Origin of the sequence: Streptomyces tremellae, from assembly GCF_039540215.1 — a bacterium.
Classification (GTDB): domain Bacteria; phylum Actinomycetota; class Actinomycetes; order Streptomycetales; family Streptomycetaceae; genus Streptomyces; species Streptomyces tremellae.
Genome location: NZ_BAABEP010000002.1, coordinates 164,004 through 219,701, shown reverse-complemented (window position 1 = coordinate 219,701; position 55,698 = coordinate 164,004). Strand labels below are relative to the sequence as shown.

Genomic DNA, 55,698 nt, shown 5'->3' with positions numbered 1-55,698 from the left:
TCTCTCAGCGCCGACCCCGTAGTCGCCATCGAGCAGTTGCTGTTCGTCGTGCGGGGCGAGGTGGAGCAGGCCATCGCCAGTGCCGCGCAGCTCCAACAGAACAACGCTCTGGAAGAGCGTGCGCAGACGGACCTGCTGCGCACGATCGCTCAGCGGCAAAGCGCGCTGATTGCCCGCGCGTTGGAAGCCCTGGACAAGGCGGAGAGCAGCGTCGAGGACCCCGACATCCTCGACAGCTTCTTCCGCATCGATCATCTGGTGACGCAGCTGCGCCGATCGGCAGAGAACATCGCGGTCCTGGGCGGCCAGCCCCTCGCCGGCCGCAGCCGTACGCCGCTGCCGGTGTCCACCGCCCTGCGCCGCGCTGTCGAGGAGATCGAACGGTACGACCGGGTCCAGATCACGCCGCCCCCGGACAAGCTGGCCTTCCCCGGTCACGTGGGCCCGGATCTCGTGCATCTCCTGGCCGAGCTCCTGGAGAATGCGGTCCGGTTCTCCGACTCCCGCACCCGCGTTGTCCTGACTGCGACCGAGGAGCAAGGCGGCCTGGTGATCGCCATCCGCGACCAAGGCATATCCATGCAGCCCGCCCAAATGGACGAGCTGAACGCGCAGTTGGACGCACCCGACACCGTGGATGTGTACGCGCGGCTGAGAGCGGGCGCCATCGGCCTGGTGGTTACCGGCCAGCTCGCCCGGCGCTGCGGCATCCGGGTCCAACTGCGCGCCAACCACGACGGCCCCGGGACGACCGCCTTCGCACTCATCCCGAACTCCGTCTTGACGACCGCCCCCGCGCCCCAGGTTCGGAGCGAACCCACACCGGCGCGCGCCGCGACGCCGTACGGGGCACGCCCCGAGCCGCTGGCGCACCACGGTGACTACGGACGGACGCACCCAGCCAGCGCCCCTCAACCGAGCCCCATGGATGCGGCATCGGCCCCGCGTCAGCACACGGCCGTGGCCCCGACGGAAGGGCGCATCCCTCTGCCCGTCCGCCCGGCCCAGCCCACCCCCCAAGGCCCGGCTCGCACCGCCGCTGCGCCGGTGACGAGCAAAGGTCCCACGCCCGGACTCTTGGCGTCGTACCGCCAGGGTCAGCGGGCAGCGCAGCACCGCCCGGACGGCGAGTAACCCCCCTACCCCCGATCTGGAGAGATCCCATGTCGCAACACACCATCGAGCTGAGTCCCCTTGGCCAGATGCTGGCGGACTTCGTCGACCACACCCCCGGGGCTGTCGCATCCGTCCTCGTCTCGTCCGACGGACTGGTGGACGAATTCCATGGCCTCCCGGAGGAGGGCGCCGACCGCCTGGCCGCCGCGGTCAGCGGGTTCGCGTCTCTGGCCAACGGCGTATTCCGGGACGCCCCCGGCGAGGTGCAGCAGACCGTGGTCGAGCATGACTCCGGCACGCTGTTCGTCATGCGGGCGAAGGTTCCGCAGCAGGTCGCAGGCAAGGTCGGGAACCTTCTGGCGGTACTCACCAACGAGACGGCCGATGCGGGCGTGGTCGGCTACGCGATGCTCCAGTGGATCGACAGGATGCACGAGCATCTGCTCAACCCCGTCCGCACCGTGCCGCGGCCGGTCCAGTGACGTGGTCCGCTCTCACCCTGACCCGGCCGCTGAGGCGGTCGGCTCGCGGTTGCGCCCCTACACGCTCACCGGGGGCCGCACCCGGCCCGACTACCCACTTCAGCTGGACACCTTTCTGGCGGCGCGCCCCGCGCCGGCCGACGTCGAGCTCGGGCCTGAGAGCGAGTGGATCCGGCTGCTGTGCGCGACGCCCCGGGCTGTCGCTGAACTCGCCTCGAGCTTGGGCCAGCCCGTCCAGGTCGTCAAGATCCTTGCCTCCGATCTGCTGCACCTGCAGGCCCTGGTCGTCGCGGAGCAGAACGATGACGGCCCCACCCGAGAACTATTGGAGACGGTCCTTGTCCGGCTACGTGCCCTCTGAGGCGGCACCCTCGCGCCTGCGCAAGCTCAAGATCGTGGTGTCGGGAGGTTTCGGCACCGGCAAGACGACGATGGTCGGCGCGATCAGTGAGGTCCGGCCCCTGTTCACCGAGGCCCCGATGACGCAGGCCAGCGAGGGCATCGACCGGCTGGATGGGGTGGAGTGCAAGACCACCACCACCGTGGCCATGGACTTCGGACGGGTCACCCTCGCGGGGCCGGGGGCCGAGCCGGACATCGTGCTGATGCTGTTCGGCACCCCGGGGCAGGACCGGTTCAACAGCATCTGGGACGACCTCTCCTACCGCGCGGCCGGCGCGGTGGTGCTGGTCGACACCCGCCGTCTGGAGGACGCCTTCGCGGTCGTGGACTACTTCGAGGGCAAGCACCTGCCCTTCCTAGTCGCGGTGAACCTGTTCGACACCGCTCCGCGCTACCTGCTCGACGAGGTCCGCCAGGCTCTTCGCCTCGGCGCGCACGTCCCGGTCCTGGCCTGCGACGCCCGGAAGCGCGAGTCCGTCCGCGACGTCCTTTCCGATCTCTTGGTCCATGCCTTGTCCCACCTGCCCGCCTCTGCACACGCCGCCCTAGGAGCCCGCCCGTGATTCCCGTCCTCGGCACCCCACCAGCCGACGCCCGCATACACCTGCTGAGCCAGCTCGGCATGGACCACCCGGACCCGCAACTGGACGCCCTGGCGACCGAGTTGGCGGCCGAGGCCGGCGCGCCGTACGCCATCGTCAACGCGTTCAACCCGGCCACCGGTCGTCAGGAGTTCGTCGGTCTGTCGGCGCCCCCCGCCAACGGGCTGCCGCAGGTGGAGCGGTCGATGGCCCCCGACTGGGGCTACTGCCCCGAGGTCGCCCGCCGCACCACCGCCCTGGTGCTGCCCGATGTCTTCGCCAAGCCGCGCTTCGCCGTGAACCCCGTCGTCGACCAGCTCGGCATCCGCACCTACGCCGGCGCCCCTCTCATTCACACGCATCCGGACGGCTCGGGCGGCGAAGTTTTCGGCACCGTCTGCTTCGTCGGATTGGAGCGGATGGACCGGTCCACCGGACAGGCATCCCTCGCGCTCATCAAGCAGTATCGCGACCGCGTACAGCAGCTGGTCTACCAGCGCTCCGGCATACCGCTTCCGTAGCTACCGCTTCGCCGACGACACCCAGCCCGGGTGTCCCTTTGGAGGGGAATTCAGTGTCCGAGTCGTATTTGACCGACCGCCACCTGCAACTCCGAGACGAAGTACGCGCCTTCGCCGAAGCGTTCGTCGCGCCCCGCGTCGCGGACATGGAAGCCAGCCGCGAGATCGAGCACGCCCTCGCGGGCGACATCGCCCGCCGCGGCTGGGTCGGCGCCACGATCGGCAAGGAATACGGCGGGATGGCGGTCGGCCACCTCGCCAAGACCGTCATCGTCATGGAACTCGCCCGGGTGAGTGCCGCGATGGGCGCGATGGTGCAGGCCTCGCAGCTCGGCACTGCGAAAATCGTGCACTTCGGCACCCCGGAGCAGAAGAACATCTGGCTGCCAAGGATCGCCGCCGGTACATGCCTGCCCACCATTGCGGTCACTGAGGAGGTCTCCGGCAGTCACGTACTGGGCATGGAGATGACCGCCGAGCGCGACGGCGACGACTACGTCCTCAACGGCGCCAAGGTCTACGTCGGCAACTCCCATGTCGGTGACCTGCACGGGGTGGTGGCCCGCACTGGTGAAGGTTCCCAAGGTCTGACCGCCTTTCTCGTGGAGTCCGACCGCCCCGGTCTGACCCTCTCCCCACCCCAGCCGACCCTCGGCCTGCACGGCTTCTCCTTCGGCGAGCTGGTCTTCGACAACTGCCGCATCCCCGCCACCAACCGTCTCGGTGCCGAAGGAGACGGCCGGGACGTCGCCTACTCCTCCAGCATCCTGTACGGCCGGCCCAACCTCACGGCCGTGGCCCTCGGGATACACGAAGCCATCCTGGAGACCACCACGGCCTTCTGCCACGAGCGCATCCGCTACGGCAAGCCCCTGCACGAGCTGCCGACCGTCCGCGCCAAGCTCGGCCAGATCCAGTCGCGCCTGATGACCGCCCGGCTCACCGCCTACCACGCGGCAGGCCTCCTCGACCGCCACCGGCCCGAGGACGACGCCCCCGAGGCGCGCACCGACTTCTCCTCGTGTGACGCCGAATTGATGAATGCCAAGTACGTCAACACGGAGTACGCGCTGGACTCCGCCCGCACCGCGATGGAGATCCACGCGGCCGCGGGACTGCACACCAACCGCCCCATGGAGCGCTACCTGCGCGACGCGCACCACATCTACGCCCCCGCCGGCACCTCCGACATCCAACTGCTGAGGCTGGCCGAGACCGCCCTGGGCCTCACCAAGGGCCAGTACTCCCGCCGCTTCACCGGATCGGGCCTCGCCGGCCGCGCCGCCACGGCTGTTCCGGCCTGACCCGGCGCCGGACGTACCCCCGCGTCCCGTCCCCCTCTCCCTGGAGATTCCCGATGCCCACGCACACTTCCGCCCCCAGCTGTTCCGTCAGCCTGTTCGACGAACGCGTCCTTGCCGACCCCTACCCCACCTACACGGCGCTGCGTTCTACGGGCCCGGCCGTCCACCTGGAACAGCACGGAGTGTGGGCCGTGCCTGGTTACGCCGAAGTCCATGCCGTCCTGAAGGACCCGGTTACCTTCAGTTCGGACGGCGGGGTCGCGCTCACGGAGCAGGCCAACTCCGGAATCCTCGCCGACTCGATGATGGCGCGCGACGGCGAGGAGCACGCCCGGCTGCGCCAGGTACTTGCGCGGCGTCTGTCCCCACGGGCGGTCTCCAAGCGCCGTGAAGAGCTCTCCTCGCGCGCTCACCGCCTGGTCGCCGACCACACCAGGACCGGCTTCTTCGAATCCGTCGCCCTGGCCCGGCAGATGGTGTGCGAGACCTCCGGGAGCCTGGTGGGGCTCACCGAACCCGAGAACTCCGTCCTGCTGGCCGGCACCTTCGACGTGTTCGGCCCTGACAACGACCGCTTCCGCCAGGCCCTCCCGGAGGCCGCCGCGATGCGCGCCGCTCTGGAGCGGGCCCTCAGCCGCGAGACCGTCGCCCCTGACTCCCTGGCCGCCGCGGCGTACACCGCAGTCGACCGCGACAAGCTCACCGAGCCGGAGGCCGTGGCGCTGACCTGCGATTACGCGACTGCCAGCGTCGACACCACCGTGCTCGGACTGGTCGAGACGATCGCCCGGCTGGCCCAGGACCCCGTTCAGTGGACCCGGCTACGCAAGGACCCCGACCGGGCGGAGGCGGCATTCCATGAGGCGCTGCGTCTCGATGCCCCGATACAAGGACGCGGGCGGATCGTGACCCGCACCACCGCCCTGGGCGGCGTGCGGATCGAGGCCGGTGAGCAACTCTGGCTGCTCTACGGCTCCACGGGCCGCGACGAGCGCAAGTGGGGCGCGCGTGCCGATACCTACGACCTGGTTCGCCCCTTTGCCGACCGGCATCTGGCCCTGGGCGAGGGCTCACACCAGTGCCCGGGTGTGTCGCTGGCCCTGATGCAGGCCCGCTGCCTTCTGCGGGCGCTCGCGCACCGGTGCGCACACCTGGCACCAGCGGGCGACCTCGTCCGCGCCCTGCACAACACGGTGCGCGGCTACACCAGCGTGCCGGTCGCTGTCGAGCTCTCTCCGCACGCCGGGAATGCCACGTCACCCTCAGCCGCGAGGAGGCCAAGGTGAACTCATGTATCTCGGAGGGCTTACCACGCGAGTCTGACCTCGCTGACCTGCTGCTTCTCCACAGCGGAGGCGTCTTCCGCGTCGGCCCCGGCCTCGACGCCATCGTCGTGCCCGAGCCCTTGGCCCATGACGCCCTTGACATCATCGGCGGGCACCCGGCCGACCCGGTGGGGGCCGTCGCCGCGCTCGCCGACGGATGGGTGTTCTTCGTCCCCGAGGAGTCGGACGACCCCAACTGGCCCGAGCCTGTTCGCTACCTGCGCGGCGGCTCCACGATCAGACTCCCGCCGCCGCCCGGTGCCCCCGAGGCGCACGACCACGCCCGGTGGATCCGCTGGCCCCACTGCGGGCGCGTGTTCACCGCCCCCCTGCTCCTTCAGTTCACGCTGCATGCCCTCGGCAAGCGGATCCTCACTTCCTGACCAGGAGAGTCCCGTGCACACCCCAAGTCTTCCAGCCACCCCGGGCAGGCCCGTCGCCTCCCCGAGGCGCGCGATCCATCGGAGCCCGCTCTACATCGCCCCCCATGAGGGCGAGTTCCTGTGCGACGTCGACGTGCTCTTCGACGAGCACGGGCACGTCTACTACGCAGACGAGCGTCCCGAGGACCGCGACATCGACGGCATTCTGTGGGAGCGGTGGGGCGGAGTGCCGTCCGGCCCCGTGGCGATGGCGCACCACCATCCCGCACGGCAGCGCGAGGTGATGGACGCGGGCCCGAAGTGCGGGATCTGCGGGGGCGAGCCGGACCGTGATGAGCGCGGGGTGCTCTGGTTGCTCCACGTGGACGCCGACACCCGCGCGACCCTGACCTTCCCTGGGGACATCACGACCGCCACCCCCGCGGTCTGCCGCACAGACGCCTTCCATGCTCTGCAAGCCTGCGAGGTCCTGCAGGAAGGGTTCATCGCGGTGCGCGTGCAGGAGGCCGAGGTCGTCGGCGTCCGCGGCACCGTGTACTCCGCCACCGAGCCGCCTCTGCTCGAGCAGGTCGTACGGCTGGACGACGATGCCATCAACCGGGTGGTGGCACGCCAGCTGATGCGCCAGCTGCGCGACGCGGAGCTCGACGAGACCACGCTGGCCACGGCTGGCCGGCGAACCCGCACTCGCTCTGGCGGGGCCACGTTGGACGTCCCGGGGCCGACGTGGGGATGACGACGATGCGAAAGCCACGCAAGGCGGCGCTGTTCGACTTGGACAGCACCCTCACCGACCACGCAGCTGCATTCGCCCGGTGGGCGGAGGAGTTCTGCGCTTCCACCGGCATCCCAGTGCCCGAGCTGATGCGAGCCGAGACGTGCCATGCCGGCGCCCGTCACGCGTTCTTCGCGGAGATCAAGGGTGCCTTCGGGCTCCGGCGATCCATCGCGTCGCTGCACGCCGACTACCGGCGTCGCTCGACCGAGCTCGTGCCCTACCGTCCCGAGGTCTGCGCCGCCATGCAGCAACTCGCCGACGACGGCTGGGAACTGGGCGTCGTCACAAACGGAGCTCCCGACACGCAGCGCCGCAAGCTCGAAGTCGCGCGCCTGGCCTGCTACTTCGGCTCGGTCGTGATCTCCGGCGAGTACGGCGTTCGGAAACCGGGCGTGGTCCTGTTTCAGATCGCGTTGGACGAGCTGGGTGTCGATGACCCCGCCCACGGCGTGATGACCGGCGACTGTCTCGTCGCCGACATCGGCGGTGGACAGCGTGCGGGACTGCGCACCGTGTGGATCGCCGACGGGCGCACACGTCATGACCTCGACCCTGAACCCATTCACGTTGCGCAGGACGTGGTGCAGGCAGCCGCCTGGCTGCTCGGCAACCCGCCCCGTCCGGCTCGCACCTCTCCCCTGTCGCTCTTGGGCGGGTGAATCAGCTGTGCGAGGCAAGGACATCGCCCGGCTGGCCACCTTCGTGATCGCCATCGCGGTGATCATCACCGCCGCACAGCTGCATACCCCGCTGTAATCCGCGCCGAGGTCGGGGCCGCCTGCCCTGTGCTGCGCCGGCCTCACCGCACCACCTGGCGCCCGCGTCCCGCGGGCGTCGAGCCGCACGACCCGATAACCACCACGGTCCCCCGCGGACCACTGACCAGAACGGACTTCCATGGCTGGGCGTATCGAGGACTACGCACTGATCGGTGATCTCCAGACGGCCGCACTCGTCGGCCGTGACGGGACGATCGACTGGTTGTGCCTGCCCCGGCTCGACTCGGAGGCCGTGATCGCCGGACTTCTTGGCACCCCGGACAACGGCTACTGGCGTATCGGCCCGTCGGTGTTCGGAGTCGGCCCGAGCCCTGCGGCCGACCGCCGTTCCTACCGCGGGGACTCGCTGATCATGGAGTCGGAGTGGGACACCCCGACCGGCACGCTGCGGGTCACCGACTTCATGCCGCCGCGCACGGACGACGACGACAGCCCGCGCGTGGTCCGGGTTGCCGAAGCCGTCACCGGAACTGTCACCGTCGACGTCGCCCTGTCCTTGCGCTTCGACTACGGCAGGGTGGTGCCCTGGGTTCAGAAGACCGACGACAACCGCATCTCCGCGGTTGCAGGCCCTGACGCGGTATGGCTCGACACCGAGGCGGAGACCCACGGCGAGAAGCTGACCACTCGCTCCCGCCTCACGCTCGCCGAGGGCGAGCGCGTCACGTTCACCCTTAGCTGGCAGCCCTCGTACAAGGGCCCGCCGGGCAGGCTGGACGTTGACCAGGCCTTCGAGGACACCGAAAAGTTCTGGGCGGACTGGGTCTCACGGTGCACCTACAACGGCCGCTACCGGGCCTCGGTCATCCGCTCGCTGATCACGCTGAAGGCGTTGACGAACCCGCTGACCGGGGGGATCGCCGCCGCGGCGACCACCTCGCTGCCGGAGGAGATCGGCGGCGTCCGCAACTGGGACTACCGCTTCGTCTGGATCAGGGACGCCGCAAAGATCCTGTCGAGCTTCTTGCGGGCCGGCTACCTCGACGAAGCCCGTGCCTGGCGGAAGTGGCTGCTGCGCGCGGTCGCCGGCGACCCGGAGAACCTGCAGATCATGTACGGCATCGCCGGAGAACGCGATATGCCGGAGACCACGCTGGACTGGCTCGTCGGCTACGAGGCGTCGGGCCCGGTCCGCATCGGCAACGGAGCCGCCGGCCAGCGCCAGCTCGACGTGTACGGCGAAGTCATCGGAACCCTTCACCTGGCCGCTCAATGCGGTCTCGAACGTGACGAGACCAGCAACACCCTGCTGCTCGAGCTCGTGCGGTCGGTCGAGCTGCACTGGGGTGAACCTGACGCGGGCATCTGGGAAGTACGCGGCCCGAACCAGCACTTCGTGCACTCCAAGGTGATGGCCTGGGTCGCGGTCGACCGGGCCGTCAAACTCGTCGAGGACGGCCACGCCGACGGCCCCGTCGAGCAGTGGAGGCAGCTCCGCGACACCATCCACCTGGACATCTGCACCAACGGCTACGACGCCGAACGCAACACCTTCACCCAGTACTACGGCAGTCAGGAACTCGACGCCGCACTGCTGCTCATCCCCCAGGTGAACTTCCTGCCGGCGGACGACAAGCGGGTCATCGGCACGATCGAGGCCGTCCAGAGGGAACTCTCCACCCCTGACGGGTTACTCCTGCGCTACCCGACCAACGGCGACGACCCCGGTGTGGACGGGCTGCCGGGAGATGAGGGAGCGTTCCTCGTCTGCGCGTTCTGGATGGTCAAGGACCTCGCGATGATCGGCCGCCACGACGACGCACGGACCTTGTTCGAGCGCCTACTCGCCCTGAGCAACGACGTCGGGCTGCTGGCCGAGGAATGGGACCCACACCTGCAGCGCCAGCTCGGGAACTTCCCCCAGGGCTTCAGCCACAAGGGAATCGTGGAGGGCGCCCTCGAACTGGAACTCGGTGAACAGCGGGCATCGCTCCTCGCAGGTGCGTCCCGATGAGCCTGAACGCCACTGCCGAAGGCTTACCCACCTCGACCGCGCCCGCCACGGATCCCGTTGGCGACAGCGCCGTTGTCCCCAAGGACGTCACGGTCTTGACCACCGGCCGCGTCGACCGCGCCTTCCATGACGACCTGAAGTCCCACTACGCACACCACCCCGACATCGCGGTCGTGCTGGTGGCCGGCCGCGTCACCGCGCACGACATCGTCGCTGTCGCGCCGTACGGCGTCGCGGCGGTGGTGCGATCCGCCGAGCTACACGATGACCCGGACCTACTCACGGGCGTGAAATCCCTGGTGGCTGACGGCGGTCACCGCCTTCCCACCGGTGTGGGCAGCCGCATCCGGACCGCCGCGGCCGCGCCACTCGGCCGGCCCGGCGTACTCCTGACGCCGCCGGAGGTCGCCGTCCTGGTCCTCGTGGCAGAGGGGCTCTCCCGTACCGGCATCGCCCGGCGCCTCCATCGGGACGACGAGCATGTCCGGTACACGCTCAAGAGCATCTTCGGGCGGCTGGGCGTAGAACGGCGGGCCGAGGCAGTCGCCTACGCCGCCCGCGAGGGGCTTCTGTGGGGCCCCGACCGGGAGGCGCCGTGAGCACTCCGCCCACTCGGCCGGCACACGCCGGAGCGCTCGACGCCGCCACCCCGGCACCAGCACCCTCACTGCGCGGCCACCGCAGCTTCCAGGCGTACTGGCTCGGCGAGGCAACGGCCCTGGCCGGCTCATCGGTCTCAGCCGTCGCTCTTCCCGTGATCGCGGCGATGGAACTCGATGCCACCCCGGGCCAGGTCTCCATGCTCGCCTCCACCGTGATGGCACCCGGGTTCCTCCTCGCGTTGCCCGCCGGCGTTGCGGGCGACCGCTGCTCCAAGAAGCGGCTGATGATGGGCACGGACCTGGCCGCGGCCGCGGTCGTCGCAGTGGTCCCCGCCTGCTGGGCCGCCGGAACGCTCTCCATGCCGGTCCTGTACTGCGTGGCCCTCCTGCTGGGGGCGCTCACCGTGCTGCACCAGGCCGCGGCGATCGCCATCGTGCCGGAGCTGGTGGAACCGCACCTCGTGCCCGCCGCCAACGCCCAGGTGATGGCGGCCTTCGCGGTCGCGGGATCCGCCGGCACCTACGGCGGGACCGCCGCCGTCAGCCTGCTCGGTGCCGCCCGCTGCCTGCTCCTGGACTCGGCGTCCTACCTGATCAGCGCCTGGTGCGCCTCGCGCATCTCCACCATCCGCACAGCCCGGCATCCGGCCGGGCCGCGCCCCGGGATGATCACGTCGATCCGTGAGGGCATCGCGCACGTCCTGCGCGATCCGCTCCAGCGGCCCCTGGTCCTGACCATGGCCTACCACGCGTTCGCCGAGGGCATCGTCGTGACGTACTTCGCGTACTACCTGCTGACCGAACTCCACTACGGCAGTGCCGGTCTCGGACTGGTGCTGGGCGCGGTTGGGGCGGGCAGTCTCGTGGGCGCCCTGGTCGCCGGCCGGCTGGTAGACCGGATAGGGCCCGGGGCCGTCCTGCTCCTCGGCTTCGCCGCGTACCCGATATGCGGGACGCCGATCCTTCTTGCCCGCTCCGGGCACGGCTGGTTGATCGCCTTGGGGACCGCCGCTGCCGTTCAGGCGGTGGCGGTCACGGCGGCCGCGTCCACACAGAGGTCGCTCCGCACAATTGTGCCCACGGCATCTTCAGTCCCGTGTCCAGCAGACCTCTGTGTGGCTGGTCGCCGGAGCCCGCCTTCTGGCAACCGTGGCGGCGGGCGCCGTCGCCGCCGTGGTCGGTGTGTGGGCGGCGCTGCTGACCGGCATGGTGCTTCTTCTCGGTCCGGTGGCCCTGCTGTGGGTCTCCCCTGTCCGCCATCTGAAGGTCATGCCCGGTACCGCTACAGCGCTGCCCGATCCCGCCAGTCGATCGCTGGAGGAAGGCGGAGACCGTGTCCACTGATCGCGCCCGGCACGACGCAGTCTCCTCTCCCGTGCTGCAGGGGCACAACCTGCGCCGAGCCTCCTCCATGTCCTGTGTCCCCGCCTCGAAGGAAACTCCCGTGAACGTCTCGGGCCCCCCGGCCACCCGCTCCATTCCGCGCCGCGAGCAGCAGTCCTGCTTCCCGCGACGGCACCCACGCACTGAACCCCGCGGAGAGGTATCGGGAACTGCCCTGAGCGACCTGCCCTTACGCATATCGGTGACGTTGGCGGAGCTCCTTCTCGCCTTACGGGTGCCCCTTCCCGGATTCGTCACGGCCGGACCGTACGCCGCGTTCCACGACGCCTACGTGCGGCCCCGACCGGTCCGTGCATGGGGCGAGTTGACGACGGCGGGAGGCTCGGCATGAACGCCGCAACGGCGCTCCCGCGTCCCCGTGCGGCGCAGTCGCACCTGGGCGCGCTGCGACGCACGCAGTTGGAGACGGTCCTGCGGGACGTCGCGGGCGAGACGCGGTTCGCGCTCTACGTCCTGGTCGGCCCGCGGCAGGATCCCGCACCCCGTCTCGCCGCCGCGCAGGCCCTCGCGACACGGCACGGCTGGACGGTCGCGGACCGCACCTTCGATCTCACGGGGCCGACCCACCCGGCCACGAGACCGCAGCTCGCCCGGCTGCTTGGCGCGGCCCGGCGACGGGAGATCCACGGCATCCTCGCCGCCTCCCGGATCGACATCAGCGACGACGACAGGGAGTACGCCGCAATGCTCGCCCAGATCCGGGACGCGGGCGCCGCGCTCGCCCTCGCGCGCGAGGAGAACGTGCTGTGACCTCGCCCAGAACGCGCGCAGCTGCCGTGACGACACCGAGCCCGAAGCCGCCCCCTGAGCGCCTTGACCTGCCCGTCATCGAGAGGGGCAAGAAGCTGACCGGCGCCAAACGGGAGAAGTTCGCGAAGAAGGTGGTGGCCGCCTACCGCACCCCTGGTCGCCGGGTCACCATCCGCGAGATCTGCGAGGCTACGGGGCGGTCGTACGGCGCCATCCACTTCGTCCTGAGCGAGGCCGGAGCCACCAGGCGCGGGCCCCGCAACGGCGGTGCGGCAGGGCAGGTGGAATCGTGACCGGCCCCCGCCAGCCCGTGCCGGGATATCCCGCTCTCGCCGAGGACCTGCTGGGCCGCCAGCAGCGCGCCAGGGAGCACTGGCGCACGCCCGGCGCCGAACGCCTGGCCATGACGCCGGACGCGCTCGCGGCCCTCGACCAAGCCCAGCAAGAATGCACCGCCGGACTGAAGCGGATCGTCGAACGGCTCGGGCAGTGGCCCGGCCGCAGCACCGTGGGTCCGGAAGCCTGCCAGGCCGCCGTGAACATCGCGGTGCACAGCGACCACAACCCGGCGCTCCAGCGGACGCTGCTGAGCCTGCTCCGCAAGGCCGTGGATGTTGGCGACGCCACCAGCGCCCAACTCGCCCACCTGCACGATCGCTGTCTCGTCAACGCCGGACAGGCCCAGGTGTACGGCACCCAGCACTGGTTCCGCCTCGATGGCCGGCTCGAACCGCACCCGATCTCCGGCCCCGCCCAGCTCGACACCCGCAGGGCCAGTGCTGGACTGCCGCCCTACGACGACCAGTCCCGCGGTCTGCGCGAGCGCCACGGGCCCCACGCCTCGATATCCGTCTCCGCTGCAGCGGAGCCCGCCCCTCTGCCCGAAAGGCACGCGGCATGAACGCAAGCACGATCACCGCGCTGAACTGGAACGTCGAAAAGGGCATCAACTGGGAGGAGGCTGCTGCCTGGGTGCAGCAGCAGGACCCGGACATCTTCTTCCAGCAGGAGGTCCAGCCCGGACAGCTTGGCGTCCTCGCCGAGAGTCTGGGCATGGACGGGTACATCGCCGTCCACCGGCCCGGCAGCAACAACGACAACGCCATCTTCGTCAAGCGCGGCGGCCCGCTCGCCTTCGTCGAGGAGTACGAGCAGAGTTGGGCCCCCTGGCATGCCCCGGCCAACATCGCGGTGAAACTGCGCGACGACGATGGCACCTTCAGCCCGCGGCAGATCAGCTGCGTCAGCGGGCACGCATGCTACTGGTCCGCGGAGTACCGACTGTCCGAAGCGAAGTGGTGCTCCACCCTGGCCAAGCCCGGCTGGCTCGCGCTCCACTTCTGGGACTGGAACAGCTACCGCGCCGACGAGGGCGGTCCGTGGGAGGGCTACGACGACCTCGCCTTCGTAGCCAACCGCACCTACTTCGAAGGCGGCCGGCGGCACACCGACGACCGCCCGGACCGCGAGATGCTCGCCGCCGGATACGTCGAGATGGGCCGCCACGCCGCCGAGCACCTCGGCCAGCCTGATGCCCTGGACCCCTCCTCCGGCTACCGCGACCACCCCGGCCGGCCGAAGGGACCCAGGTACTGCATCGACCGCGGATACCTCAGCGCGGAACTCGCCCCCGTCCTGGCCGGCTTCACCGTCTGCGACACCCCGGAACTGCGTCGGCTGTCCGACCACCTGCCCCTGCGCGCCGAGTTCGATGTGGCGCAGTTGCGCTCCATCCTGCACCGGCCCGCCGCGATGTATCAGCCGCACGACAACCGGTGCGCCGTGTCCGCCCACGGCCATCACCCGGCGGCTGCTGGCGGTGCGGCATGACCATCAGCGTTCGGCTGGGTACGTACAACCTGCTCAATGGCGGCGGTGAGCGCTGGCGCGCCCAGGCGGAGTTTCTGCGGGCGCAGAACCTGGACGTCCTGTGCCTGCAGGAGGCGAAGAGGTGGGACGAGGGCGGCTATGCCCGCATGCTCGGCTTCGCCGAACTGCTGGGGATGCAGGCCCGGTTCGCTCCGTCCAACAGCCACAAGTGCCACCTGGTCACCCTTTTCCGGTGGCCCCGCGTGCGGTGTACGGCGTTCCACCCCGATGTCGCAGAAGGCACCTTCCACCATGCTGTCTCCCGCGCCCACCTCACTGTGGACGGCCACGAACTCACCGTGCTCAACACCCACCTGGCCCCCTTCAACGGCGGCAGCCGCGCCCGCGAAGCCGACTGGCTGACCGAATACGGCGCCGCCGGCCGGCGCGTCGTCCTGGCCGGAGACCTGAACGTCCAAGGCCTCGTCGACGAGGAGCTGGAGGACTGGGGAGTCATTCCGGCCGAACTGCACTCCCGCCACCGGTCGCAACTGCCCGACGGCAGCTACGGCGCCAGTGACCGCCTGGCGATGGCCAAGCTCGTGAACGCCGGTTTCACCGATCCTGTAGCAGCGCTCGGCATCCCGGTGCCACGCACGGCCGGCTACTGGAGCGACGCCGAGCGGTGGGACCACCGCTCGGATCACATCCTCCTCGCGCCGGGCCTCGCTCCCGCCCTGACCGGGTGCGAGGTCCCCGACACCGAGGAAGCCCGGAGCCTGAGCGACCACCTGCCGTTCATCGTCACGCTCGAACTGCCGCAGGCGGATGCAGCATGATCCACGTCAGGTGCCCTGCCCCGTGTGCCGCCCTCACTGCCGGTGTGGCAGAGCAGACGTGGCGGCCCATGCGGGCGCGCTCCGGCCGGGTCAGCCGGGCGTGGAGACGATCGGACATCGGACTCTCCTGGTGTCGTCGTGCTGAGTCCGATCCCGGCCGGGGCGTCACGGCCCGTCCCGTTCATCACCCTGCACGAGGGCGCACGACTGTCCCGGCAGTCCCTGACCTCGCCTCGGCCCTGCGGTGCCTGGAGGCCTTCGCCGACGACGCAGTCGCCGAGGTCTCCGACCGCTCCCCGGCCATGGCTCCCTTCGACCACGCGATCTTCCACTGCGTCCTCACCCCCGCCCGGGTGAGCCCCGCCGCGTCCGCCCACTGTCGAGACCACGAACAGGGATTGCCGTCTGTGACCAATGAAGTGCGCATCGCCTGCTGGAACATCGAGCACAACGGCCGCGGCCGGAGCGGAGGGGAGGACCACCGCGACCTGGCCCGAGACATCCTCGCCTCCATCGAACCGCACATCGTGCTGCGCCAAGAACTGACCGGCGCGTGGGACCGCGGGAAGGCCGACCTGTACGCCGAGGCCAATCGGCTCGGCGGCCTTGTCCCGTTCATGCCCGCGCCGCGGGAAGGGCGCAGCAAGAACCCGGTCGGCGTCATGGTCGACCCCAGCCTGTTCCTCATCGACGGCTACTTCGAGCACGACCTGCCGTGGAAGCCGATCTGCAACCCCCGCGTCCGCCTCAAGGGCTGCTCCAAGTCGCTCGACCTCGCCTCGGCGCACCTGTGCCACTACGACCCGGACCTGCGCGCGACCGAAGCAAGGCGGCTCACCACCCTCGCGGACCACGGTCGCAGCGCCCTGGTGGGGATGGACGCCAACAGCTACCCGCACCAGACAGCGCTGGAGTCCGTGGCGCTCCCGGACTGGGACACGGTCGAGGATCGCATCCACTTCCAGCACCGCACCATCGAGCGAGCCGGCCGGCGTGTCTCGGACACCCGGCCGGACGAGATCCTCTCCGGCGGCAACCCCGTCTTCACCGACCTCGGCCTGCACGCCGGCACCATCCTCGGCCAGCCCGGCGCCCTTACGGCGACGGCGAGCCTGAAGCGCAACGATCAGGGTCCCTCCCAGCGCATCGACCGCATGTACTGCACCCCCGACCTCGCCCCGGCCCTCCTCGCCTTCGACGTCCTGGCCACCGACGAGGTGCGGGAGGTGTCCGACCACGCCCTGCTGGTCGCTCACTTCGACCTCGACGTCCTCCGCCAGGTCCTCACACCCGCCCGCTGACACTTCAACCTTTGGGGGAAAGCTCCATGCTCATCAACGCGGCGATCTGCAACTTCGAGAACAACGGCGGCGGCGACCGCGCACTGTGGCAGTGGATGCACGACCGGCTGGCCTCGCTCGACCTGCATCTGCTCCTGCGGCAGGAGGTGTGGAACGCGCAGGACAACGGCAACGAGCTCGCAGACGCGGCCGAAGCCGTGCTCGGCATGGCCGGCCTGATCGGCCCGGAGTGCTGCACCGCCCTCTACCACGACCCGGACCTGTTCACCCAGGTCGGTGAGATCCCGAAGACCGGCCCGATGTGGGTCCTCCCACCGACCGTCCGCACCCTGCAGCTCGCCGGTTCGGCCCCCGGCGCGGTCCCGTTGATCGTGGGCTCCTACCACCTCAACTACTGCTCGACCACGACCCGCCTGGCCGAGGCCGAGTGGCTGACCAAGTGGAACGACAAATGGGTGAAGGACGGCGACCGGTACGTCCACTATCCTGCGCTGCTCGGCGGCGACAACAACAGTTATCCCGTCGCCGGGACCCCCGGGGAACCGGCCCTGCCCGTCCTGGAGGAAATCCGCGACGAGCCCCACCGGGCGCACCGCTCCTACGTCAGGCCGGACGGCGTGCGCCGGATGGACGACCGTCCGGACGACACCCTGCGCACTGCCGGCCTGCACGACGTCGCCCGCCACCTCGTCGCGACCACGGGTGACACCAGCGCGGTCGCGCCCACGGTCGACGCCTGCGACACCCACGGCCCGGATGCGCGCATCGACCGGATCTACGTCAGCAAGCAGCTCCTGCCCGCCGTCCGCGAGGTCGAAGTCGTCGACATGACCGGCCTGTCCGACCACCACACGGTCGTCGTGCGCCTGGACCGGGACACCCTCACCGACATCCTCAACCGCCCGCTCACCCGGGCGGCGTGAGTGTCCGAGCTGCCAAGAGACGAAGCCGTCAGCAGTCAGTCCTCACTGGTAGGTCCAGTTCTGCCCCGTGCCGCGATACTCCTCGACGGGGATCGGCTGGGTTCCCGGTTCCATGCGGGAGCGATACAGCTTGCCATCGAGGTGGTCAACCTCGTGCAGGACCAAGCGCGCCAGTCCGTGATCGAACCGGGTGAGTCGGGGCGTTCCCTCAATGTCCGTGTGCGCGACGACGATGTGAAGCGGGCGTGGGACAAGGCCGCGAACGTCGAAGAACGACAGGCACCCTTCGTACTGCCGGTCGATCTCTGCCGAGGACTCGGCGACCGTCGGGTTGAGCAGCACGATCGGCGTGGATCCCTCCCCAGGCGGGACGATGACGGCGGCGGCGCGGGCGATGCCGATCTGCGGAGCGGCGATGCCCATGCCCTTCCCGAAGTCATGGAGTTCCTTCACCCGCGAGATCGCGGCGTTGAGCTCGCGTACAACATGGCGCGCCTCGTCGGCCTCGGCGGGAAGGTCGAAGGGCTGGGCGACGGTCTGAAGAAGAACGTCACCTTCCTGGATGATGCCAGCGGCTGCCATGAGGGCGCTTGGGGACGAGGTGTTCACGGGCTCGCTCTCTTGAAGGTGTCCGGTCTTCAGCCGCCACTCCATGCGGTACCGGGCGTGGAGGGGCGGGTCCAGGGTCGTCCACGTGTAGACCGTGTGGTCTGCGTCGACAGCCTGGGTGGGGGGCGTGCGCAGGGGGGCGAAGTTGGCGCTCAGGGAGGTCTCGGTGCCCCAGACGGTGGGCTGGAGGGCAGTGGGGAAGGAGAGGCTGACGGTGAGCTCGCGGGTGGGCAGCCGGACGGCCCGCTGGAACCAGGGGCCCCATTTGTCGGCAGTGACCGCATAGCTGTAGGTGATGCTGGCTTCCTGGCCCGGGTAGAGGGGGAAGCGGGTTCGCGCGTTGGCGAACTCAAGCCACACCTCCTTGAAGGCGTCGCGGTCGTGCTTGACCACGCGCCCCATCTGCTCGTCGCCGCAGTGCGCTTCCAGCTGCAATTCTTCCCATGTCAAGGGCCGAGACCGGTACAGGGCGTTGGAGCGTTCGGGTTCACCTGGGTAGCGGTCGACAGCGATGCGGACGAGGTAGCGGGTGATCGGCTCCGTACCCGTGTTGCGCAGGTGCCTGTGCATCGTCAGGTGGTAGACCGAGCCGTCGTAGCGCAGCGCCGCGGCGTCTTCCAGGACGAGGATGCCGGCGGACGGCGGCGCCTCACCAGCCTCTGGAGTGGGCTGCGTGCCGCTGTCGTCGTCTTGCCACGCCTTCCAGACTTTGCCCCCCGCGTCGAGTTCCTTGTCGAGGCGGCGGGCCAGGTCCGAAGAGCCGCGCTCCCTTCCGGACTCCAGGTGACTCACGTACGACGGCGAGATGCGCAGGCGGCGGGCCAGGTCCGCCTTGGACAAGCCCCGCACTTCGCGAAAGTGCTTCAGCTCGGCTGCGAACGACGGTTCTCCCTGGCTCAGCATGTACGGCCCCTCGTGGGTGAGTTCGCGGATTGCGTGAGTGAGCGCGGCTCACCGGTGCCTCATCCTGCCCGCTTCGGGCTGACTGTTACCAGGCGGTGGCGGAGGTAGTCCGACCCGCTCACATGGCTGGCGGATTTCCTCTCCGCCAGCAGATCCAGGTCCACAAAATCCACTGCCCCGGACATGGCTCCGGGGGACCTCGGAAGGGCACGCCCATGCTCGAAACTGCCGCACCGCGTGACGCGGTGCTCATCTTCTCCGGCGGCCTGGACAGCGCCGTCACGGCCTACAAGCTGCGCGACGACGGCGTCACCCTGAGCCTCCTGTCGTTCAACTACGGCCAACGCCACGTCAAGGAACTGGCCCATGCCGCGAACCTCGCCGACCTGCTCGGCGTGTCCCACGACATCGTCGACCTGACGTCGCTGGGCCGCATCCTCGGCGGATCCGCCCTGACCGACCCGTCCATCGCGGTCCCGCACGGCCACTACCGCGCCGAGACCATGCGCAGCACCGTTGTCCCGAACCGGAACGCGATCATGCTGGAGATCGCGGCCGGCGCCGCGGTCGCTGCGGGGGCGGATGCGGTGGCGTTCGGCGCGCACTCCGGAGACCACGCGATCTACCCGGACTGCCGGCCGGAGTTCTTCACTCTCATCGAGGCGTCGATCAAGGCCGGCAACGAGGGGCACATCGAATCCGACTTTCAGCTCGTCGCCCCGTTTCTGGAACTCACCAAGGCCGACATCGTGCGCGCTGGCGCCCGCCTGGGCGTGCCGTTCGAACTGACCTGGTCGTGCTACGAGGGCGGCGAGGTGCACTGCGGAGCCTGCGGGACCTGCGTGGAGCGCCGGGAGGCATTCAACGAGGCCGGGGTGGCCGACCCCACCCTCTACGCGCCGTCACCGAAGTCACCGAAGGGCGCCGCCCGATGAGGAAACTGCCCCTCTTCCGGATCGGCAAGAACTTCCGCTTCGAGGCCACGCGGCGGCTCGACGACGGGACCTACGACGGCCACTCGTTCACCGCGGAGGTCGTGCTGTCCTCCCCGGTGCTCAGCCCGGAGGGCTTCGTCGTCGACTTCGGCGACCTAGCCCCCCTCAAGCAGTACATCGACAGCGTCTTGGACCACCAGATCCTCAACGCCGCGGTGAGGAACACGAGCAACGAGGGCATCGCCGAGCATCTCACCGGCTGGGTGCGCGACAACCTGCCGGCCGACATCGTGTCCGTGCTGGAGTCGGTCCAGGTGCGTACCGGTCGGCTGCAGCCCCCGAGGCTGGCCTCCTTCGCCGCCTTCGAAGCCTCCCATCATCTGCATGGTCTGCGCGAAGGCCACCCGTGCGGGCGTCTGCACGGCCACTCCTACGTGCTGAGCATGCCCGTCTCCGCCGTCCCCCGGTTCGGGGACGTTCCCGTCGTGCTGCGCAACTATCTGCACAGCACCATGCACGGCAGCGTGCTGAACGAGGCGATCCCCGGTGTGAACCCGACCTCGGAACACCTCGCCCGGTACTTCTCCCAGTGGCTGGCAGACCGGTGCCTGTCGGGCGGTGACGGGAGCGAAGTGTGCGTGCGGGTCTCGGAGACGGAGACGAGCTGGGCGGAGTACACGAGGTGAGCGGCATGGAGATGCTCCAGATCGCGGGCACCGTTCCGGAGGACCGGCTCCCCGTCCAGGAGATCTTCGGGCCCGTTCCTCAGGGCGAGGGCCCGTACACGGGCCGGCGTGCGTGCTTCATCCGTCTGGGCCGGTGCAACCTGCACTGCCCGCCGTGCGACTCGAAACGGACGTGGGACACGTCCCGTTACGACCTGGCGCAGACGTGTCCGCCGCGCACCGCCGAGGACATCGTCGAGGCCGCCGGCGAACACGGAGCCGGGGCGGGGATCGTCGTGATCTCCGGCGGAGAACCGCTGCTGTGGCAGCGCACCACCGCGTGGCACCGGATGCTCACGGCGCTGCCGGGGGACGTGCACGTCGAGACCAACGGCACGATCTCCCCGAACGAGTTCACCACCGGCCGCATCGCCCACTTCAGCGTCTCCCCGAAGATCGGGCGCATGGGCGCGGCCGACCCCGCCAAGCGCCGGATCCGCCCCGCCGTCCTGGCCGACTTCGCCGTACTGGCCGGGCAGGGGAAGGCGGCGTTCAAGTTCGTGACCGCCGACGCCGCCGACGTCGAGGAGGCGGCCCGGCTCGTCCGGGACCACCAGATCCCGCACGACCGGGTGTGGATCATGCCGCTGGGTGACGAGTCCGCCGCCTGGACCGCGGCCGGCCGGGACATCGTCGCGCAGGTCATGGACCACGGTTTCAACTTCTCAGGCCGTCTGCACCTGACCCTGGGGGTCCGATGACCACGCCCACGGCCGGAAGGACCGCCGCCCCGACGCCGACTGCTTCGACGGGCGGGCTCGTGGTGATCGGCTGCTCCCGGCGCAAACGCGGCGGCACCAAGCCCATTGCGGCGCTGGAGCTCTACCAGGGCTGGTGCTTCCCCCAGCTGCGTGAGCGCATCGCCGGCCGCCCCGAGTACCGCTCCCGGACCCTGATCCTGTCCGCCCGCCACGGCCTCCTGGGCGCCGACGACCCGATCACCCCCTACCACCAGGTGCTCACGCCGGAGCGGGCCTTGGACCAGCGGGACATCGTGAGCACCGCCCTGGCCGGCCACCTGGAGCGGTCCCCGTCCCAGGAGGTTCTGCTGCTGTTGGAGCCGCTGTACTTCCAGATGCTCGGGCTGCCGCCGCTGCCGGTCGTGCACCTGGTGAGCGATCCGGTGACGCACTGGCCGCAGGTGACCCGCGTGCTGGACGGATGGGGGTGGGCGGCATGAGCGTGGTCGCGCACGGGGCCCGCGTCTTCGAGGGCGAGCGGGTCTGGGCCATGAGCCAGGAAGCCTTCCTCGCCGCCGCGGCCCTCATCGCCGCACACGAGGAGCGCTTCGCTCCCGAACTCGTGATCGGGCTTGCCCGCGGCGGGGTGCCCCTGGCCCGTGAGGTGGCCCGTCTCCTCGGCGTCCCGGCCGTCGAGATCCGGGCCCAACACAACGTCTCCGACCTGGTCGGCCTCCAGGCCACCGGCGAAGTCGAGGTCGACGAGCTCGCCCTGGAAGCCGCAACCAGTACCGCCCGCCGGGTCCTGGTCGTCGACGACATCTGCGGCTCCGGCGCCACCCTGCGCTCGGTCACCGGCCTCCTCGCCAGGTCCGGCGTCAGCGCGCGCACCGCCGTCCTGTGCCGCAACGACGGCGCCGCCTTCCCCCTGGACACCTGGGTGTGGCCGGTCGCCGACTGGGTCCGCTTTCCCTGGGAGGCCCCTCCTCCGCCCGCGAGCACGCCGCTGCCCCACCCCCGTCAGGTCCGCACTGCCCAGGAGGCACCGTGAACCCCGCCGCCCCGCCCCGCACCATCGCCTTCGTGCTGTTCTCCTACGCGCCCGGCGAGCCCGCCGGATACGAGCGCGCAGTCGGCGCGCTCGCCGAGGTCTGCCGCCAGCTCGACATTACCCCGCTGATCATCACCTCCGGGCCGGGCGAGCCCGGGGACGCCGACCACCCGGACATGGTCCGTCTGCGCTCCTTGACCCTGCCCCGCCCGATCCTCAAGCCGGCCATCCTCGCCGCGCTCGAGAACCCCGAGCCCGTACGTGCCGAGCTGCACCAGCTCCTCACCGATCACCGGGCGGACGTCGTTGTATGGGTCGACGCCCTGTACGGGCTGGGCTACCTGGACGCCGCGCCCGCGGGCGTGCCGACGATCCTGCAGGTCCACAAGGTCCGTGGCGACGACTACTTCGACCGGGCGATCGCCGCGGCCACGGCCGTGTGCCCGATCAGCCCGTTCATGGAGAGCGAGGCCCGCGAGCAGGGCTACGACACCTCCGCCTGGACGATCGTGCCCAACGCCCTGTTCGCCCCGGCCCGGCCCGCCGAGAAGAAGGAGCGCGAGCGGCTGCGCACGCAGGGGCCGATACGGATCGTCTCCCGGGCGGAGCCGTACAAGGGGCTCGCCGAACTGCTGCAGGCGCTGCCGTCCGACTGGACCCGCCCGGTCGAGCTCGTCCTGGCGGCTGCCGGGTTCGAGTACTGGCCCGGGATGCAGGACGAGGTGTTCGCCGCCGTCCGCGCCGCCGCCGGCCTGCGCCCCGACGTGGTCACGGTCCTGGACGCGTTGCCGTGGCAGGAGGTCCAGCCCTTCTTCGCCGGCGCGGCCGCCACGATCATCGCCTCCTACGAGCCGGAGACCTTCTGCAACGCCGCAGCCGAGGCCATGTCCACCGGCGCCCCGGTCGTCGGGATCGGCATCGGTAACCTGCCCCACCTCGTCGGCGACGGGGGACTCATGGTGAGCGCCGACCAGGGCGTCAAGGGCATCTGGCCGGCGCTCGCCGAGCTGCTGGAGGACCCCGACCGCTACCACGCTGCCTCCCGCAACGCCGTTCTGCGCACCGCCTTCCACTCCCCCGCCGAGGTCGTCCGGCAGCTCGCGGCCGCCGCCGGCATCGCCCTTCGTCCCTGACCGAAGTACCCCCGTGCAGCCGCCCCGGTCGGGGCGGCCCCGTTCCGCTCCCACGGCAAGAGGAGAAAGACGGATGATCCTCGGACTCACCCCGGCCGACGGCGTGCTCGTCGTCTCGCCACACCTGGACGACGAAGCCCTCGGCGCGGGCGGCACGATCGCCCGGCTCACCGCCGCCGGCATCGGCGTCCACGTCCTCGCCGTCGCCTGCCGCACCCACCCCGGCAGCGACCCGGACACCCGCAGCGCGGAGTTCGGCGAGGCGTGCACCGTCCTCGGCGTCACCTCCCACCACACCGCCTGGATCGACACCGACGCCGCCATCAACCCGGCAGCGCACATGGCCGAGCTGGTCCACCTCATCGAAGCCGGCCCCCGCATCAGCCTGCGCGCCCTGCGCCCGGCCGCCCTGCTCATCCCGGCCGCCGGCTCCTTCCACCAGGACCACCGGGCCGTGCACGCGGCCGCGCTCGCCGCCGCCCGCCCCTCCGCGCACGCCCCCAGGATCGTCCTCGGCTACGTCGGCCCCGAGGACGCCGCCTGGGCGCAGCCCGCGCCCACACCGCGGCCGCTCGCCGTGGACACCTCCACGGTGTGGGAGGTCAAGGCCAAGGCCCTGTCCTGCTACGGCAGCCAGCTGCGGAAGGCCCCGCACCCTCGGTCGCTGGACATCATCCGCGCCCTGGACACCGCGGCCGGATCCGGCATCGGCACCACGATGGCCGAGCTCCTGGCCGTCTACCGGCTGGTGGCGTGATGGGGGACCGCGTCCTGGTCGCCCATCAGCCCGCCTACTGGCCCTGGTGCGGCTACTTCTCCCGCCTGCTGGACGTCGGCGAGCTCGTCCTGCTCGACCACGTCCAGTTCTCCGAGCGCGGCTGGCAGCATCGCAACACCGCCGCCGACCGCTACGGCCGCCCCGTCCGGCTGACCGTCCCCGTACGCCGGGACTTCGGGCAGCGGCTGACCGAAGTGAGGATCGCCGAGCCGGACTTCCGCGAGCGGCACTGGCGCACGCTGAGCGAGACCTACCGGCGCGCCCCGCACTTCAACCGGTTCGCCGACCGGCTCCAGGAGCTGTACGCCCGGCCCTGGACGCATCTGGTCGACCTCAATGAGGCCGTCACCCGCCTGATCCTCGATGCCCTCGACCTGGACGTGACGCTGGTGCGCACGAGCGGCGCGCCGCCGTCCGGCACCAAGACCGTCGCCCTGGTGGATTTGTGCCGCCGACACCAGGCCAACGTGCTGCGCGTGGGCACTGGAGCCGGCGCCTACCTCGACGCCGGCCTGCTGGACGAGGCCGGCATCCGGATCGAGGTCGCCGCATACGACCACATTCCCTACGGGCGGACCCGCAGCAGGCCCTCCGGCCTGTCCGTCCTGGACCTGCTAATGCACGAAGGGCCCCGCGCCCGCGCCGTCCTGACAGCCGGCGCCCGTACCGCCCCCTTCACTTCCACGCCGCGCGAGGTGCACGCATGACGACCGAACTGACCGCCGAGGCGATCGCCGCGCCCGCGCCCGGGCGCATCGACCAGGAACAGGTGGCGTCCCTGTACCGGCAGCTGCTGACGGCCCTGGGCGAGGACCCCGACCGCGACGGGCTCAAGGACACCCCGCAGCGGGTGGCCCGCTGGTGGGCGGAGTTCCTCGAGCACGACCCGGGCCGCACCGACACCACCTTCGTGCACGAGACCCTCCACGCCGGGGGTGACGAGCTCGTCATCGTGTCCGGCATCGTCGTGCACTCGCTGTGCGAGCACCACCTCCAGAACATGGAGCTAACCGTCACCGCCGGGTACCGGCCGCGCGGCCGGGTCCTGGGCCTGTCCAAAATCGCGCGGATCGCCCGCGCCCACGGGCACCGGCTCCAGCTGCAGGAACGCCTCATGAACGGCATCGCCGAGGACCTGCTGAAGGTCAGCTGCTCCCCGGACGTCGCGGTGGCCGTCACCGGATCCCACGCGTGCATGAGCGCCCGCGGCGTGCGCGCCGTCGGCGCGATGACCACCACCGTCAGCGTCCACGGCGACTTCGCCCCCGGCGGGCCGTTCGCCGGCCTGTTCCTGGACCTGGCCGCGAAAGGTGCGGCGCGATGACCCGGCCCGGACCCCACCCGAGGTGGGTGACCCTGGAGGGGACCAACGGGGTCGGCAAGACCAACCTCGCCCAGCTGCTGCGCGACCGGCTCGACGGCGCGGCCCTGCTGGAGGAGCTGCCCGACGCCGCCCCGGACCGGCTGCCGGGCCAGGTCATCGCCGCGCTCGCCGCGGACGGCGACCCGTTCCTGCGCACCGGGCACCCGCTGACCGAGACCCTCGCGCTGCTCGCCCTGACCGTACGCCGCCGCGAGGAGATGCCCGCCGCGGCCCTGGCCATCGAGGACCGCGGAGGGGACAGCGTCGCCGTCTACCAGGCCCTGACCCTGGCCGAACCCACCGGCGACGACCCCTACCCCCTCGCGCTGCGCCTGCTCGCCCTGGCCGACCGGTGGCGACCGCGCGCCGACCTGACCGTGCTGGTCACCGCCGAGGAGACCACCCGCTGCGCCCGGTGGTCCGCGCGCCTGGGCCGGCCTCTGACGAGGACCGAGCGCGGCCGCGCGCACGCGGCCGCCCGTCTCTACGAGCAGATCGCCGCCGAGGACCCGGGCCGCTACCTGGTCCTCGACCTCACCCAGCACACCACCGAACAGGCCCTTTCCGCCCTGACGAGCGCGATCGGCGCTCTCACCTCCCCGGCAGGAGTCCCCTCGTGAACGACCGGCCGATCACCCTGCTGTGGTCGCTGCGCAGCCTGTGCGACCTGGCCTGCCCGAGCTGCTACTTCGGTGACCCGCTGATCCACCAGATCGAACCCCCGAGCAAGGTCGGACAGCTCTCGCACATCTCTCCCAACGACCTCAAGCGGCGCGAGGTCCTCGCCTTCGCCCGCACGCTCAAGGACTCCGCCGTCGGCCGGATCTTCGTCGCCGGCGGCGAGCCGCTGAACTGGCCCGGCATCCTCGAAACCCTGAAGATCATCAAGGACGCCGGGATCGAGGTCGTCGTCTGCACCAACGGCATCCCGCTCACCCGCCCGGTCATGCTCCAGTCCCTGCTCGACCTCGGCATCGACGCCTTCTCGGTCTCCCTGGACTCCACCGAAGCGACGTTCAACGACTGGATGCGGCCCGACCCCAAGGGCGAGCACGGCTGGCAGGACGTCGTCGACGGCATCCGCGCCCTCGTCGCCGCCCGCAAGGACGATGGCCCCCGCATCGGGATCTACACCGTGATCACCCGCCTGAACATCGACCAGATCCCCGCGATGGGCCGGTTCGCCGCCGACCTGGGCGCCGACTACTACGTCCCGCAGCCCATCGCCCTGGAGGACGACCACCTCCACCACGAGCAGCTCTCGCTGCGCCCCGAGGACACCAGTGCGCTGAACGCCGCCTTCGCCGAGCTGTACGGCGCCGGCCTTCCTCTGACGCTGCCGGCCGGCTCCTACCCCGGCCAGGTCACCGCCAGCGTCCCGCGCAGCGCATCCACGGTGAAGGGATGCTTCGGCGGGCGCACGCTGCACTTCATCCAGCCCGACGGTGCGATCTGGGACTGCGTCTCCTCCCTGCGGATCGGTGCCACCCCGGCCGCCGCCCGCCGCACCATCCGCGGGAACAGCGCCGCCGAGCTGTTCCCGGCGCCGACCGCCTGCGCGAGCGACTGCCCGCTGGCCTCCTACGAGTGCGTCAACATGTGGCCGCTCATGGAATTTTCCCGCATCCTCACCCCCGGCTCCAGGAGCGCAGCATGACGCTGACCACCGCACCGGCCGCCACCATGCGCGCCACCGTCCTGGGCCGCATGGCCGAACTCCTGGACCGCAGCCCGGACCCCACCGGCGACGAGCACGCCCGCGCCTTCGAGACCGAGCTCGCCGACCGGTTCGGCACCGCGCACGCCGTCGCCGTCTCCAGCGGCACGGCGGCCCTGCACACCGCCCTCGCCGCCTACAACATCACCGCGGGCGACGAGGTCCTGGTGCCGGGTGCTTGCGTGGTGATGACCATCGCCGCGATCCGGGCCACCGGCGCCACCCCGGTCCTGGTGGACTCCCCCGGCGGCGAGCTGGACTTCGACGACCTCGCAGCCAAGACCACCGCCCGGACCAAGGCCGTCCTGCCCGTACACCTGGCCGGACGGTGCGCCGACCTGGCGCGCCTGACCGCCTACTGCGCCGACCGGGGTCTGCGGCTGATCGAGGACGCCTGCCAGGCCCAGGGCACCGCCTACGACGGCCGATGGGCGGGCACCTTCGGGGACGCCGGCTGCTTCTCGACGAAGGACGGCAAGCTGCTGTGGTCCGGGGAGGGCGGCTACCTCCTCACCGACGACGCGGCGTTCTCCGCCCGGGCCCGCAGCTTCGCCACCCACGGCTTCCTGCCCGCCCCCGACCAGCCGGCCGGCAGCCGTCTGGGCCACAACTACCGGATGCCCGAACCCGTCGCCATCATCGCCCGCGCCAACCTCGCCCGCTTCGACGAACTCCTGGCGCTGCGGCACGAGCAGACCCGGCACCTGCTCGACGCCGTCGCCGGCGCCCCAGGCCTCACCCCGATCGAACCTGGCCCGCGCCACGACTGGAACGGGTACGCGCCGCTGCTGCGCATCGGCCTCGAGCGACCCCGCGACTTCTGTGCCCGCCTGGCGCGACGCGGCGTGCCCAACTCGGTGGGCACCTACGGCCTGACGACCGCCGACCGCCTCGCGTCCCTGAACGACCTGACACTCGCGCCGTGCCCGGCCGCCCGTGCCGACCTCGACACGACGCTGGCCGTCGTTGTCCACGAAGGACACTCCACCGCGCGCCTGGACGAGATGGCGCGCATCATCACCGAGGAGGCACGCCAGTGGCGTTGACCGACCCCGACCTGCTCGCGCAGACGTTCGTGGGCATCGACTTCGAGACCCTCAACCCCGCCGGACGCCGACCCGAGCCGATCGAGGTCGCCGCCGTCGCCGGGAAGCTCACCGAGGACGGCTCCTGGCGGGAGGACGGCCGGTTTAAGCGGCTCATCCGGCCCCCGGACGGCGTGCACTTCACCTCCTTCGACACCGCGCAGACCGGCATCACCGCCGCGATGATCCAGCAGGCCGAGCCCGCCGCTGCGGCGCTGGCCGCGCTGGAGGCGCTGCTCGCCCACCCGCCCTACGTCCTGTTCGCGCACAACGCCCCCTACGAGGCCGGGCTGATCTACGACCAGGAGCCGTCCTGCCCCAACCTGGCGCGGCTGCCGATGCTCGACACCGTGCGCCTGGCCCGCACCGCCTACCCCGAGCTGCCGCGCCACCGGCTCGATGACGTGCTGAGCCACCTGGGGATGCCGCCGCCCGCCGGACGGCACCGCGCCATGCCCGACGTGGCAGCCACGTGCGCCGTCTTCGCCCGGATGGTCACCGACGGAGCGCGCGCCGGCCGCTGGTCCACCCTCGCCGACCTGCTCCGCGTGGCCGGCATCGAGCCGAAGGCCCTACGCGCCGACACCGAGGCCGCCGCCCCCCAGCAGGACTCCCTGTTCTGACCCGCGAGGAACGAGACTTGAGCGTGAACCCCCATCCCACGGGCGGCGAGGGCGCCGGACGTCGCGGTGTGCTGGTGTCCTTCGAGGGCATCAGCGGCATCGGCAAGAGCCACCTCACCCGGCTGGTCGCGCAGCACCTCGACCAGCCGCTGATGGTCGAGGAGTTCTCCGGCCGCCGGCAGCGCGGCGACCTCGGCAGCCGGATCGTGAGCGCGCTCGCCCAGGCCGCCGGCGCCGACCGGTTCCTGCGCGGCGGCTGCCCGGCCAGCGAGACGCTGCTGCTCCTGGCCGTCCAGCTGCACACCTACGAGACCATCCGCGTCCCGCTGCACACCGGGCGCACCGTCCTGGAGGGGCGCAGCCTGCACTCCGTCGCCGTCTACCAGGCCGCCGCCCTCCACCCGCACGACGACGCCGCGGCGCTCGCACAGGCTCACGCCCTCATGAGGGAAGCCACCGCCTGGCGCCCGGCGCCCGATCTCACCGTCCTGCTCACCGACGACACCGGCCGTGCGCTGACCCGTGCCGAACGGCGCGACGGCCGCCCCATCGGCGCCGAGGAGCGCGCCGTCCACGAACGCTGCGCCCGCCTCTTCAAGGAGCTCACCGCCGGCGATCCCCGCGTCCGGCGCCTGGACCGGGCCGCCCAGCCCGACCCGCAGGCGGCCGCCGACCGCATCGCCGACTGGATCACCACCGCCCGCCCACTGCCCTGGCCCGCCCCCGCTCTCGAAGGAGTTCCGGCATGACCCGCCGCCCGATCCGCTTCGCCCTCGGCTACGACGACGTCCTCCTGGTCCCGCAGCGCACCGCCGTGACCAGCCGCCGGCACACCGACCTGTCCACCACTCTGGCGCCCGGCCTGGACCTGGCCGTCCCCGTGCTCTCCGCGAACACCCCCTGGTGCACCGAAGGACGGATGGCCACGGCGATGGCCCTGGCCGGCGGTCTCGGTGTCCTGCACCGCGCCTGCACCCCCGAGCAGCAGACCGCCCAGCTCGACACCGTGAAGAACGCCCCCGTGCCGGCCACGGCGCACGCGGCCACCCTCGACGGCGACGGCCGGCTGCGCGCGGCGGCCGCGGTCGGCGTCACCGGCGACTGGAAGGAGCGGGCCGCCATGCTCGTCGACCACGGCGTCGACGCGCTCGTCGTGGACGTCGCCCACGGGCACGCCGACTACGTCCTGACCGTGGTCTCCGCGCTGAAGAAGAGCCACCCGGGCGTGGTGGTCATCGGCGGCAACGTGGCCACCGCGTCCGGCACCCGCGATCTGATCGAGGCGGGCGCCGACGTCGTCAAGGTGGGCATCGGGCCCGGCGGCATCTGCACCACCCGGCTGGTCGCCGGCGCCGGAGTGCCGCAGCTGACCGCCGTCATGGACTGCGCGGAGGCGGCCGCCGAGTTCGGTGTGAGCGTCATCGCCGACGGCGGAATCAAGAACTCCGGCGACCTCGTCAAGGCCCTCGCCGCCGGGGCGAGGACCGCGATGCTCGGCAGCGCCCTGGCCGGCGCGGACGAGAGCCCCGCCCGTCCGGTCGAGGACGGCGGGCGGCGCTACAAGGTCTCCACCGGGTTCGTGACCTTCGGCATGAAGCTGAGTCTGAAGCAGGCCCGGGGCGAGGAGGTCACCCAGGGCGAGCTCGACGACTACCTGCCCGAGGGCGTCGAGGGCACGCACGAGGCCACCGGCACCCTCGAGCGCACCCTGCACCCCTTCCTGGCCGGGCTGCGCTCGGGGATGTCCTACTCCGGGGCCGCCACCCTCGAACAGCTACGGCAACGGGCCGAGTTCGTCCAGATCAGCCCCGCGGGCGCCGCCGAGAGCCGCCCGCACGCGCTGGGCCGCAGCGAGCAGCTCCCGCTCGACTACCGCGCCGAGACCGCCCGGTGACCCCCGACCTCAGACCGGCTCAAGCCGGGGCCGGGGGTCAGCGGGCGGCGGCTTCGGCGACCCGCCCGAACAGGTCCTTGGCCTGGATCCGCAGGTCCTCGGCGATGTCCGCGTGCTCGGCGACGTCGGCGGCCGTGAACCAGCGCACCTCGTGGACCGGCTCTCCGGCCGGCTCATCGCTCTCGGCGACGGCGAGGAAGAGGTGGTCGATGTGGACGTGCGGCTGCCGGGTGTGGTTGTCGGGGTGCACGTCCAGCTCCTGCACCCACCACGGGGCGGGAACCAGCGGGTGCGGCGCCCCGGCGGGCAGCTCGCTGGCCGGGCCCGTCACCAGCCGGGCCTTCCATCCCGTCTCCTCCTCGATCTCCCGCACCGCCGCCTCTGCCGCGTTCTCGAAGTTCTCAACATGGCCCCCGGGCAGCATCCAGCACTCCAAGCGCGGGTGCCAGATCAGCCCGAGCCGCCAGCCGCCGTTCATCTGCCGGAAGACGAACGAGCTGGCCGTGGGCTCCTTGATCTTCATGGTGTCGCTCATGTGCGGGGGCAGTCCCATCGCTCGATCCCGTACGGCCGACCCGGCGGCCGTTCATCAGGCCGCCGAGCCTTCCACATCGCCCCCAGCGCCCAGACGCATTCGCGCCACATTCCCCCCGCCGCGCCGCGCGCGCAGCACGACGCACGGAGGCCTCTGACGATGGACACCCTGTGGCGCCACCTCGTGGTCCAGGACTACGAGATCAGCCGCTCCGCGAGCACCCGGCTGGAGTTCGACCTCTACACCACCTCGCTGATGGCGTGGCCAGCCGTCTGGATGGACGACCCCACGCCCTACGGGGTACTGCGCCGCCCCGGCATCGTCGACATCGACCGCGCCGTCCACGAGAAACTGGTGGGACGCCTGGCCGATCACCTCTTCGACCCCGCCCGGGCCCAGGTGTTCGTCACGCGCGCCGTCGGCCACCGCGAGCGGACGGCCGCAGCCCTCACCCGCGCCGAGCAGGCCCTTGCCGCCGGGGCGGCCGGGGCGGCCGGGGCGGCGCTGGCGGAGGCGACCGCTGCGTTCTTACCGGTGATGTCCACGCACATCGTGAACTGGCTACTCCCCGAGTCCCGATGGGAAGCCTTCCTCACACAGCGGTTCGGCGACGAGGGACGGGCGCGGGCGTGCATGCTGGCCCTGTCCACGCCCGCGGCAACCGGTCATCTGCTCGCCGCGCATCAGGACGTCGTCCAGGCCGCGCTCGCCGTGCGGGGCGGAGCCGAACTGTGCGGCACGGCCGCCGACCTCACCGCCCGCATCGGCACGCTCTACGGCAAGGGGACACCGGCCGCGCGAGCCATGCCCTACGAAGACCCCGCCCAGGTGGCCGGCCTCGTGCAGACGCTGGCCGCGAGCCCGAACCCCGAAGCCGAGTTCGAGCAGATCACCGCTGCCCGCGCGCGCGCGCAGAGACTGCGCGAGGCGTGGGAGGCCGCCGCGCTGCTGGCCGCCGCCGGCGACCCGGACGCCGTCGCCCGCGTGCGGGCCATCGTGATCATCCTGTCCTGGGCCTGCGACAGCGAGGAGCGCCGCAAGGTCCTGCGCCACTCCTACCTGGCCGCCGTCCGCCGCTGGAGCCAGACCCAGGACCTCGACCCGGCCACGCTGACCACCGCCGACCTCCTGACCGCCGGAGCATCCTCGTGACCGCACTGATCCCCCTCACCGCATGCGACCCGGCACGCGCCGGGGCCAAGGCCGCCGCCCTCGGCCGGCTTCTGCACGCCGGGCTGCCGGTGCCGGACAGCGCCGTCGTCCCCCTGGGCACCGCGGACAACGACCTGCCCGGCACCGTGGGACAGGTGCTGGCCTGGGCCGAACAGCGCGCCCCGTACGGGCTGATCGCCCGCTCGTCCGCCCCCGGCGAGGACGGCACCGCCTCCTCCTTCGCTGGCCTGTACGACTCGGTGATCACCCCGCGCACGCCGGGCCGGGTCCTGGCGGCGCTCCGCCAGGTGCGCGCCTGCGTGCGCGCGCCGGCCGTCACCGCCTACGCCGCCGCCCGAGGCCTGCGCCCCGACGACGAACTGGCCGTGCTCGTCCAGCCCGTCCTACGTCCCGCGCTCTCCGGCGTCCTGGCCGCTCAAGTAACCGGGGGCCGGTGCGTACGGTGGCGGATCGAGGCGGTGCGCGGCCTGGCCGAGCCGTTGGTGAGCGGGGCGCAGACCGGGGAGATCCACGTCGGCCACGCGGCGGCCGTCGACTCCGTCGTCTCCTGCGCTCAGCCGTTCATCCATCTGCCCGGGACCGGGCTGGAGCTCGACCTGCCGCCCGGCGAGTGGGCCACCGTGCCGGCCGCTCGGCACGCGCCCGCCGCCCGCGCGAAGGTCGCCGGCTCGGCCGGCGGGGTGCTGCACCTGCGCACCCCCGCCGCGTGGGCAGACGTGCCGGTCCTCGCGCCGCGTGAGCGTGGAGAGCTGCTGGACCTCGCCGCCGGAGCGGCCCGGGCGCTCGACCTGGAGCAGATCGACATGGAATGGGCCGTCACCGCTGAGGGGCCGGTCGTTCTGCAGGCCCGGCCGCTGACCCGGCCGGTCCACGACGGCGCGCTGCCCGAACCCCCGGCCGACGGCTGGTCGGGCCTGGCGGCGGTCGCCGGCATCGCGACCGGACCTGCTGCCCGCCTCGGCCCCGACACTCCCCCGGGGGGTGCCGTGCTCATCTGCGGTGCTCTCGGCCCCGAAGCCGCCGCTGCTCTGCTGCGCGGCCCCGCCGCCGTGGTGTCGAGCACCGGCGGACCGCTGTCGCACACCGCGATCATCGCGCGCGAGCTCGGCATCCCGTGCGTCACCAACGTGCCCGAAGCGCTGGACCGGATTCCCGACGGCATGGTCGTCGAGGTGAACGGCACGGCGGGCACGGTACGCCCGGCCTTCACCGTCCCCTCCCCGCGCCAGGAAGAGAGGCCGGTCTCCTACCGCGATGCCGCCGTCCTGACCACCACCATCCCCGACACCCCGCCCGGCGATGGCCGGGCCGCCACCCTCGTCCTGCACGACCCGGGCCGCGCCGACCTCGGCGTGCTGGCGCGTGCAGTCGCGGACGCCGCCGAGGAGACCGGGCCCCTGGGCGTCCTGCTGCCCGACGGCATGCCTCCCTCGGCCGCGCTGCCCGCCCACCACCCCGGATTCGTGTTGCGCACCGCGAACGGCCTCGCCGTGCTGTGGCCGGTGCGCGCCGGGGGACTCCCGCACCGGGTGGTCACCCTCGACACCGACGACCGCGTGATCTTCGAACGCCCTCTGGGACGGAGCGCCTCATGACCCCCTCGCCCACCCACCGTTCCGGGAAGGCCGACTCCCGGGCCGGTTACGCGGCTGTGATCTTCGACTTCGGCGGAGTGCTCACCACGCCGATGGACGACACCGCCCGCCACTTCGCCCGCGAGGTCGGCCTGCCGGACGACGCCTACCTCCACGCCGTCGCCGTCCACCCGGAGGGACGCCAGCTCTACGCACAGCTGGAGCGCGGCGAGATCTCCCAGGAGGAGTGGAACGCCGGAATCGCCGCGCTGCTGGGCATCGACGGAACGAACCTCATGGGCCGGGCCCTGGCGACCCTGTGCCCGGAGGAGAGCGTCGTCGCGGCCGCCGCGGCGATCCGCGCCGCCGGGCTGCGCACGGCGATCCTGTCCAACTCCATGGGCCTGAGCCCGCACAACCCCTACGAGCCGTGGGCTCTGGAGAGCGCCCACGACGTCGTGGTCTTCTCCGAGCAACACCGGCTGCGCAAGCCGGAGCCGGAAATCTACGAACTGACTCTGGAGCTGCTCGGGCTCCAGGGGCCCCAGTGCGTCTTCGTCGACGACAACCCGGCCAACCTCGTCCCCGCCCAGCAGCTCGGCATGACGACCATCCACGCCACCGACCCGGCGCTCACCGTCGCCCGGCTGCGACAGCTCGTCCCCCACCAGCAGTAGACCATCACCCCACACCCTGAGGGCGCCGCACCGGCACCCCCAGGCCGACATCAGAGCGAGGACAGTTCATGCAACACGAGCGGGTTCGTGCCGGCTCAGCCCCCTACGGCGCACCCGGCAGCGTCTTCGCCGGGACCGCCCCTTTCTACGCGAGCGCCCGTCCCGGCTATCCGGCAGAACTGATCGATCATTGCGCGCGGTTCGCCGCCGCCTTCCCTGGCCGGCGCATCCTGGACCTGGCCACCGGTACCGGCGCGGTGGCGATCGCCCTGGCCGAGCGGGGAGTCGACGTCCTGGCCGTCGACCCCTGTGCGGAGATGCTGGACGAGGCCCGGCGCATCGCCAGCGAGCGGGACGTCACGAACGTCGAATGGTGGCAGGGCAGTTCGTACGAGCTGCCGGACTTCGACGGCGTCTGCCTGGTGACCATCGGGGACGCCTTCCACTGGATGATTCCCCGCGCACAGGCCCTGGCCGCCCTGGACGAACGCGTGGTGCCCGGGGGAGCCGTCGCTGTGCTGTCCCACCGCTGGCCCAGCCACCCCAAGCCGTCGTGGGAGCCGCTGCTGAACCGCATCCGAGGTCGTCACCTTGGCCCGGCTGCGAGCGCGGGCCCCACCGGTCAGGCCAGCCGGGACGAGGCGGGCAGTCACGAGGACGTCTTCCGCACCTCCGCGTTCGCACACCTGACGAAGATCACCACGGACTACACGCTTGATCTCACCGTGGACCGGCTCGTCGCCTGGCAGTTCTCCCAGGCACAGACCTCCCTGCCCGTACTCGGCGAGCGCCGGCAAGCCTTCGAGGCGGACCTGCGGGCAGCCTTGCAGGCGTGGGAGCCCACTGGCAGGTTCGTGGAAACCAGCCAGGCCCATCTCCTGATCGGCCGGCGCCCCGGCGAAGTCGGGGAAGAACGACCGTGACGAAGCTCGGCTGGAAGAGCCTGCCGTCCGCGGCCCGTAAGGCCATCGAAACGCGCGTCGGCCCGGTCAGCGGCTGGACCGCCGCCGCCACGGGGATGAACTCCACGGTGGCCGGCGCCCTGCACACCTCGGCGGGGACGGTGTTCGTCAAGGCCGCCGAGCACGGCCACCCCTGGGCGGCGCAGCGCACCGAGGCCGTGATCAACCCGCACGTCACACCCGTCTCCCCCCGTCTTCTGCTGCACGTCGACACCGCCGGATGGGACGTGCTGGTCTTCGAGTTCGTGCCCGGCCGGTCCGCCGACCTCGGCCCCGGCTCACCGGACCTGGACCCGGTCGCCGACGTCGTCGCCGCCCTGGGCCGCCTCCCCCTACCGGACCTCGCCCTGCCCACCGTGCAGGAGCACTTCACCACCGGCGGCGAGACGGCAGAGCTGGAACAGCTCGCGGGCAGGGACCTGCTGCACCTGGACCTCAACCCCGACAACATCCGCGTGAACACCCGGGCGCGGATCGTGGACTGGGCCTCACCGACCGTCGGCGCTGCCTGGGTCGATGTGGCCGGGCTGATCGTGCGCCTGCTGGACGCCGGCCACACCCCCGAGTCCGCCGACCGGTGGGCGCGGCGCATGCCGGCCTGGCGGTCCGCGCCCGCGGCAGGCGTCGCCGTGCACGCGGCGGTCAACGCCCGCGCCTGGGCCAAGACCGCTCAGCGGGCTCCGTTCCCGTGGGCCGTGCGGCTGGCCGACGCAGCCGAGCAGTGGCTCCACTACCGGGCCCGGCTCGATCGCGTCGCCGGGCCCGGCGACGCTCATGGAGCGTGGTGAGGATGCCCGAGCAGGGCCGTCTTTCACGGCCGGCAAGTCCGCGTGTGCTGGTGAGCGGGCCCGTTCCGCCGGCCGGGAGCGTACCTGCTGCCCGGGACCTGTCCACCGTAGCCGCCGGCCTCGACGCCGTGCAGTGGATCCGCGTATCCGGGGGCCGCGCCCCGGCGGGCGAGTGGCATCCCGCCCAGGACGTGCCGGACCTGTGGTGGGCGTCGGCACCGCTGGCCGAGGACGGCCTTCCCGTGACCGGCTTGCCCCTGGTGGCGGCGGCGCAGCTCGCGGCCCTCCTGGGCGGCCGGCTGCCGACCTCGGCGGAGTGGGAGTGGATGGCCGGCCGGGGCAGGCGCCGCTTCCCGTGGGGCGACGAGCCGCCCGAGCCCGGCAGCGCCAACCTCCGCGACTTCGGACCCGGCTGTGCCACACCGGTCACCGCCCACCCCGCTGGTCGTACTGCCGAGGGCCTGTGGGACGTCGCCGGCAACGTCTGGGAGTGGACCACCGCGCCCTGGCGCCGTGACCGCATCGCCCTGCTGCGCGGAGGCTCCTACAACTCCCTGATCCAGTACGCCTCCTGCGCGCACGCCAACGACGTCCCCGGTCACCTGTCCTCCCCCGGCATCGGGCTGCGGCCCGTACGCCACACCCCACCGACAAGCGGAGCAGCCACGTGAACATCGCCTTCGTCCTGCTGACCCACAACCCCGACGAGCCGGCGGGCATCGAACGCAGCGTCGCGGCACTCGCGGAAGGGCTCCGCGCTCTCGGACACCCCACGCTCATCGTGGCCGCCGGACCCGCCACGGCGAGCGACCCCGCCCAGCTGATACGGCTGAAGTCGCTGGCCCTGCCCCGTCCGGCTGTGGAAGAGGACCTCGCCCGTCTGCTCGCCGACCCCGCCCCCGTCACCAGGGAAGTCGGCGGCCTGCTCGCCGAACACCGCGTGGACCTGGTGTGCTGGGTGGACGCCGTCTGGGGGCTGGGCTACCTCAGTCCGGCGCCCGCCGGCACCGCCACCGCGCTGATGGTCCACGTGCCGCGCACCGACGCGCCCCTGCGGCAGAGCCTGGAGCACCGGCCCCGCCGGGTGGTGACGGTCAGCCCGTTCATGGTCCGGGAACTGGCCCGGCAGGGCCTCGACACCGCATCGTGGGCCGTGGTCCCCAACGCACTGCTGCACGAAGTCCCCCCGCCGGCACCGGCCGCCCGGGAGGAACTGCGGCGCAACGGCCCCGTGCGGATCGTGGCCCGAGCCGAACCGCACAAGGGCATCGCCGAACTCCTGCGCGCCGTCCCCCGGGTGCGTACCCGTCCCGTGGAGATCGTCCTCGCCGAAGCCGGCTTCGAGTACTGGCCCGGCATGCAGCACGACGTGATCAGCGAGTGCAAGGCCCTCGCCGAAGAGCTGGAGCAGGTCCGCATCCTGCCCGGCATGCCCTGGCAGGACGTCCCCGCCTTCCTCGCCGGTGCCGCGGTCACCGTGGTCAGCTCGACCAGCCCGGAGACCTTCGGCAACGTGGCCGCCGAGGCGCTGTCCGTGGGCACGCCCGTCGTCGGCTACGGGCTCGGCCACCTGCCCGACCTCGTCGGCGCGGCCGGGCGGATGACCGACCTGGAGGAGGGCGCGGACCGCCTGTGGCGTGACCTCACCGGCTTCCTCAGCGACCGCATCGCCTACCACACGGCCGCCCAGGAAGGTCCCCGTCGCGCCGCCGCCTACCGCCCGGCCGCAGTGGCGCGCGCGTTCCTCGACGCGACCGCCGGGGTCCGGACATGAGCGGGCCGGCCGCGCACTCCTTGATGGGACAGGTGAGCGGTGAGCGAGCCCTGAAGCGGGCCGCCCGGCAGTGCATGGGCCGCTGCGGTGCTCCGGGCGCCGACAACATGACGTGGCGGGCCTTCCGCCAGGACATGGCCCTGCGCATCGCCGCCCTATCCGCCGCCTTGTCCGACGGGAGCTGGCGGCCGGGACCGCCTCGGATCGAGCAGTTCGACGCCTGGGGCAAACAGCACACCGTCGTCATCCCGACCGTGGCCGACCGCATCGTCCACCGCGCGCTGCGCAACGCCGTCGAAGCCGTCCTGCACCACGACGCCTACCCGCCGTGGATGTACGGCTGGCGGCCCCGGGCCGGACGCCCGCTGGCTGTGGCCGCCGCCGACCGACACCTGCGCGCCGGACGGACCTGGGTCGTCGACGTCGATGTCGCCGCCGCCTCCACCGGCGTCGCCCTGGAAGACGCGATCACCTCCGTGGCCCGTTTCGTCCACGACGGCAGCGTCCTGGCGCTGCTGCGCCGCATCCTGGCCGCCCTGCCGGACCCGCTGGCTCCCGGCAGCGGCCTGTCCCCCATGCTCACCAACTTGCGCATGACCCCCGTCGACCTCGAGCTGGCCGGTCACACGGCGGTGCGCATGACGGACAACTACACCCTCTTCTGCACCACCCTGCCCCAGGCGGAGAACACCTACCGGCACCTGGTCGGCCTGCTTCACGCACACGGCATGAAGCCCGCGCCCGTGAAGTCGAAGATCTGGCGCCCCAACGCCGAAGACCTCTACGCCGCCGGATGACCTCGTCGAAGAAGGAGAAGCCCGTGACCGCCAGCCGCGCGCTGCTGTACTGCGCCGTGAACGGCATCGCCAACAACACCAACGGCATCGGCCGCCAGACCAAGACCCTGCTCGGCGTCCTCGACCAGCACCACGCCGAGGTCACCACCCGTGCCGGAGCCTTCGTCCCCTACCTCGCCGTCCCCGACGCGGGACCGGCCACCTGGGGCTACGACCCGGCCGACCTCGCCCACGCCCGGCGCATCGTCGAGCGGCTCGGCGGCCGGGTCATCCCCCTGCCCTGGGACACCACCGAGCCCCTGTGGCGGCCCGAGACCTGGCGCGCCCTGTCCGCAGGGGCAGCGCGGGCCGCCGCAACACTGGCCGACGAGGTCGTCGTGATCGGCGTGGACACCCCCTTCGCCGGGCTCGCCCACCACGCCGACGCGCACGACCACGTCGACATGCTGCTTGCCCTGTTCTCCACCGCGCAGATCACCGAACGACCTCACCCCGACCCCGGCCGCCTGGCCTGGGAGCAGGCGGCCGTCACCGCCGCCAACCGCAGCCGCCGCGGGTGGGTGGCCGACATCGGCGCGTTCCTCACCGCCCACCTGCGCACCGACTACGGTCTCGACCCCGCCCGGCTGCGACCGTGGCCCTCCGGCCTCCACCTGGCCTCGGCCGACCTCACCCCGGCCACCGCCGCCGAAGCGGAACACCTCGTACGCGCGTACGGCATCCCTGTCCACCGGCCGGTCGTCGCCGCCGTCGGCCGCACCGACCACACCAAGGGCCTGGACCTCCTCATCGAGGCGTTCGCCCCCGTACGGGACCAGGCCCACCTGGCCATGATCGCCGTGCCCACCGACGACGACCGGGCCGAACTGCTCACCCGCTACCGCCGACGCTGCGCCGAGCTCGAACTCGACGCCACCATCATCGGCCGCTACGACCGCGCCCTGCCCCGCGCCCTCGCCGCCCTGCCGACCACCCGGGCGATCGCCGTACCCAGCCGCGGCGAGACCCTCGCGAACATCGTCTTCGAGACAGCCCTGTGGGCCCGGCACAGCGGCGCCGTCGTCCTGGCACCGGCCATCGACGGGTTCCCGGAACAGATCACCGACGGACGCAACGGGCTCCTCTACGCCCCCGCCACGCCGGGCGCGCTGACCGCCGGGATCCGCCGCGCCCTGGCGCTCGCCCCCGAACAGCGCGCCGCCCTTCGCGCTGCCGCGCACCGCAAGGTCACCGCCGAGCGGGACGCGGCCGCACACCTCGGCGCGCTCCTGGCCGGGTTCTGGCGCCCATCCCACGGCGCGATGACTACACTCATCGACCATCCGGTCACGGATGCCCGTCCGCCGCGGTCACAGGCTCCCACCAGCACGCACCATCCCCTGGAGGCCGCGCCATGACCGTTCCCCTGCTCTTGGTCGACGGCCACAACCTCCTGCACCGGGCCTACTTCGGTTTCGCCGCCAGGATCTTCAACCGCGACAAGACCATCGACCGCACCGGCGTCTTCGGATTCGCCGCCCTCCTGCGCAAGGCACAGGCCCAGCACGCGGCCGGCTTCGAGATCTTCGTCGTCTTCGACGCGGAAGACGGCTCCCAGGCCCGCGCCGAGATCGACAGCGGCTACAAGGCCCAGCGCACCGCACCCGACCTCGGCCTGATCGAGTCGCTCCCGCTGGTCAAGACCGCCCTCGATCACTGCGGCGTGCGCTGGATCGAGCAGGGCGGCTGCGAAGCCGACGACGTCATCGCCACCCTCACCACGCAGGCGCGCGCCGGCGAACGCCCGGTCGACGTGATGAGCACGGACAAGGACTACATCCAGCTCCTGGCCGACAGTCGCGTCCGCCTGCTCAACACCGGCATGGCCCTGGAACGGCGCTACACCATCGGCACCCACATCCCCTTGCGCTACGGCGTCCGGGCCGAGCAGTGGGCGGACTACCGTGCGCTAACCGGAGATCCGGCCGACAACATCCCCGGTCTTCGTGGCGTCGGCCCGAAGACAGCCGCCCAGCTCCTGGCAGGCGGAAGAAGCCTGGAGCACATTCCTGACATCGAGTTGCGCCCGGCCTGGAGCGAGCAGTGGGCACAGGTCCAGCAGTGGCGGGAGATGATCAAGCTGGACAGGAAGGCGGACCTGCCCGAAGCCCTCCTCACCGCATTGCCCACGCCGCCCCTGCCCAGGGCTCCGGCTCTTCTGCAGGACCTTGAACTGTGGTGACCTCCACCGCCGGGAAGCCGTCCGACCCCGGCCGGTAACGGATCGAACGCGTAGCAGCGCACCTCAACCGGGGATCTGCTTCCCGTCCGGCACACCCGGCGGCCTGAGACTCCCCGCACCCAGTGAAATCGAACTGACATCCGCTTCGTGGCGTCGTCGAGACGTGCTCCCCGCATCGGCGGGCAGCCTCTGCCCGCGTCACCCCGGCCGCCCCGGCTGGCAACTCCTGCCGCGCAGCACGCATCGCATTCGAGGAGACGAATGAACAATTCCGTGATCATCGGCACAGCCCAGCGGCCGGGGACGGAAGCACCCTGCGCGGACGGGCATGACGTCCAGCGCACCGGCGATCGCGTCACCGCCGCCGTCGTCGATGGTGCCGGACACCACCCCGACACCGTCCGATACGCCGGCATCGCACCCGCGGTCATCACCCACATCGGCGCGAGACTCGGCGGCCTGGCCGGGCTCATCACCGCCGGACAGATGGCTCACGCGTACGACCGCCCGCCGCATGTCTCCGCCGTCTACGCCCGCATCGAGCCGGGACGCGCCGGGATTCTGTGGATCGGCGACTGCAGGGCCTACGGCTGGAACGGCAGCGAGCTCACGCGCTTCAGCACCGACCAGACCATGGGGGAGTTCCTCCGCGTGCACGGGGACGTGCCGGCACCCATCGTCGAGCACCACAACGCCTGGGCGAGGCTCGGACTCGCCCAGGCGTCCGCGGCAACGTGCCGCGAAGCCGAGATCCCCGACGACGTCACTCTGGTACTGCTGTGCTCGGACGGCGTCTCCGACCAGGTGGATCAGGCGACCTGGCGCGAGCTGTGCACCACGCACGCCGGCAACCCGCAGTCCCTGGCCGATGCGCTGGTCGCGGCCGCCGTCACGGACGACAAGGGCTACCGCGACGACGCCACCGTCGTGGTGCTGCTGCGCCGAAGGGACGAGCCCGCCTTCGTCCGCGACTGACCAGCCACGGTGTCATGCCACTGCGCCTGGGGCTGCGCACCGGCCCGAGCAGCCAGGGTGGCGTCTCAGCAACGAACTCGGGCTGCCAACCGATCGCGACAGCCCCGACCGTCGGCGTTTCGGACAACTCCCGGCGTGCCGCGTGCCCTTACGCCGCAAGGGTCGGTGCGCCGGGCGCCGTTGGAAATCGCTGAATTGCAGGGCGCATAACCCGTCCGAAAGGAACAGGTGCTCGAAATCATGCGGCGTCGTTGAGCACTGCGCCGCCACCACTGCGTCCACGAGGGGCAGACACATTGCCGTCAGTCGAACCAGGCAGCGACAAGAGCGCGAGCAGCCCGAAGGCCGGAACCGCGGACAACATCTCGGCCGCCGAGCGGGAGCTCTACGGGGGCCGGCTGCGCTACGACCAGTCCTCATCCAGTTCCACCGCGATCCGCAGGACCGTCGAGAAGTACCTCGGTCGGCACCCCGGCGAGCGTGAAGCCCTGGCCGGGCTCCTTGCCGCGCTGGACCGGCCCGTCGACGCGACGGCCCGGACGACACTGCCTGGGCAGATCACGTGCAGCGCCGTCATCGTCGATCGGCAGGGCCGGGTCCTGCACCTCCGGCACCGGGTTACCGGCGAATTCGTGCTCATGCCCGGCGTCCGCATCGCACCCGAGGACCGCACCCTGCTCGCCGCGGCTCTGCGCGCGACGGTGGAGGAGGCCGGGATCGCACCGAACGCCCTGTGCCTGACCCGGCAACTGCTCGGCTCCCCCATCGACATCGGAGTCCACGACGAGGCCGCCCACCCGCCCATCGGGGAACCAGCCCACCGCCACTACGACATCCGTTACGTCTTCTACCTCGCCGACGAGGAGCTCCCTACGATTGCGCGCCCCGACGAGGAGGGGTCCGCCGCCCAGTGGCTTCCGCAGGCGGAAGTTGCCTCGCCGACACTGCGCGCGAAACTCCTCGCAGCGCGGCTGGACGGCCAGCCCGAGCCGGTGAACGCTTCCGTGCTGATCTACGACGCGACCGGTCGCTACCTGCTCCATCTGCGCGACCACAAGCCCGGCGTCGTCTGGGCGTCGGGCGAATTCGCTCTTCTCGGCGGCGGCCGCACGCACGACGACCAGAGCCTTGAGGGCGCCCTGATGCGGGAGCTGTCCGAGGAAGTGCCCGACCTCCGGCTCGAGGACGTGACGCCCTACGCAGTGGAGGCCGCCACCAGCATCGACGGTCTCAGTGTCCCCGTCCAGGTCTTCTCCGGCCGGTGGCGCGGCACCGACCGGCTCCGGCTGTACGAGGGCGTGCTGCTGCACTGGTTCACCCTCGATGACCTGGACCGGCTACGCCTCGACGCCGCCACCCGGGACCTGATTCACCGGCACGCGGCCGAGAACCCCCCTGGCATCGCCCCGGACGCGGCTCCCCCCGTGTGGGACGGCAGCAACAAGGCGGTCCTGAACGGCATCGGAGTCCACCTCCACCTCGAAGACCCCGAAGGCCGGGTGCTTCTCGGGCTGCGTCACCCCGACTCGAAGTACGCCGGCGACACCTGGCACTACCCCGCCGGTCGGTGCGAGCAAGAGCCTGCCCTCGCCTGCCTGGTCCGCGAGGTGATGGAAGAGACAGGTCTTGTCATCGACCCCGCTGACGTGGAACTCGCGCACGTCGCCCACGTCGTCGATGCAGCGGGCGTGCTGCCGTTGATGCAACTGGTCTTCAAGGCCCGCCGGTGGGAGGGGGTGCCGAAGGTCCTTGAGCCCGACAAGTGCCTGACCTGGAAGTGGTGGCCGCAGCACGCGCTTCCCGAGCGCATCGTCCCCTACACCAGGACCGCCATCGCCGCGATCTCCGAAGGCCGCCACTACTCCCAACTGGGCTGGTGAGCACGTGAGCACACCCGTGGGAAGAGGGCCCGCCGAGTCCATGCCCGCCATGCCGGATCACCAAGGAGGTGCGCTGTGACGCCCCGCGGCGAGACCTCCTCTGCCGCTGCCGGCACCTCGCTGTGGCGGCACCAGGACTTCCGCCGGTACCTGACCGGCCAGGCCGCGAGCGTGACCGGCAGCTCAATCACGCAGATGGCGTTGCCGGTCCTGGCCGTGCTCCACCTGGACGCGACCACCGCCCAGGTCGCCTGGCTCGCGTTCCTCGGACAACTCCCGCCCGCAGTGCTCGCCCTGCACGCCGGCGCGCTCGCTGACCGGCACTCCAAACGCCGGCAGATGATCGCCGGTGACCTGGTCAGTGCGACGGTCCTCGCCACCGTGCCGGTGGCGGCCGCGCTGGGCACCCTGACGCTCACGCAGCTCATGATCGTCGCCGTGGTGCAGGGGGCGGCGAGCGTCCTCCACGACGCGGCGGCCATCAGCCTGCTGCCCAGCCTCGTCGACCGGTCCTTGATCCAGCGGAGCAACAGCCGGGTCGGCGCGCTGTTCGCGATCGCCGCGACCGCCGGAAGCCACCTCGGCGCCGCGCTGACCGCGCTGCTCGGCCCCGCCCGGGCCTTGCTCGGCGACGTCGCCTCCTACCTGATCAGCGCCGTGTGCACCGCCCGCATCCAGACCTCCGAGCCCGCCCGCGCACGCCCCGAGACCCGCCGGCTGCGCGGTGAGATCGCCGAGGGCCTTTGGTACGTGCGCGGTGATGACCGGCTGTGGACGCTGACTCTGGTCAACGCCACGACCTCGTTCGGTCTCGGGCTGCTCAACACCCTCTGGGCGCTGTACCTGTTTGTTCCTGCTTAGCGACAGTGTTGCTTACTGGTTGATACCCCTCCTGACCTGCTCGTTTGTTTGTTGCACTCAGGCGGGTTGCATTGATACTCATCGGCCATGCACCAATCGACGTACTCATCGGCAGGCTGGGAGTCCTGGGGACTTGCGTTCAGGCCGGCGATCCCCGAGGGGATGCCGTTGCTGTTCGACGACGACCTTCTTTTCGAGGACAGCAACGGCGTCCGTCCCACCACCGTGATCAACTGCTGGGCCTGCGAGCTGCCAGCGATTGGATGCCCATCGCCGAATTCGTGGCCCTACTACGTGCGTACGGTGCGTGAGTGGTTGGAGTTCATATCCGGGCACGGAGTCGCTCTGTTCGACACGCGGCGTCGCCTGAAGGCGGCGTTGGGCGCGTACTCCGTCTATCGAGCCCAGGGCCCCGTCAAGCATCGCTTCGAGGCATCCACGTGGAACCAGAACATGGGGATTCTGGCGGGGTTCTACAAGTGGGCGAGGGATGAGGAGTACGCAGACTCCGAGCCGTTCACGTACCGGCAGGCGGTCTGGGCCTTCAAGGGGCAAGTCCGTCGCGGACGGGTCAACCAGTCACGGCGGCGCCAGGCCAAGCCTCATGTGACGATCAAGTATCTCGACGACGACTTCACGGACATGTTCCTGAAGGGGTTGGCGGGCCTGAGCCCCGACGGGGAGCGCGATCTGCGCTACCGAGGACGGGAGTTGGCCCGGAACTCGGCGGTCGGCCGAATGATCGTCTCCAGCGGGCTACGCAGCCAGGAGTACACGTACCTGCTGGTCTGCGAGGTGCCCCTGCTTCCCTCGCGACGGACTGCGGTGCCGATCTCTTTCCCGGTCCCGTCCGGGGTCACCAAGGGAAGCAAGTACCGCGAGTCGTGGATCGATTACGACTCGCTGGCTGAGTTGCACTCCTACATCGCTCTCGACCGGGCAACGGCGACATTCGGATCGACGTGGCGCCCGCCGGCCCGCTGGGGGGAGCCGCTGTTCGTGACGGCCGCCGACCAACGGGGAGGACGCGTCAACGGGGTCCGTGTGCAATGGAGTTCGTTCGGCCCTGACGAGCGACGGCGTCTGGTCGCCCCGGACGGCGGTTCGATGCTGCTGTCGGTGTGGGGCCAGGGACGCCCGTTCACCGGATGGTCCACGGTCTTCGCCAGAACCGCTGACCGCATCCGCGAGCGTTACGAGCCGCGCTTCCCGCACGTCAACCCGCACCGGCTACGTCATACCATGGCCATGGCGACCATGGCACGGCTGATGCGCGGCTGGTACGAGCAGGCTGCTCGACAGGTCCGCGACACCGACGACGATGCCGCCCTGGCGCACTACCTGCGGACCCAAGAGCCGCTGCTGATTCTGCGCGATCTGCTCGGACATACCAGTTCACTGACGACGGAAGCGTACCTCCACCGTCTGGACGTGCTCCGCCTGTTCACGTCCCTGTATCGGCGGGTCGGCAAGGAGTACGGGCTGCTGGACGAGGACGTCGAGCTGGAGCTCGAGACAGAGTTCGACGACGAACCGGCGGTGGTCTGATGCCGGCCACCGTCACCCTTGACCCGCTGGGTGTGCACTGCATCTTCAGCGACGGATCGGAGTACCGCCGTCCCCTGCGCGTGCGGCGGCCAGTAGAGCTCCCGGGGCTGGCACGCACTCTGCTGGAAGGCGCTACAGATCTTGTCCATCCGCACGGGCAGGTCGACAGTGCGGGAGGCTTCGACCTGTACCTCACGGCCGTCCGCGGCTTCACCGACTGGCTGGTCGAGTTCGGGTTCTCCGGCGGGGCATCCGACCTGACGCGCGCGCTCCTCGCCCGGTACTGGCGGCAAGGGGTGCGATCCTCCCAGGAGAGCGCGCTGCGGGCGATGTTGCGCTGCGCGGATGACCAGGATCCGATTCTGGCGCCGGATGTGCGCGCGTTCGTCGATGGCCGGCTGTTCAACACGGGCGAGCGGTACGGCTCGCACCAGCCGTACAGCGAGGCCGAATGGGCTCGGCTCATCCGTACCTGCCGGGACGAGGTCGATGGCGCCTTCCGCGCGTTCTGCGCGGCCCGTGATCACGCTTCGACAGCTGACGGCCCAGGGGCTTCGCTCCGTGAACGCACTGCCCATCACTGGCTGGTGCTTCACGACGGGCCCGACCCGCTCGTCAAAGAGATGTCAGAGGGCGGCTCGTTCCCCTTCCGGCATAGATACGGCGCCGGGCTTCGCGCGGTGCTGGATCCGCTGATCCCGACCCTGGATGTGATCATCGCCTATCAGCTGCTGTTCGGCGCCTACACCGGCATCGTGCCGGACGGGATCGCGGACCTGGGACTTACCGACATCGAGTGGGCGGGTGACGAGAAGATCCTCCTCAGCTACGTCAAGGGCCGCACGGCGGCGGAGAGCCTTGCTCTGTCTCGTCAGGCCACTCGCCTGCTGGAACAGTGGCTCGATCACTCTGCGGTGGCCCGCCGCTTCGCGCCCGAGGGGTTGCGCCCCGAGCTCTGGGTGCGTTTCACGCCGAGTGGCACATGGGCGGGAGAGCGATGGCTGGCCAAGCCGGCCACGCGCCTGTCCATATGCGCCTGGGTCGAGCGGCGCCAAGCCGTCGACGAGGACGGGCGCCCCACGCAGATGACTGGTGACGACGGTCTCCCCCTGGGCCTTCACCGGCACCGCATCCGCACGACCCACGACGCGCTGAAGGACCGGTCACACTGGCGCGGCAGCCGCCGGTCCACGCTGGATCCGAACCGGTCCCCCGGCGTCGAGGGGGACCACTACCTGACGAACACGACGCCGGCTCAGCGCGAGGCGGCGGAGGACATCATCGCCCAGGCGCAGGAGGACCTCGTTCGCCGGGCGCTGCCGCCCTTGGTGCTGGCCACCGCTGAAATGGCCGACCTGGTGGAGAACTATCCCGAGCACATGAAGCGGCTCGGCCTGGATGACAACGCCTTGGCGCAGCTGCTGTCCGGGGAACGCGACGTATTCACCGCGGCATGTGGAGATCAGCTGTCGGGGCTCCACGGGCCGAAGGGCAAGCCCTGTCCGGCACGCCCGTGGGTGTGCCTGCTGTGCCCGCTGGCCTTGTTCTCCCCTCGCCATCTGCCGAACCTGCTGCGGCTACGGGCGTTCTTCTCCCGCCAGTGGCAGCAGATGACCACCGCCGAGTTCATCCCCGTCTTCGGCCCGTACGCTCACCGTCTCGACGAGATCCTGACCCCCGACCGGTACTTCTCCGAGCACGCGCTACGGGCAGCCGCTGCCAAGGTCACCGACTCCGATGTCGAACTTCCCCTGCGACCTGAGGAGCACACCGTATGACCACCCTGCACGGGCCCACGGGCCTCGCGGCTGCCTTTTCGCCTTCCGTCTTTCGAGGTGAAGACGTGTGCGCTGCGGCCGGTCTGCCGGTCCACGGTGCGGGCCCGCACCCTCACTTCGACGACTCTATCTGGGACTTCACCGGTGTCATCGGGCTGCCGCGGTACCTGTCGCGGTACGCGCGGATCTTGTCCTTCACCGAGATCCTCAATCCCCAGTGGAGGGAACTGGCGAAGGAGTTCATCTTCGCCCGGCTCGCACCGGACCACCGCGCTGTGCGGGAACTTGCCCACGCCTACCGAACGCCCGTGCAGATACCCACAGTGCACGGGCGGCTGACCGTGCTGACCGGCTGGCTCAACTGGCTCACCGAACAGGGCGTGGACAATCTCGGGGAGGTAACCCAGCAGCACTGTGCTGCCTACCTGGAACTTCGCAAGAAGGTACGGGACAAGCACGGCGTCGTGATCCGCGACAGCAGCCCCGGCTACCGCATGGACGTCGTGGCGGTCATCCAGGAGCTCGGCTACTACAAGGAATTGTTCTCAGCCGACGGCTACGTGTCGGGCTTCCGTCCGTGGGGGCGACGCACGGCGTACTCCGTCGCCGGGATGGTCCGTCGGACGGGCAACACGACACCGCCGCTGAGCAACGACGTCTTCCAACCGCTCGCCGCAGCGGCCCTGTACGTAGTGGAAGTGCTGGCACCGCACGTCACGGAGCTGCAGCAACAGTTGCAGGAGATGGTGTCGAACCGGCCGGGCCGCAACAACCGGGAGCGTCCGGACTGGAGGGTCGAGGTCGCGCAGGCCATCGACCGCCACATACAGGAAGCTGATCCGTTCGATGTCGCCCTCGATCACGTCGTAGCCGAGCGGCTGGCGGACGGCTGGGATCAGGACGATCCGCTGCTACAGGTGAACCTGATCTCCCTCGCCCACGAGACTGGACGGCACGCCTTCCACTACACGTGGCTGCCCACCCTGCGCGGCCACCTGGAAAAGGCCGTCAGGGAAGTCGGCCTGTCCAAACGCTGGGGCCGGACAGCCGCCCTGGTCGAACGCGCGGACGGACGGGGCAGTGTCCCCTGGACCCTGCCGATGAACACCACCGAGGCCCGACTGCAGCTCTCCCGGGCCCGCACAGCCTGCCTCATCGCGCTCGCCGCACTGACCGGAATGCGGAAGAGCGAACTGGCTGAGCTGACCCACGACTGCCGCCTGCCTCCCGAACAGCTCGGCGAGGGCCGCGTCCGCTACCGCCTGAAGGGCAAGATCATCAAGGGCCGGAAGCTGGGTGGTGAACACGATCAGTGGGTGACCATCAAGCAGGCGTACGACACCGCCGACGTAGCCGCCTCGCTCGCTGACCCGGTGAAGAACGACGGTCACCTGTTCAAGTCGCTCTCCTTCGTCACCCCGTACGAATGGTTCCTGACCTGGGTCAATGGCCCAGAGGGCCGTCGCCTTGGGCTGGCGCCGATCCCCGAGGTGCCGGTCAGTCTGCGGATGCTACGGAGAACCCTCGCGGTGGAAATGGCGCACCGGCCCGGTGGTTTGCTGGCCGCCAAGATCCATCTCAAGCACATTTCCGTGGTCACCACGGAGGGCTATGCGGACCGCCCTGGTGGGGCCCAGTCCGTGCTGATGGCCGAGTTCGGCCAAGAGGAGCGGGAGCACAAGATGCGCGTCGCCCTCGACGCTTTCCACGACTACCAGAACGGTATCCGCCCTGCGGGGCCTGGCGCCAGCGACCTCTTGGACTTCTTCGCGTTCGTCGACGAACAGCTGGATTCCTCCGGGGCGCCGAACATCAAGCGCAGCGACCAGGAGGTGACGAACCTGCTCGCCAAGCGGGCCAAGGCCCTGCACCTGGGGCCGGCGAACTACTGCTGGTTCCTCGATCCGTCCAAGGCGCTGTGCCTCAAGCTCGCAGGGGCTCAGGCCCGCGGGGCGACGGAGCCCTTGATCGGCATGTGCGATTCGGCGCGGTGCCCGCAGGCCACCCACCATGCCGGGCACCGCCCGGTGTGGGCGGCCAGCGCCGAGAGCAAGAAGGTGTTCATCGCCACCATCGGGCGCGCGCAGCGGACGGAGCAGGCCCGGCTGGGTACGGAACTCGCCCGCGATGAACGGGTGCTGGCCGAGATTGACGCCCTCTGCGGAACGGGGGCATGACGTGGCCCGTATCAGCGACGAGACCCGGCGGGACAATGAGGCGGCCATTCGGCACGTCATGGAACGGCTCCTTGCCGGTGACGTTCCCCCGGGCGGCAAGTGCGACATCAAGACCCTCGCGACCCAAGCCGGGGTCGCCCGCACCGGCTTCTATCCCAAGAAGAACCGCGACGGCTCGCCGCGGCCAGGCCCCTACCAACACCTGGCGGAGGAGTTCGAGCGCCGGTTGGCCGAGCTTCGGGAAACGGGCGTGATTCCCGACCCGCGGGCCGCACAGATCGAGCGGCTCAAAGGTCAGGTCTCCGGGCTGAAGGAGCGCCTCGCCGCGCGTGACGCGCAAATCGATGGACTCACTGACTTCAGGGAGCGGGCTCTGTCGCAGATCGCCGCCCAGAGGCTGGAGATCGAGCGGCTTCGCGACGCCTTGGCCGCGCCGTCGAATATCCGCGCTCTGCCGAACAGTTCAAGAGCGAGTGCGCCGTACGGATCGTGTAGCTGACTGCCCAGCCTGGGCTGCATGGGGCGGGGCGCGCGGCAAAGACTGCCGGGCACTCCGCCCTTGCGTTGCCATGGTGATCTACTCGCCACGAGATCGCACAGCTACGCGGACAGATCACAGCCCTCGACAACGCCTGCCTCCCGCCCGCGGTGGTACGGCGCCGTACGGGTCTTGCAGCTGACAACGCTGCGGGCGGTCTTTTGCCACCACCGTGCCCGGAGGGTCAGGTGCCGATCTCCCGGTGGACGCCGCCGGCTGCGGTGTTGACGCCTTCGGCGAGGGTGGGGTGGATGTGGATCGCTTGGGCGATGTCGGTGTAGGTGGCGCCGCAGGTCATGGCGATGACGGCCTCGTGGACGAGGTTGCCGCCGTCGGGGCCTGCGATGTGGCAGCCCAGGATGCGGTCGGTGTCGGCGTCGACGACGAATTTGATCAGGCCGCGGGTGTTGCCGATGGCGCGGGCCTTGACGACACCGGTGAAGTCCTGGCGGCCGATGAGGACTTGGTGTCCGGCCGCGCGGGCGGCTGGCTCGGTCAGCCCGACGGAACCGACCTCGGGATCGGTGAACACCGCGTGCGGCACGACGCGGCCCGTGGTGGAGCGGTCCTGGCCACGGTAGGTGGTGCGGTAGGCGATGTCGGCGTCGTCGCGGGCGGTGTGGGTGAACATCGGCCCGCCGCGGATGTCGCCGAGCGCCCAGACGTCTTCGGCCTGGGTGCGCAGCAGGTCGTCGACGGGCAGGAAGCCGTGCTCGTCGGGGGTCACGCCGAGGTGTTCCAGGCCCAGGTTGTCGGTGTTGGGAGTGCGGCCGGCGGCGATGAGCAGGTGGCTGCCGGTGACCTCGCCGGTCTCGCCACCCCGGCAGCCGGCCCGGACGTGGCCGGGGCGGCCGTCGACGGCGGTGCAGGTGGTTCCGGTGAGGACGGTGATGCCGTCGGTGGTGAAGCCGTCGGTGACGGCGGCGGAGATGTCGGGGTCCTCGGCGGGCAGCAGCCGCTCGGCGCGCTGGATGAGCGTCACTTGGGAGCCGAAGCGGGCGAACATCTGGGCGAACTCGCAGCCGATGTAGCCGCCGCCCACGACGATCAGGTGCTCGGGCAGCTCGGTGAGATCCAGCAGGGTGCGCGAGGTGTAGTACGGCGTGGAGTCGAGGCCGTCGATGGGCGGGCGGCTCGTGCGCAGGCCGGTGACCAGGAAGATCTTGTCGGCCTCGATCTCGGTGTGGTCCACGCGCAGCCGCCGCGGGGCCACGAAGCGTCCCTCGGCGGGGTAGAGGTCGAGCTGGTCGGCCTTGCCGACCGTCTTGTAGGAGCCGGAGCGGATCCGGTCGACGATCGCGTCCTTGCGCGCGACCACCGCGGCCAGGTCCACGCTGGGGGCGGTGGTGGTCACGCCGAACTCGGCGGCGCGGCGTACCTGGTGGGCCACCGCTGCGGAGGCGATCATCGTCTTGGTGGGGATGCAGCCCCGGTTGAGGCAGGTGCCGCCGAGTTTCTCCTTCTCGACGAAGGCGACCCGGCCGTGCCGGGCGGCGCGCAGGGCCAGGGGCAGTCCGGCCATGCCGCCGCCGATCACCAGGGTGTCGTACCGCTCGACCATGGATGGGCTCCTTGTCTGTCTCTGTCTGTCCGACTCGATACGTACGGGGGTCTGTGAGGCATCCTCAGCCGTGCCGGCCGGTGGGGCCGGAGGGGCGGGGCCGTTCGGAGGATGCGGACGGCTGGTGGCGGATGCGGCAGGTGGTGGTGCGGTGGCGTCGGTGCCACAGTGCGGCGGCGGTGAGCAGGACGGCTCCGGCGGTCCACAGCGGCCAGGTCGCCGGTCCGGTGGTGGCGGTCCCGGTGGTGGCGCCGCCTGCGGCTGCGGCGGTCAGGGCGGGGGCCCCGCAGCACAGGCCGATCGCGGACAGCGCGGCGCCAAGGGCAGTGGTGAGGGCGCCGAGCGCGGCGAGCGTGGCCGTCAGCAGGTGACCGAGCACCCGGCGCGGCCGGGCGAGGGCGCGGTGGGATGCCGTGCGCATCAAGGACCTTCCCTGGGGCCGGGCGGACAGGGGTGAGGGCGCGGCCGGCTGCCGTTCGGGGGGATGCGGCAGCCGGCCACCCTCCCGGCACCCGCGGGGGGGCGGGGGTCCGGGGCTTGGAGAGGGGTCAGGCCCACAGGGCGCTGCCCCACTTGGTCAGGATCAGCAGCGCGATGGTGCCGATCCACAGGACGGGCACGGCCCAGTGGAACTCCGTCACGGTTTGGCGCAGCCGGTCGGGGGCGGGGATGAGCCCGTGCTGGATGTTGTGCACGGTGGTGTACCAGAAGAGGAGGATCGTCACGGCCCAGACGAGGGTGCACCACAGGCACAGCGCGCCGATGGCATACAGCGAGGAGTACTGCAGCCAGGTCACGAAGCCGATGCCGAAGACGGTGCCGGCCTGCAGGCCCAGCCAGTGCCAGCGCCGGTAGCGGGCGCCGGCCAGCAGTCCAGCGCCGATGGCGATGACGGCGGGGAAGGCGACCCAGCCGATGAAGGGGTTGGGGAAGCCGAAGGTGCTGGCCTGCCAGCTCTTCATGATGTTGTTGCAGGACAGCACCGGGTTGATGCTGCACGCCGAGACGTAGTTCGGGTTGGCGAGCAGTTTCATCTTGTCGTGGGTGAGCACGGCCGAGGCGAGCAGGCCGAGGGAGCCGCCCACCATCAGCAGGAGGGCGAATGCGCGGTCGGCGCCGAACGCCGCGTGCGGGCTGCTTCGCACGGTCGGGGAGGCCGCCTGGTGGGCTGCTGACGTGGTCATGGCGCCGTTCTGTTCTCGGAGTTGGCTGCGGCCGGGGCGTTGTCCGTTGCCCGGCCGAGGGGGTGGGGCGTGGGCGGGGGTCAGCAGCAGTGGTCGCCGTTGTCGCGGTCGGGGGCGGCCGGGGTGGGGGCCGGCTGGGGCGGGCAGCAGTCCGCCTCGGCCGAGGGGGCTGTACTGGTGGGCGTGGCGTGGCGGGCGGGCCGCCTGCGGTGGCGCAGTGCGGCGGCGGTGACCGCGAGGACGACCGCGAGGGCGGTGACGGCGATCGTGGTGGTGTGGCCCTGGATCCAGGCGGTCGCGGTGGCGGAGAAGGTGGCGAGGCCGCCGCCGGGGGCGGTGGTGGCGGGGCCGCCGGTGGCGGCGGGGTACCAGTACCAGGCCAGGTAGGCGCCGGTGAGGACGAGGACGGCGGCGGTGATGCGGGTGCCGTGCCGGGCCAGGGCGGTGATCTTGCGGGTGAGGGCGGCGCCCGCGGCGGCGGTGGTGACCGCCACCAGCAGCAGGACGGCGGCCGATCCGGCGGCGTAGGCGGCGAAGACCGCGAGGAGACCGGCGTAGCTGGCGGTGGCCTGGGCCTGGGCGATGACGGCCAGTAGCACGCCGAAGGTGCAGGACAGGGACGCGGCGGCGTAGCCGACGCCGAACACGACCATGCGCCGGGCGGTCGGCGGGCCCGCCGACCCCCTGGTACCGGTGGACAGGTTCAGCCGCAGGCCGAGCGAGCGGCCGGTGAGCATGACGGCGCCCAGGAGCAGCAGGAGGACGCCGGTGGCCAGGCCGAGCCAGGGGGCGGCGCTGATCAGTGCGCGGGCGCCGGCGCTGACGATGAGCCCGGCGACCGCGAGGGTGCCGGCGAAGCCGAGGGTGAGGGCGGCGCCGGAGCGCAGGGCGCGGGCCAGGCGTACCGGCACCGGCGAGGTGTCGTTCTCGCCGAGGGCGGCGGTGATCCATGCGGGCAGCAGGGCGAAGCCGCACGGGTTGACCGGGGCGAGCATGCCGGCGGCGAAGGCGAGGGCGAGCAGGCCGTTCACTACGCGCCCGCCTTCTTCAAGGCGTCCTGGATCTGGTCCGCGGAGGGGTCGGTGGCCCGGTAGGTGACCTTGCCCTGGGGGTCGACGACGATCAGCGTGGACAGGGCCGAGACCTTATAGCGCAGGGACAGGGCGGCGCCCTTGTCGACGGTGGTGGGCAGGGAGGGGGCCTTGATGTACTGGAGGAACTGCATGATGGTCGTCTTCGACTCGCTCGGGTCCATGTCCACCGCGAGGAAATTGGCCTTCTTCCCGGCCTTCTCGAACTCCTTGGCGGCCGTATCCAGCGACTTCGCGCCGCCCGCGCACTCGCCGCAGCCCACGGAGAAGAAGAACAGCGCGGCGGGCTCCTTCGCGGGCAGCGCCAGCGTGGTGTCGTCAAGAAGGGTGACGGTGTCCGCCTTGGCAGCGGCGGAAGTGCCGCTGACGGTATCGGTCTTGGCCGCGGAGTCGGCGGTGGTGCCGGTGCCGCAGGCGGACAGAGTGAGTGCGGCGGTAGCGGCCGCGGCGAGGGCCAGGGCGGTACGGCGGCGCAGGCGGGTGCGGCGGGCGGTGGGGGACGGGGAAGTCATAGGTGGTGCGGGCCTTCCTCGGATGCCAGGACCGGAGCTGGTCCCGGCCGACAGCGGAGCGGACGGGTGAGTGCGGCGGGTGACCGGAAGGTGTCACCGCGGGCGCGGTGCGGCAGCGCCGGGCGGGATCAGTGCTTGCGGAGCAGGTCGCGGTCGTGCTGGTCGGTGCGGGTGGCCGGGGGGCAGCAGGAGTCGCCGCCGGCGGTGCTGCGGCGGCGCATCCACCAGGCGAGAGCGCCGGCCAGCAGGATGGCGGCCGGGGCCAGCAGCCAGGGGCTGACCAGCACCCCGCCCAGCCCGGCCAGGGCGCCGCTGGCCAGCAGCACCGGCCCGGCGCAGCAGA

60 protein-coding genes (2 of these 60 running past the window's edge) are annotated in these 55,698 nt (G+C 71.2%); 52 read left to right on the top strand and 8 right to left on the bottom strand.

What is annotated here, in order from left to right; genetic code table 11:
- The 20 genes from ABEA77_RS03105 to ABEA77_RS03010 form a co-directional block, all read left to right on the top strand.
- Positions 1-1,134, top strand: partial view of a sensor histidine kinase gene (locus tag ABEA77_RS03105; RefSeq protein WP_345640749.1) — the 3' portion only. Its footprint begins 378 nt before the window's first position; the window shows 1,134 of its 1,512 coding nt (coding positions 379-1,512); its start codon lies off the left edge, out of view; the stop codon is at positions 1,132-1,134.
- Between the two features lie 29 nt (positions 1,135-1,163).
- Positions 1,164-1,598 carry a roadblock/LC7 domain-containing protein gene (locus ABEA77_RS03100; RefSeq protein WP_345640747.1) on the top strand — a complete coding sequence of 145 codons (435 nt, stop codon included), beginning with the start codon at positions 1,164-1,166 and terminating at the stop codon, positions 1,596-1,598.
- A gap of 49 nt (positions 1,599-1,647) precedes the next feature.
- Positions 1,648-1,959, top strand: coding sequence for a DUF742 domain-containing protein (locus tag ABEA77_RS03095; RefSeq protein WP_345640745.1), 312 nt, complete (start codon positions 1,648-1,650; stop codon positions 1,957-1,959).
- Positions 1,937-2,563, top strand: coding sequence for a GTP-binding protein (locus ABEA77_RS03090; RefSeq protein WP_345640742.1), 627 nt, complete (start codon positions 1,937-1,939; stop codon positions 2,561-2,563). The genes ABEA77_RS03095 and ABEA77_RS03090 overlap by 23 nt, the downstream gene beginning before the upstream one ends.
- Positions 2,560-3,102 carry a GAF domain-containing protein gene (locus ABEA77_RS03085; protein WP_345640739.1) on the top strand — a complete coding sequence of 181 codons (543 nt, stop codon included), beginning with the start codon at positions 2,560-2,562 and terminating at the stop codon, positions 3,100-3,102. The genes ABEA77_RS03090 and ABEA77_RS03085 overlap by 4 nt, the downstream gene beginning before the upstream one ends.
- Positions 3,103-3,155: 53 nt before the next feature.
- Positions 3,156-4,406 (top strand): acyl-CoA dehydrogenase family protein, encoded by a 1,251-nt coding sequence (locus ABEA77_RS03080; protein WP_345640736.1) that lies wholly within the window; start codon positions 3,156-3,158, stop codon positions 4,404-4,406.
- A 53-nt stretch (positions 4,407-4,459) separates the two neighbouring features.
- Positions 4,460-5,692: a cytochrome P450 gene (locus ABEA77_RS03075; protein ID WP_345640733.1), complete on the top strand. Its 1,233-nt coding sequence runs from the start codon at positions 4,460-4,462 to the stop codon at positions 5,690-5,692.
- A complete protein-coding gene (locus ABEA77_RS03070; RefSeq protein ID WP_345640730.1) occupies positions 5,689-6,114 on the top strand; it encodes a hypothetical protein in 426 nt (141 codons plus the stop codon). The genes ABEA77_RS03075 and ABEA77_RS03070 overlap by 4 nt, the downstream gene beginning before the upstream one ends.
- 13 nt (positions 6,115-6,127) lie before the next feature.
- Positions 6,128-6,850 carry a hypothetical protein gene (locus ABEA77_RS03065; protein WP_345640727.1) on the top strand — a complete coding sequence of 241 codons (723 nt, stop codon included), beginning with the start codon at positions 6,128-6,130 and terminating at the stop codon, positions 6,848-6,850.
- A gap of 5 nt (positions 6,851-6,855) precedes the next feature.
- A complete protein-coding gene (locus ABEA77_RS03060; RefSeq protein ID WP_345640724.1) occupies positions 6,856-7,551 on the top strand; it encodes an HAD family hydrolase in 696 nt (231 codons plus the stop codon).
- A gap of 238 nt (positions 7,552-7,789) precedes the next feature.
- Positions 7,790-9,625 (top strand): glycoside hydrolase family 15 protein, encoded by a 1,836-nt coding sequence (locus tag ABEA77_RS03055; protein ID WP_345640722.1) that lies wholly within the window; start codon positions 7,790-7,792, stop codon positions 9,623-9,625.
- Positions 9,622-10,224, top strand: a complete 603-nt coding sequence (locus tag ABEA77_RS03050; protein WP_345640719.1) for a helix-turn-helix transcriptional regulator — start codon at positions 9,622-9,624, stop codon at positions 10,222-10,224. Before ABEA77_RS03055 ends, ABEA77_RS03050 begins: the two co-directional genes overlap by 4 nt.
- Complete coding sequence (locus ABEA77_RS03045) at positions 10,221-11,675, top strand: MFS transporter (RefSeq protein ID WP_345640718.1); 1,455 nt, start codon at positions 10,221-10,223, stop codon at positions 11,673-11,675. The genes ABEA77_RS03050 and ABEA77_RS03045 overlap by 4 nt, the downstream gene beginning before the upstream one ends.
- A 283-nt stretch (positions 11,676-11,958) precedes the next feature.
- Complete coding sequence (locus tag ABEA77_RS03040) at positions 11,959-12,381, top strand: recombinase family protein (protein ID WP_345640715.1); 423 nt, start codon at positions 11,959-11,961, stop codon at positions 12,379-12,381.
- Positions 12,378-12,674, top strand: a complete 297-nt coding sequence (locus ABEA77_RS03035) for a helix-turn-helix domain-containing protein (protein WP_345640713.1) — start codon at positions 12,378-12,380, stop codon at positions 12,672-12,674. Before ABEA77_RS03040 ends, ABEA77_RS03035 begins: the two co-directional genes overlap by 4 nt.
- Complete coding sequence (locus tag ABEA77_RS03030) at positions 12,671-13,282, top strand: DUF6624 domain-containing protein (RefSeq protein ID WP_345640710.1); 612 nt, start codon at positions 12,671-12,673, stop codon at positions 13,280-13,282. Before ABEA77_RS03035 ends, ABEA77_RS03030 begins: the two co-directional genes overlap by 4 nt.
- On the top strand, positions 13,279-14,211 hold the full coding sequence (locus tag ABEA77_RS03025; protein WP_345640709.1) for a hypothetical protein: 933 nt from the start codon (positions 13,279-13,281) through the stop codon (positions 14,209-14,211). Before ABEA77_RS03030 ends, ABEA77_RS03025 begins: the two co-directional genes overlap by 4 nt.
- Entirely contained in the window at positions 14,208-15,029 is an 822-nt protein-coding gene (locus ABEA77_RS03020; protein WP_345640706.1) for an endonuclease/exonuclease/phosphatase family protein, read from the top strand. Before ABEA77_RS03025 ends, ABEA77_RS03020 begins: the two co-directional genes overlap by 4 nt.
- Positions 15,030-15,436: 407 nt before the next feature.
- Entirely contained in the window at positions 15,437-16,330 is an 894-nt protein-coding gene (locus tag ABEA77_RS03015) for an endonuclease/exonuclease/phosphatase family protein (protein ID WP_345640704.1), read from the top strand.
- A gap of 26 nt (positions 16,331-16,356) precedes the next feature.
- Positions 16,357-17,253: an endonuclease/exonuclease/phosphatase family protein gene (locus ABEA77_RS03010; RefSeq protein ID WP_345640701.1), complete on the top strand. Its 897-nt coding sequence runs from the start codon at positions 16,357-16,359 to the stop codon at positions 17,251-17,253.
- A 42-nt stretch (positions 17,254-17,295) separates the two neighbouring features.
- Here the strand turns inward: ABEA77_RS03010 and ABEA77_RS03005 are convergent, their stop codons facing one another.
- Complete coding sequence (locus ABEA77_RS03005) at positions 17,296-18,765, bottom strand: peptide deformylase (protein ID WP_345640698.1); 1,470 nt, start codon at positions 18,763-18,765, stop codon at positions 17,296-17,298.
- A 215-nt stretch (positions 18,766-18,980) separates the two neighbouring features.
- Between ABEA77_RS03005 and queC the strand changes: the two genes are divergently transcribed.
- From queC to guaB, 15 genes are all read left to right on the top strand, one after another.
- On the top strand, positions 18,981-19,700 hold the full coding sequence (gene queC / locus ABEA77_RS03000; RefSeq protein WP_345640694.1) for a 7-cyano-7-deazaguanine synthase QueC: 720 nt from the start codon (positions 18,981-18,983) through the stop codon (positions 19,698-19,700).
- On the top strand, positions 19,697-20,386 hold the full coding sequence (locus ABEA77_RS02995; RefSeq protein WP_345640691.1) for a 6-pyruvoyl trahydropterin synthase family protein: 690 nt from the start codon (positions 19,697-19,699) through the stop codon (positions 20,384-20,386). The genes queC and ABEA77_RS02995 overlap by 4 nt, the downstream gene beginning before the upstream one ends.
- A 5-nt stretch (positions 20,387-20,391) precedes the next feature.
- Positions 20,392-21,126 (top strand): radical SAM protein, encoded by a 735-nt coding sequence (locus tag ABEA77_RS02990; RefSeq protein WP_345640688.1) that lies wholly within the window; start codon positions 20,392-20,394, stop codon positions 21,124-21,126.
- A complete protein-coding gene (locus tag ABEA77_RS02985) occupies positions 21,123-21,605 on the top strand; it encodes a DUF6884 domain-containing protein (RefSeq protein WP_345640685.1) in 483 nt (160 codons plus the stop codon). The genes ABEA77_RS02990 and ABEA77_RS02985 overlap by 4 nt, the downstream gene beginning before the upstream one ends.
- Positions 21,602-22,156, top strand: coding sequence for a phosphoribosyltransferase (locus tag ABEA77_RS02980; protein ID WP_345640682.1), 555 nt, complete (start codon positions 21,602-21,604; stop codon positions 22,154-22,156). Before ABEA77_RS02985 ends, ABEA77_RS02980 begins: the two co-directional genes overlap by 4 nt.
- Positions 22,153-23,289, top strand: coding sequence for a glycosyltransferase family 4 protein (locus tag ABEA77_RS02975; RefSeq protein WP_345640679.1), 1,137 nt, complete (start codon positions 22,153-22,155; stop codon positions 23,287-23,289). Before ABEA77_RS02980 ends, ABEA77_RS02975 begins: the two co-directional genes overlap by 4 nt.
- Before the next feature lie 73 nt (positions 23,290-23,362).
- On the top strand, positions 23,363-24,046 hold the full coding sequence (locus ABEA77_RS02970; protein WP_345640676.1) for a PIG-L deacetylase family protein: 684 nt from the start codon (positions 23,363-23,365) through the stop codon (positions 24,044-24,046).
- Complete coding sequence (locus tag ABEA77_RS02965; protein ID WP_345640673.1) at positions 24,046-24,774, top strand: WbqC family protein; 729 nt, start codon at positions 24,046-24,048, stop codon at positions 24,772-24,774. The genes ABEA77_RS02970 and ABEA77_RS02965 overlap by 1 nt, the downstream gene beginning before the upstream one ends.
- On the top strand, positions 24,771-25,391 hold the full coding sequence (gene folE / locus ABEA77_RS02960; protein ID WP_345640670.1) for a GTP cyclohydrolase I: 621 nt from the start codon (positions 24,771-24,773) through the stop codon (positions 25,389-25,391). Before ABEA77_RS02965 ends, folE begins: the two co-directional genes overlap by 4 nt.
- On the top strand, positions 25,388-26,050 hold the full coding sequence (locus tag ABEA77_RS02955) for a thymidylate kinase (protein WP_345640667.1): 663 nt from the start codon (positions 25,388-25,390) through the stop codon (positions 26,048-26,050). The genes folE and ABEA77_RS02955 overlap by 4 nt, the downstream gene beginning before the upstream one ends.
- Positions 26,047-27,087, top strand: a complete 1,041-nt coding sequence (locus tag ABEA77_RS02950) for a radical SAM protein (protein ID WP_345640664.1) — start codon at positions 26,047-26,049, stop codon at positions 27,085-27,087. Before ABEA77_RS02955 ends, ABEA77_RS02950 begins: the two co-directional genes overlap by 4 nt.
- Positions 27,084-28,193, top strand: coding sequence for a DegT/DnrJ/EryC1/StrS family aminotransferase (locus ABEA77_RS02945; RefSeq protein ID WP_345640661.1), 1,110 nt, complete (start codon positions 27,084-27,086; stop codon positions 28,191-28,193). The genes ABEA77_RS02950 and ABEA77_RS02945 overlap by 4 nt, the downstream gene beginning before the upstream one ends.
- The gene (locus tag ABEA77_RS02940) at positions 28,184-28,855 is read left to right on the top strand and encodes a 3'-5' exonuclease (RefSeq protein ID WP_345640658.1); all 672 of its coding nucleotides are present in this window, start codon (positions 28,184-28,186) and stop codon (positions 28,853-28,855) included. The genes ABEA77_RS02945 and ABEA77_RS02940 overlap by 10 nt, the downstream gene beginning before the upstream one ends.
- Positions 28,856-28,878: 23 nt before the next feature.
- Positions 28,879-29,604: a dTMP kinase gene (locus tag ABEA77_RS02935; RefSeq protein ID WP_345641032.1), complete on the top strand. Its 726-nt coding sequence runs from the start codon at positions 28,879-28,881 to the stop codon at positions 29,602-29,604.
- Positions 29,601-30,749 (top strand): IMP dehydrogenase, encoded by a 1,149-nt coding sequence (gene guaB, locus ABEA77_RS02930; protein WP_345640655.1) that lies wholly within the window; start codon positions 29,601-29,603, stop codon positions 30,747-30,749. The genes ABEA77_RS02935 and guaB overlap by 4 nt, the downstream gene beginning before the upstream one ends.
- A 37-nt stretch (positions 30,750-30,786) precedes the next feature.
- On the opposite strand, the gene ABEA77_RS02925 is transcribed toward guaB, so the two are convergent.
- Positions 30,787-31,284, bottom strand: a complete 498-nt coding sequence (locus ABEA77_RS02925) for an NUDIX hydrolase (RefSeq protein ID WP_345640652.1) — start codon at positions 31,282-31,284, stop codon at positions 30,787-30,789.
- Positions 31,285-31,443: 159 nt separating this feature from the next.
- On the opposite strand from ABEA77_RS02925, the gene ABEA77_RS02920 reads away from it, so the two are divergent.
- The 17 genes from ABEA77_RS02920 (at position 31,444) to ABEA77_RS02840 (ending at position 50,968) form a co-directional block, all read left to right on the top strand.
- Entirely contained in the window at positions 31,444-32,436 is a 993-nt protein-coding gene (locus tag ABEA77_RS02920; protein WP_345640650.1) for a hypothetical protein, read from the top strand.
- Complete coding sequence (locus ABEA77_RS02915; RefSeq protein WP_345640648.1) at positions 32,433-34,052, top strand: PEP/pyruvate-binding domain-containing protein; 1,620 nt, start codon at positions 32,433-32,435, stop codon at positions 34,050-34,052. The genes ABEA77_RS02920 and ABEA77_RS02915 overlap by 4 nt, the downstream gene beginning before the upstream one ends.
- Positions 34,049-34,708, top strand: a complete 660-nt coding sequence (locus tag ABEA77_RS02910) for an HAD family hydrolase (RefSeq protein WP_345640645.1) — start codon at positions 34,049-34,051, stop codon at positions 34,706-34,708. The genes ABEA77_RS02915 and ABEA77_RS02910 overlap by 4 nt, the downstream gene beginning before the upstream one ends.
- 68 nt (positions 34,709-34,776) lie before the next feature.
- The gene (locus ABEA77_RS02905; RefSeq protein ID WP_345640643.1) at positions 34,777-35,631 is read left to right on the top strand and encodes a class I SAM-dependent methyltransferase; all 855 of its coding nucleotides are present in this window, start codon (positions 34,777-34,779) and stop codon (positions 35,629-35,631) included.
- Positions 35,628-36,458, top strand: a complete 831-nt coding sequence (locus tag ABEA77_RS02900) for a protein kinase family protein (RefSeq protein WP_345640641.1) — start codon at positions 35,628-35,630, stop codon at positions 36,456-36,458. Before ABEA77_RS02905 ends, ABEA77_RS02900 begins: the two co-directional genes overlap by 4 nt.
- 191 nt (positions 36,459-36,649) lie before the next feature.
- Entirely contained in the window at positions 36,650-37,129 is a 480-nt protein-coding gene (locus ABEA77_RS02895; protein ID WP_345641029.1) for a formylglycine-generating enzyme family protein, read from the top strand.
- Positions 37,126-38,232, top strand: coding sequence for a glycosyltransferase family 4 protein (locus tag ABEA77_RS02890; RefSeq protein ID WP_345640639.1), 1,107 nt, complete (start codon positions 37,126-37,128; stop codon positions 38,230-38,232). The genes ABEA77_RS02895 and ABEA77_RS02890 overlap by 4 nt, the downstream gene beginning before the upstream one ends.
- Before the next feature lie 23 nt (positions 38,233-38,255).
- A complete protein-coding gene (locus ABEA77_RS02885; protein WP_345641026.1) occupies positions 38,256-39,029 on the top strand; it encodes a reverse transcriptase domain-containing protein in 774 nt (257 codons plus the stop codon).
- A 23-nt stretch (positions 39,030-39,052) separates the two neighbouring features.
- On the top strand, positions 39,053-40,426 hold the full coding sequence (locus tag ABEA77_RS02880) for a glycosyltransferase family 4 protein (protein WP_345640637.1): 1,374 nt from the start codon (positions 39,053-39,055) through the stop codon (positions 40,424-40,426).
- Positions 40,423-41,250: a 5'-3' exonuclease gene (locus ABEA77_RS02875; RefSeq protein WP_345640635.1), complete on the top strand. Its 828-nt coding sequence runs from the start codon at positions 40,423-40,425 to the stop codon at positions 41,248-41,250. The genes ABEA77_RS02880 and ABEA77_RS02875 overlap by 4 nt, the downstream gene beginning before the upstream one ends.
- A gap of 261 nt (positions 41,251-41,511) precedes the next feature.
- On the top strand, positions 41,512-42,225 hold the full coding sequence (locus tag ABEA77_RS02870) for a SpoIIE family protein phosphatase (protein WP_345640633.1): 714 nt from the start codon (positions 41,512-41,514) through the stop codon (positions 42,223-42,225).
- Between the two features lie 296 nt (positions 42,226-42,521).
- Positions 42,522-44,105 carry an NUDIX domain-containing protein gene (locus ABEA77_RS02865; protein WP_345640631.1) on the top strand — a complete coding sequence of 528 codons (1,584 nt, stop codon included), beginning with the start codon at positions 42,522-42,524 and terminating at the stop codon, positions 44,103-44,105.
- A gap of 75 nt (positions 44,106-44,180) precedes the next feature.
- Positions 44,181-44,966 carry an MFS transporter gene (locus tag ABEA77_RS02860; RefSeq protein WP_345640628.1) on the top strand — a complete coding sequence of 262 codons (786 nt, stop codon included), beginning with the start codon at positions 44,181-44,183 and terminating at the stop codon, positions 44,964-44,966.
- Positions 44,967-45,128: 162 nt separating this feature from the next.
- Positions 45,129-46,514 carry a site-specific integrase gene (locus tag ABEA77_RS02855; RefSeq protein WP_345641023.1) on the top strand — a complete coding sequence of 462 codons (1,386 nt, stop codon included), beginning with the start codon at positions 45,129-45,131 and terminating at the stop codon, positions 46,512-46,514.
- On the top strand, positions 46,514-48,292 hold the full coding sequence (locus ABEA77_RS02850) for a hypothetical protein (RefSeq protein WP_345640625.1): 1,779 nt from the start codon (positions 46,514-46,516) through the stop codon (positions 48,290-48,292). The genes ABEA77_RS02855 and ABEA77_RS02850 overlap by 1 nt, the downstream gene beginning before the upstream one ends.
- The gene (locus ABEA77_RS02845; RefSeq protein ID WP_345640623.1) at positions 48,289-50,469 is read left to right on the top strand and encodes a site-specific integrase; all 2,181 of its coding nucleotides are present in this window, start codon (positions 48,289-48,291) and stop codon (positions 50,467-50,469) included. The genes ABEA77_RS02850 and ABEA77_RS02845 overlap by 4 nt, the downstream gene beginning before the upstream one ends.
- Before the next feature lies 1 nt (position 50,470).
- Positions 50,471-50,968, top strand: a complete 498-nt coding sequence (locus tag ABEA77_RS02840) for a hypothetical protein (RefSeq protein ID WP_345640622.1) — start codon at positions 50,471-50,473, stop codon at positions 50,966-50,968.
- A 223-nt stretch (positions 50,969-51,191) separates the two neighbouring features.
- Here the strand turns inward: ABEA77_RS02840 and lpdA are convergent, their stop codons facing one another.
- The 6 genes from lpdA to ABEA77_RS02810 all read right to left on the bottom strand — a co-directional run.
- Entirely contained in the window at positions 51,192-52,568 is a 1,377-nt protein-coding gene (lpdA, locus tag ABEA77_RS02835) for a dihydrolipoyl dehydrogenase (protein WP_189898443.1), read from the bottom strand.
- Between the two features lie 64 nt (positions 52,569-52,632).
- Positions 52,633-52,989 carry a hypothetical protein gene (locus ABEA77_RS02830; RefSeq protein WP_267300053.1) on the bottom strand — a complete coding sequence of 119 codons (357 nt, stop codon included), beginning with the start codon at positions 52,987-52,989 and terminating at the stop codon, positions 52,633-52,635.
- Between the two features lie 127 nt (positions 52,990-53,116).
- Complete coding sequence (locus ABEA77_RS02825) at positions 53,117-53,752, bottom strand: vitamin K epoxide reductase family protein (protein WP_189898442.1); 636 nt, start codon at positions 53,750-53,752, stop codon at positions 53,117-53,119.
- An 80-nt stretch (positions 53,753-53,832) separates the two neighbouring features.
- Positions 53,833-54,783 carry a cytochrome c biogenesis CcdA family protein gene (locus tag ABEA77_RS02820; RefSeq protein WP_189898441.1) on the bottom strand — a complete coding sequence of 317 codons (951 nt, stop codon included), beginning with the start codon at positions 54,781-54,783 and terminating at the stop codon, positions 53,833-53,835.
- Complete coding sequence (locus ABEA77_RS02815) at positions 54,783-55,355, bottom strand: TlpA family protein disulfide reductase (protein ID WP_086755798.1); 573 nt, start codon at positions 55,353-55,355, stop codon at positions 54,783-54,785. Before ABEA77_RS02815 ends, ABEA77_RS02820 begins: the two co-directional genes overlap by 1 nt.
- 128 nt (positions 55,356-55,483) lie before the next feature.
- Positions 55,484-55,698, bottom strand: the 3' portion of a protein-coding gene (locus tag ABEA77_RS02810; protein WP_086755797.1) for a mercury transporter. 88 nt of this gene lie beyond the right edge of the window; the window shows 215 of its 303 coding nt (coding positions 89-303); its start codon lies off the right edge, out of view; the stop codon is at positions 55,484-55,486.

What these genes read in the sequence shown, in the direction of transcription:
- ABEA77_RS02920 (WP_345640650.1), top strand. Translation starts at nt 31,444, where the DNA reads ATGGACACCCTGTGGCGCCACCTCGTGGTCCAGGACTACGAGATCAGC.
- ABEA77_RS03055 (WP_345640722.1), top strand. Translation starts at nt 7,790, where the DNA reads ATGGCTGGGCGTATCGAGGACTACGCACTGATCGGTGATCTCCAGACG.
- ABEA77_RS02885 (WP_345641026.1), top strand. Translation starts at nt 38,256, where the DNA reads ATGGGACAGGTGAGCGGTGAGCGAGCCCTGAAGCGGGCCGCCCGGCAG.
- ABEA77_RS03040 (WP_345640715.1), top strand. Translation starts at nt 11,959, where the DNA reads ATGAACGCCGCAACGGCGCTCCCGCGTCCCCGTGCGGCGCAGTCGCAC.
- ABEA77_RS03060 (WP_345640724.1), top strand. Translation starts at nt 6,856, where the DNA reads ATGCGAAAGCCACGCAAGGCGGCGCTGTTCGACTTGGACAGCACCCTC.
- ABEA77_RS03010 (WP_345640701.1), top strand. Translation starts at nt 16,357, where the DNA reads ATGCTCATCAACGCGGCGATCTGCAACTTCGAGAACAACGGCGGCGGC.
- ABEA77_RS03005 (WP_345640698.1), bottom strand. Translation starts at nt 18,765, where the DNA reads ATGCTGAGCCAGGGAGAACCGTCGTTCGCAGCCGAGCTGAAGCACTTT.
- queC (WP_345640694.1), top strand. Translation starts at nt 18,981, where the DNA reads ATGCTCGAAACTGCCGCACCGCGTGACGCGGTGCTCATCTTCTCCGGC.
- ABEA77_RS02875 (WP_345640635.1), top strand. Translation starts at nt 40,423, where the DNA reads ATGACCGTTCCCCTGCTCTTGGTCGACGGCCACAACCTCCTGCACCGG.
- lpdA (WP_189898443.1), bottom strand. Translation starts at nt 52,568, where the DNA reads ATGGTCGAGCGGTACGACACCCTGGTGATCGGCGGCGGCATGGCCGGA.
- ABEA77_RS02985 (WP_345640685.1), top strand. Translation starts at nt 21,123, where the DNA reads ATGACCACGCCCACGGCCGGAAGGACCGCCGCCCCGACGCCGACTGCT.
- ABEA77_RS02870 (WP_345640633.1), top strand. Translation starts at nt 41,512, where the DNA reads ATGAACAATTCCGTGATCATCGGCACAGCCCAGCGGCCGGGGACGGAA.
- ABEA77_RS02845 (WP_345640623.1), top strand. Translation starts at nt 48,289, where the DNA reads ATGACCACCCTGCACGGGCCCACGGGCCTCGCGGCTGCCTTTTCGCCT.
- ABEA77_RS02910 (WP_345640645.1), top strand. Translation starts at nt 34,049, where the DNA reads ATGACCCCCTCGCCCACCCACCGTTCCGGGAAGGCCGACTCCCGGGCC.
- ABEA77_RS03050 (WP_345640719.1), top strand. Translation starts at nt 9,622, where the DNA reads ATGAGCCTGAACGCCACTGCCGAAGGCTTACCCACCTCGACCGCGCCC.
- ABEA77_RS03075 (WP_345640733.1), top strand. Translation starts at nt 4,460, where the DNA reads ATGCCCACGCACACTTCCGCCCCCAGCTGTTCCGTCAGCCTGTTCGAC.
- ABEA77_RS02815 (WP_086755798.1), bottom strand. Translation starts at nt 55,355, where the DNA reads ATGACTTCCCCGTCCCCCACCGCCCGCCGCACCCGCCTGCGCCGCCGT.
- ABEA77_RS02945 (WP_345640661.1), top strand. Translation starts at nt 27,084, where the DNA reads ATGACGCTGACCACCGCACCGGCCGCCACCATGCGCGCCACCGTCCTG.
- ABEA77_RS02980 (WP_345640682.1), top strand. Translation starts at nt 21,602, where the DNA reads ATGAGCGTGGTCGCGCACGGGGCCCGCGTCTTCGAGGGCGAGCGGGTC.
- ABEA77_RS02955 (WP_345640667.1), top strand. Translation starts at nt 25,388, where the DNA reads ATGACCCGGCCCGGACCCCACCCGAGGTGGGTGACCCTGGAGGGGACC.
- ABEA77_RS02970 (WP_345640676.1), top strand. Translation starts at nt 23,363, where the DNA reads ATGATCCTCGGACTCACCCCGGCCGACGGCGTGCTCGTCGTCTCGCCA.
- ABEA77_RS03020 (WP_345640706.1), top strand. Translation starts at nt 14,208, where the DNA reads ATGACCATCAGCGTTCGGCTGGGTACGTACAACCTGCTCAATGGCGGC.
- ABEA77_RS02855 (WP_345641023.1), top strand. Translation starts at nt 45,129, where the DNA reads ATGCCGTTGCTGTTCGACGACGACCTTCTTTTCGAGGACAGCAACGGC.
- ABEA77_RS02925 (WP_345640652.1), bottom strand. Translation starts at nt 31,284, where the DNA reads ATGAGCGACACCATGAAGATCAAGGAGCCCACGGCCAGCTCGTTCGTC.
- ABEA77_RS02850 (WP_345640625.1), top strand. Translation starts at nt 46,514, where the DNA reads ATGCCGGCCACCGTCACCCTTGACCCGCTGGGTGTGCACTGCATCTTC.
- ABEA77_RS03025 (WP_345640709.1), top strand. Translation starts at nt 13,279, where the DNA reads ATGAACGCAAGCACGATCACCGCGCTGAACTGGAACGTCGAAAAGGGC.
- ABEA77_RS02905 (WP_345640643.1), top strand. Translation starts at nt 34,777, where the DNA reads ATGCAACACGAGCGGGTTCGTGCCGGCTCAGCCCCCTACGGCGCACCC.
- ABEA77_RS02965 (WP_345640673.1), top strand. Translation starts at nt 24,046, where the DNA reads ATGGGGGACCGCGTCCTGGTCGCCCATCAGCCCGCCTACTGGCCCTGG.
- guaB (WP_345640655.1), top strand. Translation starts at nt 29,601, where the DNA reads ATGACCCGCCGCCCGATCCGCTTCGCCCTCGGCTACGACGACGTCCTC.
- folE (WP_345640670.1), top strand. Translation starts at nt 24,771, where the DNA reads ATGACGACCGAACTGACCGCCGAGGCGATCGCCGCGCCCGCGCCCGGG.
- ABEA77_RS02825 (WP_189898442.1), bottom strand. Translation starts at nt 53,752, where the DNA reads ATGACCACGTCAGCAGCCCACCAGGCGGCCTCCCCGACCGTGCGAAGC.
- ABEA77_RS02830 (WP_267300053.1), bottom strand. Translation starts at nt 52,989, where the DNA reads ATGCGCACGGCATCCCACCGCGCCCTCGCCCGGCCGCGCCGGGTGCTC.
- ABEA77_RS03100 (WP_345640747.1), top strand. Translation starts at nt 1,164, where the DNA reads ATGTCGCAACACACCATCGAGCTGAGTCCCCTTGGCCAGATGCTGGCG.
- ABEA77_RS02990 (WP_345640688.1), top strand. Translation starts at nt 20,392, where the DNA reads ATGGAGATGCTCCAGATCGCGGGCACCGTTCCGGAGGACCGGCTCCCC.
- ABEA77_RS02995 (WP_345640691.1), top strand. Translation starts at nt 19,697, where the DNA reads ATGAGGAAACTGCCCCTCTTCCGGATCGGCAAGAACTTCCGCTTCGAG.